Annotated in this window: 52 protein-coding genes and 1 pseudogene (2 of these 53 running past the window's edge); 22 read left to right on the plus strand and 31 right to left on the minus strand. The window is 67.0% G+C overall.

What is annotated here, in order from left to right; all coding sequences use genetic code 11:
- The 4 genes in view from ACQKLX_RS02130 to ACQKLX_RS02145 are tightly spaced (at most 15 nt apart) and all read right to left on the minus strand, a layout consistent with a single transcriptional unit that may run on beyond the window.
- Nucleotides 1-1,106: the 5' portion of an AtzE family amidohydrolase gene (locus tag ACQKLX_RS02130; RefSeq protein WP_427359041.1), read on the minus strand. It extends 289 nt beyond the left edge of the window; the window shows 1,106 of its 1,395 coding nt (coding positions 1-1,106); its start codon is at nt 1,104-1,106; the stop codon falls past the left edge of the window.
- Entirely contained in the window at nt 1,103-1,327 is a 225-nt protein-coding gene (locus ACQKLX_RS02135; RefSeq protein ID WP_427359042.1) for a DUF4089 domain-containing protein, read from the minus strand. The genes ACQKLX_RS02130 and ACQKLX_RS02135 overlap by 4 nt, the downstream gene beginning before the upstream one ends.
- Nucleotides 1,324-2,937 (minus strand): regulator, encoded by a 1,614-nt coding sequence (locus ACQKLX_RS02140; protein ID WP_427359044.1) that lies wholly within the window; start codon nt 2,935-2,937, stop codon nt 1,324-1,326. The genes ACQKLX_RS02135 and ACQKLX_RS02140 overlap by 4 nt, the downstream gene beginning before the upstream one ends.
- 15 nt (nt 2,938-2,952) lie before the next feature.
- Nucleotides 2,953-3,639 (minus strand): cysteine hydrolase family protein, encoded by a 687-nt coding sequence (locus ACQKLX_RS02145; protein WP_427359045.1) that lies wholly within the window; start codon nt 3,637-3,639, stop codon nt 2,953-2,955.
- 281 nt (nt 3,640-3,920) lie between these two features.
- Between ACQKLX_RS02145 and atzF the strand changes: the two genes are divergently transcribed.
- Nucleotides 3,921-5,720, plus strand: a complete 1,800-nt coding sequence (gene atzF / locus ACQKLX_RS02150) for an allophanate hydrolase (protein WP_427359047.1) — start codon at nt 3,921-3,923, stop codon at nt 5,718-5,720.
- Here the strand turns inward: atzF and ACQKLX_RS02155 are convergent.
- The 7 genes from ACQKLX_RS02155 to ACQKLX_RS02185 form a co-directional block, all read right to left on the minus strand.
- Nucleotides 5,717-6,409 carry a GntR family transcriptional regulator gene (locus tag ACQKLX_RS02155; RefSeq protein ID WP_427359048.1) on the minus strand — a complete coding sequence of 231 codons (693 nt, stop codon included), beginning with the start codon at nt 6,407-6,409 and terminating at the stop codon, nt 5,717-5,719. The two genes, atzF and ACQKLX_RS02155, sit on opposite strands and share 4 nt — an antisense overlap.
- An 88-nt stretch (nt 6,410-6,497) precedes the next feature.
- Nucleotides 6,498-6,878 (minus strand): oxalurate catabolism protein HpxZ, encoded by a 381-nt coding sequence (gene hpxZ / locus ACQKLX_RS02160; protein ID WP_427359050.1) that lies wholly within the window; start codon nt 6,876-6,878, stop codon nt 6,498-6,500.
- Between the two features lie 50 nt (nt 6,879-6,928).
- The gene (locus tag ACQKLX_RS02165; protein ID WP_427359052.1) at nt 6,929-8,632 is read right to left on the minus strand and encodes a dipeptide ABC transporter ATP-binding protein; all 1,704 of its coding nucleotides are present in this window, start codon (nt 8,630-8,632) and stop codon (nt 6,929-6,931) included.
- Nucleotides 8,633-8,635: 3 nt separating this feature from the next.
- The gene (locus ACQKLX_RS02170; protein WP_427359284.1) at nt 8,636-9,526 is read right to left on the minus strand and encodes an ABC transporter permease; all 891 of its coding nucleotides are present in this window, start codon (nt 9,524-9,526) and stop codon (nt 8,636-8,638) included.
- A gap of 13 nt (nt 9,527-9,539) precedes the next feature.
- The gene (locus ACQKLX_RS02175) at nt 9,540-10,553 is read right to left on the minus strand and encodes an ABC transporter permease (protein WP_427359053.1); all 1,014 of its coding nucleotides are present in this window, start codon (nt 10,551-10,553) and stop codon (nt 9,540-9,542) included.
- A 79-nt stretch (nt 10,554-10,632) separates the two neighbouring features.
- Nucleotides 10,633-12,222 (minus strand): ABC transporter substrate-binding protein, encoded by a 1,590-nt coding sequence (locus ACQKLX_RS02180; protein ID WP_427359055.1) that lies wholly within the window; start codon nt 12,220-12,222, stop codon nt 10,633-10,635.
- 517 nt (nt 12,223-12,739) lie between these two features.
- On the minus strand, nt 12,740-16,465 hold the full coding sequence (locus ACQKLX_RS02185; protein WP_427359057.1) for a vitamin B12-dependent ribonucleotide reductase: 3,726 nt from the start codon (nt 16,463-16,465) through the stop codon (nt 12,740-12,742).
- A 705-nt stretch (nt 16,466-17,170) separates the two neighbouring features.
- Between ACQKLX_RS02185 and ACQKLX_RS02190 the strand changes: the two genes are divergently transcribed.
- The 4 genes from ACQKLX_RS02190 (at nt 17,171) to ACQKLX_RS02205 (ending at nt 20,820) form a co-directional block, all read left to right on the plus strand.
- Entirely contained in the window at nt 17,171-17,866 is a 696-nt protein-coding gene (locus ACQKLX_RS02190; RefSeq protein ID WP_427359058.1) for an NIPSNAP family protein, read from the plus strand.
- A gap of 72 nt (nt 17,867-17,938) precedes the next feature.
- Complete coding sequence (locus tag ACQKLX_RS02195; RefSeq protein ID WP_427359059.1) at nt 17,939-18,946, plus strand: serine hydrolase domain-containing protein; 1,008 nt, start codon at nt 17,939-17,941, stop codon at nt 18,944-18,946.
- A 96-nt stretch (nt 18,947-19,042) separates the two neighbouring features.
- Nucleotides 19,043-19,453, plus strand: coding sequence for an NADH:ubiquinone oxidoreductase subunit NDUFA12 (locus ACQKLX_RS02200; protein ID WP_427359061.1), 411 nt, complete (start codon nt 19,043-19,045; stop codon nt 19,451-19,453).
- Between the two features lie 131 nt (nt 19,454-19,584).
- Nucleotides 19,585-20,820 (plus strand): MFS transporter, encoded by a 1,236-nt coding sequence (locus ACQKLX_RS02205; RefSeq protein WP_427359063.1) that lies wholly within the window; start codon nt 19,585-19,587, stop codon nt 20,818-20,820.
- Here the strand turns inward: ACQKLX_RS02205 and ACQKLX_RS02210 are convergent.
- Nucleotides 20,795-21,688, minus strand: a complete 894-nt coding sequence (locus ACQKLX_RS02210; protein WP_427359065.1) for an alpha/beta fold hydrolase — start codon at nt 21,686-21,688, stop codon at nt 20,795-20,797. The genes ACQKLX_RS02205 and ACQKLX_RS02210 overlap by 26 nt on opposite strands.
- A gap of 164 nt (nt 21,689-21,852) precedes the next feature.
- On the opposite strand from ACQKLX_RS02210, the gene ACQKLX_RS02215 reads away from it, so the two are divergent.
- On the plus strand, nt 21,853-22,443 hold the full coding sequence (locus ACQKLX_RS02215) for a CGNR zinc finger domain-containing protein (protein ID WP_427359067.1): 591 nt from the start codon (nt 21,853-21,855) through the stop codon (nt 22,441-22,443).
- A 16-nt stretch (nt 22,444-22,459) separates the two neighbouring features.
- Here the strand turns inward: ACQKLX_RS02215 and ACQKLX_RS02220 are convergent, their stop codons facing one another.
- A complete protein-coding gene (locus ACQKLX_RS02220) occupies nt 22,460-23,806 on the minus strand; it encodes an Nramp family divalent metal transporter (protein ID WP_427359069.1) in 1,347 nt (448 codons plus the stop codon).
- A 258-nt stretch (nt 23,807-24,064) separates the two neighbouring features.
- On the opposite strand from ACQKLX_RS02220, the gene ACQKLX_RS02225 reads away from it, so the two are divergent.
- On the plus strand, nt 24,065-24,670 hold the full coding sequence (locus ACQKLX_RS02225; protein ID WP_427359071.1) for a DUF2155 domain-containing protein: 606 nt from the start codon (nt 24,065-24,067) through the stop codon (nt 24,668-24,670).
- 2 nt (nt 24,671-24,672) lie between these two features.
- Nucleotides 24,673-25,053 (plus strand): VOC family protein, encoded by a 381-nt coding sequence (locus ACQKLX_RS02230; protein ID WP_427359073.1) that lies wholly within the window; start codon nt 24,673-24,675, stop codon nt 25,051-25,053.
- A gap of 6 nt (nt 25,054-25,059) precedes the next feature.
- Here the strand turns inward: ACQKLX_RS02230 and aat are convergent, their stop codons facing one another.
- From aat to ACQKLX_RS02255, 5 genes are all read right to left on the minus strand, one after another.
- On the minus strand, nt 25,060-25,737 hold the full coding sequence (gene aat / locus ACQKLX_RS02235) for a leucyl/phenylalanyl-tRNA--protein transferase (protein ID WP_427359075.1): 678 nt from the start codon (nt 25,735-25,737) through the stop codon (nt 25,060-25,062).
- Nucleotides 25,738-25,901: 164 nt separating this feature from the next.
- Complete coding sequence (gene accC, locus ACQKLX_RS02240; RefSeq protein ID WP_427359077.1) at nt 25,902-27,266, minus strand: acetyl-CoA carboxylase biotin carboxylase subunit; 1,365 nt, start codon at nt 27,264-27,266, stop codon at nt 25,902-25,904.
- Nucleotides 27,267-27,296: 30 nt separating this feature from the next.
- Entirely contained in the window at nt 27,297-27,764 is a 468-nt protein-coding gene (accB, locus tag ACQKLX_RS02245) for an acetyl-CoA carboxylase biotin carboxyl carrier protein (protein WP_427359079.1), read from the minus strand.
- A gap of 279 nt (nt 27,765-28,043) precedes the next feature.
- Nucleotides 28,044-28,823: a DsbA family protein gene (locus tag ACQKLX_RS02250; protein WP_427359080.1), complete on the minus strand. Its 780-nt coding sequence runs from the start codon at nt 28,821-28,823 to the stop codon at nt 28,044-28,046.
- A gap of 35 nt (nt 28,824-28,858) precedes the next feature.
- Nucleotides 28,859-30,199 (minus strand): M48 family metalloprotease, encoded by a 1,341-nt coding sequence (locus ACQKLX_RS02255; protein WP_427359082.1) that lies wholly within the window; start codon nt 30,197-30,199, stop codon nt 28,859-28,861.
- Nucleotides 30,200-30,440: 241 nt separating this feature from the next.
- Between ACQKLX_RS02255 and ACQKLX_RS02260 the strand changes: the two genes are divergently transcribed.
- The gene (locus ACQKLX_RS02260; RefSeq protein ID WP_427359084.1) at nt 30,441-30,722 is read left to right on the plus strand and encodes a YARHG domain-containing protein; all 282 of its coding nucleotides are present in this window, start codon (nt 30,441-30,443) and stop codon (nt 30,720-30,722) included.
- Here the strand turns inward: ACQKLX_RS02260 and ACQKLX_RS02265 are convergent.
- The 3 genes and pseudogenes from ACQKLX_RS02265 to ACQKLX_RS02275 form a co-directional block, all read right to left on the minus strand.
- Nucleotides 30,719-31,268: pseudogene (locus ACQKLX_RS02265) on the minus strand (AAA family ATPase). The gene ACQKLX_RS02260 and the pseudogene ACQKLX_RS02265 sit on opposite strands and share 4 nt — an antisense overlap.
- Nucleotides 31,269-31,330: 62 nt before the next feature.
- The gene (locus ACQKLX_RS02270) at nt 31,331-32,044 is read right to left on the minus strand and encodes a DNA helicase (protein ID WP_427359085.1); all 714 of its coding nucleotides are present in this window, start codon (nt 32,042-32,044) and stop codon (nt 31,331-31,333) included.
- 141 nt (nt 32,045-32,185) lie between these two features.
- Nucleotides 32,186-33,121 (minus strand): LysR family transcriptional regulator, encoded by a 936-nt coding sequence (locus tag ACQKLX_RS02275; protein ID WP_427359087.1) that lies wholly within the window; start codon nt 33,119-33,121, stop codon nt 32,186-32,188.
- A 119-nt stretch (nt 33,122-33,240) separates the two neighbouring features.
- Between ACQKLX_RS02275 and ACQKLX_RS02280 the strand changes: the two genes are divergently transcribed.
- The 4 genes from ACQKLX_RS02280 (at nt 33,241) to ACQKLX_RS02295 (ending at nt 36,450) form a co-directional block, all read left to right on the plus strand.
- Complete coding sequence (locus tag ACQKLX_RS02280; RefSeq protein WP_427359089.1) at nt 33,241-33,966, plus strand: SDR family oxidoreductase; 726 nt, start codon at nt 33,241-33,243, stop codon at nt 33,964-33,966.
- Nucleotides 33,967-33,976: 10 nt separating this feature from the next.
- A complete protein-coding gene (locus ACQKLX_RS02285; RefSeq protein WP_427359091.1) occupies nt 33,977-34,438 on the plus strand; it encodes a carboxymuconolactone decarboxylase family protein in 462 nt (153 codons plus the stop codon).
- A gap of 12 nt (nt 34,439-34,450) precedes the next feature.
- Nucleotides 34,451-34,816 carry an Atu4866 domain-containing protein gene (locus ACQKLX_RS02290; RefSeq protein WP_427359093.1) on the plus strand — a complete coding sequence of 122 codons (366 nt, stop codon included), beginning with the start codon at nt 34,451-34,453 and terminating at the stop codon, nt 34,814-34,816.
- Between the two features lie 128 nt (nt 34,817-34,944).
- The gene (locus ACQKLX_RS02295) at nt 34,945-36,450 is read left to right on the plus strand and encodes a helicase HerA domain-containing protein (protein ID WP_427359095.1); all 1,506 of its coding nucleotides are present in this window, start codon (nt 34,945-34,947) and stop codon (nt 36,448-36,450) included.
- Here the strand turns inward: ACQKLX_RS02295 and ACQKLX_RS02300 are convergent.
- Nucleotides 36,447-36,629 (minus strand): hypothetical protein, encoded by a 183-nt coding sequence (locus ACQKLX_RS02300; protein WP_427359097.1) that lies wholly within the window; start codon nt 36,627-36,629, stop codon nt 36,447-36,449. The two genes, ACQKLX_RS02295 and ACQKLX_RS02300, sit on opposite strands and share 4 nt — an antisense overlap.
- Before the next feature lie 39 nt (nt 36,630-36,668).
- Here ACQKLX_RS02300 and ACQKLX_RS02305 point away from each other — a divergent pair, with 39 nt between their 5' ends.
- The gene (locus tag ACQKLX_RS02305; RefSeq protein WP_427359099.1) at nt 36,669-37,061 is read left to right on the plus strand and encodes an HAD-IA family hydrolase; all 393 of its coding nucleotides are present in this window, start codon (nt 36,669-36,671) and stop codon (nt 37,059-37,061) included.
- Nucleotides 37,062-37,064: 3 nt separating this feature from the next.
- Here the strand turns inward: ACQKLX_RS02305 and ACQKLX_RS02310 are convergent, their stop codons facing one another.
- Nucleotides 37,065-37,637: a TIGR00645 family protein gene (locus ACQKLX_RS02310; protein ID WP_427359101.1), complete on the minus strand. Its 573-nt coding sequence runs from the start codon at nt 37,635-37,637 to the stop codon at nt 37,065-37,067.
- 210 nt (nt 37,638-37,847) lie between these two features.
- On the opposite strand from ACQKLX_RS02310, the gene ACQKLX_RS02315 reads away from it, so the two are divergent.
- From ACQKLX_RS02315 to ACQKLX_RS02330, 4 genes are all read left to right on the plus strand, one after another.
- The gene (locus ACQKLX_RS02315; protein WP_427359103.1) at nt 37,848-38,300 is read left to right on the plus strand and encodes a BA14K family protein; all 453 of its coding nucleotides are present in this window, start codon (nt 37,848-37,850) and stop codon (nt 38,298-38,300) included.
- A 135-nt stretch (nt 38,301-38,435) separates the two neighbouring features.
- Complete coding sequence (xth, locus tag ACQKLX_RS02320; RefSeq protein ID WP_427359105.1) at nt 38,436-39,215, plus strand: exodeoxyribonuclease III; 780 nt, start codon at nt 38,436-38,438, stop codon at nt 39,213-39,215.
- A 2-nt stretch (nt 39,216-39,217) separates the two neighbouring features.
- A complete protein-coding gene (locus ACQKLX_RS02325) occupies nt 39,218-39,478 on the plus strand; it encodes a putative quinol monooxygenase (RefSeq protein ID WP_427359107.1) in 261 nt (86 codons plus the stop codon).
- Nucleotides 39,479-39,481: 3 nt separating this feature from the next.
- Entirely contained in the window at nt 39,482-40,060 is a 579-nt protein-coding gene (locus ACQKLX_RS02330; protein ID WP_427359109.1) for a GNAT family N-acetyltransferase, read from the plus strand.
- 70 nt (nt 40,061-40,130) lie between these two features.
- On the opposite strand, the gene ACQKLX_RS02335 is transcribed toward ACQKLX_RS02330, so the two are convergent.
- From ACQKLX_RS02335 to ilvD, 3 genes are all read right to left on the minus strand, one after another.
- Nucleotides 40,131-40,499 carry a hypothetical protein gene (locus tag ACQKLX_RS02335; protein ID WP_427359111.1) on the minus strand — a complete coding sequence of 123 codons (369 nt, stop codon included), beginning with the start codon at nt 40,497-40,499 and terminating at the stop codon, nt 40,131-40,133.
- Nucleotides 40,500-40,563: 64 nt separating this feature from the next.
- Nucleotides 40,564-41,517 carry a tetratricopeptide repeat protein gene (locus tag ACQKLX_RS02340; RefSeq protein WP_427359113.1) on the minus strand — a complete coding sequence of 318 codons (954 nt, stop codon included), beginning with the start codon at nt 41,515-41,517 and terminating at the stop codon, nt 40,564-40,566.
- Nucleotides 41,504-43,234: a dihydroxy-acid dehydratase gene (gene ilvD, locus ACQKLX_RS02345; protein WP_427359115.1), complete on the minus strand. Its 1,731-nt coding sequence runs from the start codon at nt 43,232-43,234 to the stop codon at nt 41,504-41,506. The genes ACQKLX_RS02340 and ilvD overlap by 14 nt, the downstream gene beginning before the upstream one ends.
- 669 nt (nt 43,235-43,903) lie before the next feature.
- On the opposite strand from ilvD, the gene ACQKLX_RS02350 reads away from it, so the two are divergent.
- The 3 genes from ACQKLX_RS02350 (at nt 43,904) to ACQKLX_RS02360 (ending at nt 48,536) form a co-directional block, all read left to right on the plus strand.
- Nucleotides 43,904-44,917 (plus strand): extracellular solute-binding protein, encoded by a 1,014-nt coding sequence (locus tag ACQKLX_RS02350; RefSeq protein WP_427359117.1) that lies wholly within the window; start codon nt 43,904-43,906, stop codon nt 44,915-44,917.
- Nucleotides 44,914-46,608, plus strand: coding sequence for an ABC transporter permease (locus tag ACQKLX_RS02355; RefSeq protein ID WP_427359119.1), 1,695 nt, complete (start codon nt 44,914-44,916; stop codon nt 46,606-46,608). Before ACQKLX_RS02350 ends, ACQKLX_RS02355 begins: the two co-directional genes overlap by 4 nt.
- A 179-nt stretch (nt 46,609-46,787) precedes the next feature.
- On the plus strand, nt 46,788-48,536 hold the full coding sequence (locus ACQKLX_RS02360; RefSeq protein WP_427359121.1) for an AsmA family protein: 1,749 nt from the start codon (nt 46,788-46,790) through the stop codon (nt 48,534-48,536).
- 174 nt (nt 48,537-48,710) lie between these two features.
- On the opposite strand, the gene gyrA is transcribed toward ACQKLX_RS02360, so the two are convergent.
- Nucleotides 48,711-51,512: a DNA gyrase subunit A gene (gyrA, locus tag ACQKLX_RS02365; protein ID WP_427359123.1), complete on the minus strand. Its 2,802-nt coding sequence runs from the start codon at nt 51,510-51,512 to the stop codon at nt 48,711-48,713.
- Nucleotides 51,513-51,822: 310 nt separating this feature from the next.
- Between gyrA and ACQKLX_RS02370 the strand changes: the two genes are divergently transcribed.
- On the plus strand, nt 51,823-52,455 hold the full coding sequence (locus ACQKLX_RS02370) for a MarC family protein (protein ID WP_427359125.1): 633 nt from the start codon (nt 51,823-51,825) through the stop codon (nt 52,453-52,455).
- 23 nt (nt 52,456-52,478) lie between these two features.
- On the opposite strand, the gene ACQKLX_RS02375 is transcribed toward ACQKLX_RS02370, so the two are convergent.
- The 4 genes from ACQKLX_RS02375 to ACQKLX_RS02390 form a co-directional block, all read right to left on the minus strand.
- The gene (locus tag ACQKLX_RS02375; RefSeq protein WP_427359127.1) at nt 52,479-53,864 is read right to left on the minus strand and encodes a PepSY-associated TM helix domain-containing protein; all 1,386 of its coding nucleotides are present in this window, start codon (nt 53,862-53,864) and stop codon (nt 52,479-52,481) included.
- A gap of 103 nt (nt 53,865-53,967) precedes the next feature.
- On the minus strand, nt 53,968-54,357 hold the full coding sequence (locus tag ACQKLX_RS02380) for a hypothetical protein (protein WP_427359129.1): 390 nt from the start codon (nt 54,355-54,357) through the stop codon (nt 53,968-53,970).
- Nucleotides 54,358-54,429: 72 nt separating this feature from the next.
- Nucleotides 54,430-54,777 (minus strand): gamma-glutamylcyclotransferase family protein, encoded by a 348-nt coding sequence (locus tag ACQKLX_RS02385; protein ID WP_427359131.1) that lies wholly within the window; start codon nt 54,775-54,777, stop codon nt 54,430-54,432.
- Nucleotides 54,778-54,800: 23 nt separating this feature from the next.
- Nucleotides 54,801-55,155, minus strand: partial view of a DJ-1/PfpI family protein gene (locus ACQKLX_RS02390; protein WP_427359133.1) — the 3' portion only. Its footprint extends 311 nt past the window's final position; the window shows 355 of its 666 coding nt (coding positions 312-666); its start codon lies beyond the right edge, outside the window — the gene reads right to left on this strand; its stop codon occupies nt 54,801-54,803.

Consider the following 55,155-nt stretch of genomic DNA (forward strand, 5'->3'; position numbering starts at 1 on the left):
TCCTCGAAGACCCGCATCATCTCGGCGTGGAACCAGCGGCGCGCCCGTTGCGCCTGGATATACCAGGCAGCTGGAAGCATGGCGCCGGCCAGGAAGCGGTCGCGCGTGTCGGGATCGAAGTCGTCCGCCCGTTCCCGCAAGCGCCCAAGATGGAGGGCCGAACTCTCCGCATTCGTGATCAGGAACGCGGCCGCTCGCGCGATTGGCGCGGTGTCCAGCGCGATGGTACGTGTCGCGGCAAGTGATTGAGCCACGGCACTTACGGCCGCCGCCGCCTCCGGCATGCCGTCGGTCGCGAAATGCCCGCCCGCTACGGCGATCCGCAGACCCGAGACGCCCTTCGTCAGCTGCGCCGAGACCGGTTCGACCGGCCGCTGCGCGCAGGCCGGGTCATGCGGGTCCGGGCCTTGCAGCAGGTCGTAGGCCAAGGCGAGATCGGCGACGTCGCGCGCAAACGGGCCGAGATGATCGAGCGAGTCGCAGAACGGAAAGCTGCGCGTGCGCGGCAAGCGGCCATAGGTCGGCTTCAGGCCGAACACGCCGCACAGCGAGGACGGCACGCGGATCGAACCGTTGGTGTCGGAGCCCAGCGAGATCGGCGCCATCCCGGCCGCCGTCGCAGCACCGGAGCCCGAGGACGAGCCGCCTGCCATGCGCGAGAGGTCATGGGGATTGCGGCACGGGCCGTCATGCGCGTTCTCGCCGGTGAAATCATAGGCGTATTCGCCCATGTTGAGCCCGCCGATCAGCACGGCGTCGGCCGCCGTCAGGCGCTCAATCAGCACGGCGTCGCTCCGGGCGGGGGGCCGCTCGCGGTTGATCTTCGAGCCCGCCCGTGTCGGCAGGCCTTCGATGTCGAACAGGTTCTTGGCGGCGAAGGGTACGCCAGCGAGCGGGCCGAGCGGCTCGCCGGCAGCACGGGCCCTGTCGATTGCGGCGGCTTGCGCAAGCGCGCGCCCAGCCGTCACATCGGTGAAGGCGTTGACCTTTCGGTCGATCCTGTCGATCCGCTCGATGAAGGTGCGAGCGACGGCCTCGGCATCGATCTCGCCGGAGCGGACCTGCGCGGCGATCCGATGCGCCGGTGCGAAGACGTCGACGCTCACGCCTCTTCCTCCACCTCCGCCCGCCCCGGCCGGAAGACCGGGGCGAGTTCGAGCGTATCCTCGCCGACCGGTGCTGCCTGCACGATCCGAGCCATCGCTTCCGCAGTAGCCAGGAAACGAATCACGCCCTGGCGCTGCTCCGCCGTGATGGCGAGTCCCAGCGCCGCCGCCATCGCATCGAGATGGGTGGCCGGATCGCACTCCCGCGTCGCCTCGCTCATTCCGCCGGCTCCAGACGCGCATGCGGCTCGCTGGTCATCGCCTTCGTTGCCCTTTCGCCCGCAAGCTGGCGTGCGCAAAGCCAGAGGAAGCCGGCCACCATCGCATAGCCCAGGCTGATCGAGGGCGTCACGCCGAGCCCCTTGCCGATCCCGATGGCCTCGCCATGCATCAGGCCGAAATAGGTCAGCACCGCGCCAGCGGCGGCGAAGGCGGCCGCATTCAGGAATTGCTTCTCGATGACGAAGACGGCGATCGCGCCGAGGACGAGGCCGGACAGAATGGCGCCGCCGCCCATCAGCTCGAGCCCGTGATAGAGCACGCCCATATTGGCCATCTTGTCGATGCCGACGGCAGCTGCATTGGTACCGGCCGCGCCGAGTGCGCCGTCGATCAGGACTTTGGCCCAGGCCGCGAGATGCGGCGTCAGGGCGAGCACGATGGCGGGCGCATGGCTCGCCGGCGTGGTCTGGAATGCCTGCGCCCCGATCAGCATGCCGATATAGAGCAGGATCGGCGAGATCGCGACGATCGGCACCAGCGCCAGCAGCAGCGCGACGACGCCGAACCAGCACAAAGCGGCGACGATCAAGCCGGTCGCGGCCGAATAGCCGATGCGTCCGCCCATAGCCTTCCAGCCGGGATGGCCGATATACACCGCGTTGATGAAGGGGTTGCCCATCAGGCAGCCGATCAGAGAAACGACGCCATCGGCGGTCAGCACCCGCGTCGTCGGATAGTGGTCGCCCGCCGCTTCGGCGCTCTCGACATTGTCCATCGCCTCGACGAGGTCGTAGATGCCGAAGGGGATGGCAGTGACCAGGATGATGCCGAGATAGGTGAAGCCGGAGAAGACGTGGTCGACCGCCGGCAGCGGCAGCGAGAAGCCGAAATTGGCGAAGGCGGCGCCAAGCCTGGCGAGGCTCATGCCGCCGACGTCGAGCCCGAACAGTGCGGCGCCCCACGCTAGCCCCATGCCAAAGGCGATGGCGACGAGCCCGGCCGGGATGCCGCGCGGATAGCGCACGCCGCCGAACCAGCTCACCAGGATGATGGCGAGGCAGGTCAGGCCGATCGCCGGCGTCAGGAAGATCTCCAGAGCCGGCCGCATCGAGATGAAGGCGATCGAGACGCCGGCGAGCGTTCCCAGCAGGGCGGCGCGCGGCGTGATCTTGCGGACGAACGGGGCGATGAAGCCGCCGATCATCAGGATGAAGCTCTGGAAGAAGACCCAGACCAGCCCGGCCTCCCAGCCCTTGACCGGATCGCCGGTCATGCTCGCGATCGGCAGCATGATCACGAAGGTGACGACGAACATGTGCGGCACGCTGATGCCCGAAGGCAGCGCGCAGACATCCTCCCGGCCGGTCTCCTTCGCCAGCTTCCAGGCGAGCCAGGCGTAGTAGCCCGTAGAAAGCAACATCATCAGCCCGAGCGCCGGCAAGATGCGGCCGAAGACGATCTGGCTCGGCATCTTCAGCACGAATTGCAGCAACCCGGTCAGCACCAGGAGATTGACCAGGATGTTGGTGCCGAAGCCGAACAGGGCGTTCCAGTCGCCCGGCGTCCAGAGCTTCGGCGAGGTTTCAGTCGTAGCCGTCTTGGTCGCCATCTCTCCCTCCTCGCGTCAGGCCGCCTGGTCCTGCGCAGCAAACGCCGCCAGCACGGTATCCGTCGTCGAAACCCAGCCGAAGATTCCGCCCTGGGCCGCGATCATGCGTAGCCCGACCTCGTGGAACTCGGGGAAATAGGAGGCGCAGGCGTCTGCCAGCACGAGGCAGCGATAGCCGCGGTCATTGGCCTCGCGCACGGTCGTATGAACGCAGACCTCGGTGGTGACCCCGCAGACCAGCAGCGTCTCAATGCCGCGGTTGCGCAGCATCAGGTCGAGATCGGTCTGGTAGAAGGCGCCCTTGCCGGGCTTGTCGATCACCGGCTCTTCGGCAAGCGGCGCCAGCGCCGGAATGATGTCGTGGCCGGCCTCGCCACGGACGAGGATGCGGCCCATCGGTCCCGGTGCGCCGATGCGCTTCTCGGGCGCGCCGCGTTCGACCTTGGCACGCGGCGCATCGGACAGGTCGGGCCGGTGCCCCTCGCGGGTATGGATGACGAGCATGCCGGCGGCGCGCGCGCCGGCGAGCATGCGCCGGCAGGGCTCGACCGCCGCCATCAGCAGCGAGACGTCGTTGCCGAGCGCCGCGCCGAAGCCCCCGGGTTCGAGGAAGTCGCGCTGCATGTCGATGATGACGAGCGCGGCGCGCGGCAGGTCGATGCTGAGCGGGGACGGCTTCGCGGCGATCTCGGAGCGGCTCATGGCGGCCTCCGTCGGGGCTGACGGAACGGGCTTTGCAAGGGCTGTGCCTGCCAGCGTCACGGTCTGGTAGAAGGCAGAAAAGTCCGGACGGGGCGGCAATGGCTCAGAGATCACCGACAAAACAGGCCGCTTTTGCTGCTGTGTCTCTGTCTGGAGGGCCGCGGCAGACAATGCGACGAGCGCGCTTGCGAGCTTCCACCCGGCAAGGTGCATAATCTTTGCATGCAATGGCTTGAAGACTGCCTAGTTCATAGGCTCAACCAGAAAGTGGACATGACCTCGTGCCGACACTGACCAGCATTCTCGCAAGCCATCACGATGGCAGCCGCAGGCTCGCCGAGACGATCGCGACAAGCTATGCCCGCCTGCGCGCTCATGGCGACGAGGCGCTGTTCATCAGCCTGAAGCCCGAGGCGGACGCACTGGCGGAGGCTGAGCGCCTGCAGGCAGAGGGCCCGCAGGGGCGGGCGCTCTGGGGCATTCCGGTCGCCGTGAAGGACAATATCGACGTTGCCGGCCTGCCGACGACCGCCGCTTGCCCGGCTTTTGCCTATACACCTGGCCATGACGCCAGCGCTGTCGCACGTTTGAAGGCGGCCGGCGCGATCATCATCGGCAAGACCAATCTCGACCAGTTCGCGACCGGCCTCAACGGCACGCGCTCGCCCTATGGGACGCCTCGCAACGCCTTGCGTACCGATCTCGTTCCCGGCGGCTCGAGCTCGGGGTCGGCGAGCGCAGTCGCCGCCGGCATCGTCCCGGTCGCGCTCGGCACCGACACCGCCGGCTCGGGCCGCGTCCCGGCCGGCTTGCAGAATCTCGTCGGCCTCAAGCCCAGCCCCGGTCTCGTTCCGACCGCCGGCGTCGTACCGGCCTGCCGCACGCTCGATTGCGTTTCCGTATTCGCACTGACGGTCGCGGACGCCTGGCTCGTCCTGCAGGCCATGGCCGGCCCGGATGCGGACGACCCGTTCTCCCGGCCCGTTCCGATGGGGCGGCTCGGCGCCTGCCCGCCGCGTCTGCGGCTCGGAGTACCGAGCGAGCAGGAAATCGACTTCGCCGGGGATGAAGGGGCACGCGCAAGTTTCAAGCAGGCTCGCGCCCGGGCGCAAGGCCTCGGCGCCGAGATCGTGCCGATCGACATGGCGCCGTTCTACCAGACGGCGCAGCTTCTCTACGATGGCCCTTGGGTCGCCGAACGCTGGCTCGCGATCCGCGATCTGCATGAGCGCCAGCCCGATGCGATCCTGCCGGTGATCCGCGCGGTCATCGCGGGCAAGCCCTTGCCCGACGCCGCCGCCACCTTCGCTGCCCGCTATCGCCTCGCCGAGCTTTCGGTCGCCGCTCGCTCAGCGCTGAAGGGCCTCGACGCGCTGATGGTGCCGACGGCGCCGCGGCCGGTGACACTCGCCGAGATGGCGGCCGATCCGATCGGCGCCAATTCCATGCTCGGCCGCTACACCAATTTCGTGAACCTGCTCGATCTCTGCGCTCTCGCCGCCCCGGCCAGCCTCGCTGCCGACGGAACGGCGCGCGGCGTCACCTTCATCGCGCCCAGAGGCCACGACGGGGCGCTGGCCTCGATCGGTGCCTCGTTTCACGCCGCAGCCGCATTGCCGCTCGGCGCGACCGGCGTGCCGCATCCGGCCCTGACGGAGCTGCCCGCGAGCCCCGGGCCTGACATGGTCGAGATCGCTGTCGTCGGTGCCCATCTCTCTGGCATGCCGCTCAACGGCGAATTGACGGCGCTGGGCGGCAGTTTTCTGCGTGCGACAACGACGACCTCGGACTATCGCCTCTTCGCTCTGCCCGGCGGGCCTCCGGCCCGGCCCGGGCTACTCCGCGTGTCCCCGGGCGAAGGCTCCGCGATCGCGCTCGAGGTCTGGTCGCTGCCCATCGTGGGCTTTGGCGGCTTCATCGCCGGCATCCCGGCGCCGCTCGGCATCGGCACGCTCGCGCTCGCCGACGGCACGCGCGTCAAGGGCTTCCTCTGCGAGGCGATCGCAACGGACGGCGCCCGCGACGTCAGCGATTTCGGCGGCTGGCGCGCCTTCGTCACGGCTCAGGCGAGCACGGCCTAGCTATTGGCCGCCTCCGCATAGCTCCGGAACGCGTCGCGCACGATGCCGATATGGGCGCGCATCGCTGCCGCCGCCCCGCCCTGATCGCCACGCAGAATCGCCTGCACGATCAGGTCGTGCTCGCAATAGGAGCCGCCGAGCCTGCCGGCAGCGCGGAACTGGGCGCGGCGGAAGGGCGCGACGCGGGCCCGAGTCATCAGGGTCAGCTCGGCGAGATAGCTGTTGTGCGAGCCGGCATAGATCGCGGCGTGGAATGTCTCGTTCTTTTCGTGATAACGGGCGGGATCGCCCTTGTGCACCAGCACCCGCAGATCCTCGTGCAGCGTCTCGAGAGCCCGCCGTTCCACCGCGGTCATGCTGCGCGCGGCGAGACCGGCGCAGAGCGCCTCGAGTTCGGCCATCACCTCGAACATGTCGTTGAGCTCGCGTGGCGTCGGCAGGGCGACAAGGGCGCCGCGATGCGGGCGGACGCGGACCAGCCCGGAGGCTGAAAGCTGACGGATCGCTTCGCGAACCGGCGTGCGCGAGACGCCGAAACGGGCGGCGAGTTCCTGCTCGTCGAGCGGCGTGCCCGGCTCCAGCGCGCCCGAGACGATTTCGTCGGCGAGCCTGGCCCGCAGCGTCTCCGTCCTGGTCCGCGGCTGTGCCGTCGGCTTCGACTTGTCGGAAAGAGTGGCTTGGCGCGGCATCGGTTCCGTCCGGAGCGGCGGATTCGCCTCGCCGTTCTTAGCAGGCGGAAGCCGCAGCGTCATGACGCGGGGCGGCGGCAGGCCGGGCTCATTCAGCGATCACGCTGACATGGGCGGCGACCACCCGCCAACCTTCCGGAAACTTAACCCAGGTCTGGCTCTGGCGGCCAACCTTTCCGACCATCGAAGCTCGGCGGAACAGCGTGTTGGCCGTGGCCATCGCCTCGCCATAGCTGGTGATGACGGTGCGTTCCAATGCGCGTTCCAGGCCGACCGGGGAGCGCGCCGAGCGGAAGGCGGCGATCTCGGCATGTCCATAGAGATTTTCGGCGACGCCGTAGCGCAGCGTGGCCGGGCTGTCCTTGAACAGTCGATCGAGCGTCGCGACGTCATTGGTCGTCAGCGCGCGCTCATATTCGGCGAAGGCCGCCTCGACTTCGGCCAGCACGGCCGGGTCGTTGATCTTCATCGGGGTTTCCTCATCCAGTCATCGTCTTCTTGCGTCGGCCATGCTCTCGCTCACAGCGGCGGATGCGGGATCGCGGTCAGCAATTCCTTGGTATAGTCCGCCTGCGGCGCGCCCAACACCGCCTCTGCAGTGCCCTCCTCGACGATCTGGCCGCTGCGCATCACGATCACGCGGTCGCAGAGCAGGCGCACGACGTTGAGGTCGTGCGAGACGAAGATGTAGCTCATGCGAAGGCGCTGCTTCAGCTCCTCGAGCAGGTTCAGCACCACTGCCTGCACGGAGACGTCGAGCGCCGCCGTCGGCTCGTCGAGGATGACCAGATCGGGATCGAGCGCGATGGCGCGTGCGATGCCGACGCGCGCCTTCTGCCCGCCCGAAAGCTGATGCGGGAAGCGGTCGATCAGCTCGGTCGGCAGCCCGACCAGCGTGGCGAGCTCCTCGCAGCGGGCGCGCAAGGCGTCGCGGCCACGGAACGTGCCCATGCGCAGAACGGGATCGAGGATGGCGCGCTCGGCGGTGAAGCGCGGATTCAGGCTGTCGGTCGGGTCCTGGAACACCATCTGGATACGCCGGCGCAGCGGCGTCAGCGCGAACTGCCTGGCCGGGATCGACCCGATATCCTGCCCGTCGAAGACGATGCGGCCCGACGTCGGGTCGAGCAGCCGGTTGACCATCATCGAGGTCGTCGACTTGCCGCAGCCGGATTCACCAACAAGGCCGAGCGTCTCGCCACGCCGGACCGAAAAGCCGATACCGTCGACGGCCCGGAAAGCGGGCTTTTCCGGCTCGGCCTTGCCGGTCAGCTTCGCAAGGAGCGAACCAGCCGCCGGGCGCGGATACTCCTTGACCAAGTTCTCGACGATCAGCAGCGGAGCGCCGCCCTGATCCAGGTTTGGAATGCTGGTCCGGGAGGCAGTCATTGCTTCGGCCGGAGCTTCCGGCAAGAGGTCACGCAGCTGCATCCCGACGCGTGGCGTCGCCTTCATCAGTCGGCGCGTATAGGGGTGCTGCGGATTGCGGAAAATCTCGGCCGCGGCCGCGGTCTCAACGACGCGGCCCTTTTCCATCACCACGACCTTGTCGCAATAGGCGGCAGCAAGGCCGAGATCGTGGGTGATCAGGATCGTCGACATGCCGCGCTCGCGGGTCAGCTCGACGATGAGGTCCATCACCGCCTTCTGCGTGGTGACGTCGAGGCCGGTCGTCGGCTCGTCGGCGATCAGCAACTGCGGCTGGCAGGCGAGCGCCAGCGCGATCACGATGCGCTGGCACATGCCGCCCGAGAGCTCGAACGGATAGGCGTCATAGCGCTCCTGCGGACGCGCGATCCGCACCTTCTCCAGCGCCGCGATGGCCTTCTCGCGCGCCGTCGCCCGCGTCGCCTGGACGTGCTGGAGCAGCACGTCCTCGATCTGCTTGCCGACCTTGCGGATCGGATTCAGCGCGGCGCGCGGGTTCTGGAAGATCATCGAGATCTCGCGGCCGCGCAGGTCGCGCATCTGCGCTTCGCTCGCGCCGACGAGATCGATGCCCGAGAAGCCGATCGAGCCTTCGGCGACGCGGCCGGCGCGGTCGAGGATGCGCACCACCGCATAGGAGGTGACGGACTTGCCCGAGCCGGATTCGCCGACGATCGCGACCGTCTCGCCCTTGCCGACGCTGATGTCGATCGACTTCACCGCCTGGACCTTGCCGCGGCGGGTCGCGAACTCGACGGTGAGGTTCCTGACTTCGAGGAGTGGACTGGCTGCCATCGCTCAGTTCCTCCGCTGCGGGTCGACGAGGTCGCGAACGCCGTCGCCGAGCAGGTTGAAACAGAACACCGCCGTCATCAGCGCCAGGCCCGGAAAGAACGCGATCCACCATTCGCCCGAGACGATGAAGCTCGCTCCTTCCGCGACCATGATCCCCCATTCCGGCGTCGGCGGGCGGACACCGAGGCCGATGAAGGACAGGCCGGCGGCATTGAGGATGGCGTAGCCCATGGTCAGCGACATCTGCACCGCCATGATCGGCATGATGTTCGGCACGATCTGGGTCAGCAGCAGCCGCCATTCCGAATTGCCCGAGAGCCGCGCCGCCTGGACGAAGCCGGCCTCGCGCCGGACATTCGCCTCGGCACGCGCCACCCGGGCATAGAGCGGGAAATTGATAATCGCGGTGGCGATCACGATGTTTGTCACCGAATTGCCGAGCGCCGCGACGATGCCCATGGCGAGCACGAACAGCGGGAAGGCCATGATCGTGTCGGCGATGCGCCCGATGATCGTGTCGACCCAGCCGCCGAAGAAGCCGGCGGCGACGCCGGCGAGCCCGCCGAGCAGGAAGACGAGAGCCACCGAGGCGACGGCGATGGTGAAGTCGAGCCGCGTCGCGGCGATTACCCGGCTGAAGATATCGCGGCCGAGCTGGTCGGTGCCGAACCAGTGGGCCGCGCTCGGCGGCTTGAGCGCGGAGCTGGTGTTGGAGGCGAGCGGATCATAAGGCACGACCAGCGGCCCGAAGATCGCGGCGAACAGGATCAGCGCGAACAGGCCGAAGGCGAGGCCTGTCACCGGGTTCTCGGAGACGATGTGCCGGGCATGAGCCAGCAGCGAAGTCGAGGGCGGTGCCTCGAAGCGCAGCGGCGGCGGCTCGACCTGGCTCATGTCGTTCATCGGCTCAGGCCTCCAGCCGGACGCGGGGGTCGATCACGCCGTAGAGGATGTCGATCGCGAGGTTGAGGGCGACGTAGAGGATCGCCATGGTGAGGACGAAGCCCTGGATCGGCGCGTAGTCCGAGGCGATCAGAGCCTCGACGGCATAAGAGCCGACGCCCGGCCAGGCGAAGACCTTCTCGACGAGAACATTGGCGCCGAGCAGGAAGGAGAAGACCATGCCGAGCGTGGTCACGACCGGCAGCATGGCGTTCCGGAAGGCGTAGGTGCCGATCACCGCCCGCGAGGACAGGCCGCTGGCGCGCGCGGTGCGGACGAAATCGGCGCCGAGCACGGCGAGCATCGAGGCGCGGGTCATGCGCGTGATCGGCGCCAGCGAGAAGATCGCCAGGGTCAGCGCCGGCAGCGTGATCTGGGAGAGTGCGGCGCGGAAGGTTTCAGGATCGCGCGCGACCACGCTGTCGATCAGCAGGAAGCCGGTGACGCGGGGCGGCTCGGAGGCAAAGGCGTCGAGCCGGCCCAGTGGCGCCGGCGCCCAGCCGAGGATGAAGTAGAAGACGTAGACCAGCAGCAAGCCGGTGAAGAAGACCGGCAGCGAGACGCCAGCCGTCGCGACGATGCGGCAGAGATGGTCGATCCAGGAACCTTGCCTGACTGCCGCGAGCACGCCGAGCGGCAACGCGATCCCCATCGAGATCAAAAGGCCGAACAGCGTCAGTTCGGCGGAGGCAGGCAGGCGCTGGGCGAGATCGGCCGTCACTGGCTGCCCCGTCGTCAACGACTGGCCGAGGTCACCCTTCACCAGTGCCGTCACATAGGAAACGAACTGGACCGGCAAGGGCTGGTCGAGCCCGAGCTTGCCGCGGATCTCGGCGATGGCCTGCGGCGTCGCTGCCGGCCCGGCGAAATAGGCTGCCGTGTCGCCGGGCAGCACCCGTGTCAGCAGGAAGGTGACGATGATGACGCCGAGGATCGACGGAATCGTCGTCTTCAGCCGGGCGATGATCAGGCCAAGCATGATGGAGCCTCCGCTGCTGCCGTCAGTCCGAAGCGCGCTGCAGGCACGAGCCCGGGCTGACGGCCTGTTTCGTGCGTCCTCACGCTTTGGTCAGGTAGCGGAAGTCCGGCTCGCGGCAGGGCTGGAACTGGTAACCGCCGATCGACTTCTGCAGCGCGACGTCATGCGTCGGTTGGTTGATCGGCACCATCGGCACCTCGGCGTTCACCAGCTTGATGAAGTCGACGACATTGGCGTCGTAGGCGGCCTTGTCGGAAGCGAAGCGGGCAGCATCGACCAGCTTGTCCAGCGCCGGATTCTGGTAGGCTGCGATATTGAAGATCGAATTGTTGCCGTGCATCGTCCAGAACAGGTAGTAGTCGGGATAGTCGAGCCACCCGGCGAAGCGGTTCAGCACCATCGGGTTGGTCTTCTTGGCGATCTCGGTACGGAAGTTCGCACCCGGGACCTTGTTGATCTCGACGGTGATCCCGATCGCAGCCAGCGCTTCCTTGATCAGCACAGCCATTGGCTCGGCAACGGTGGCGTTGCCGGCGTCGAAATACAGCGTGGTCGCGAACGGGCCGCCCGCGGCGTCGACCAGCGCTTTGGCCTTGGCAACGTCGGTCTTGTAGGGGAAGGGCTGCGGCCAGGCGACCTTGGGCGTTGTGCCGCCCGACATGTCGACACCACGCCCGAACAGCGAAGCCTGCAGAATCTTCTCGTATGGCATCACCCAGGCAACCGCCTGCCGCAGCCGCACATCCTTGAACGGGCCGACCTGCGTGTTGAGATAGCAGCCCCAGACACCATTGGGGATCGGCACGCCGACGACATTGACCTTGCCGGCGTCGAGCAGGTCCTTGAAATCCTTGGGCGGCAGCCCGTACGACACGTCGGCGTCGCCGCGCTCCATAAGGGCCCGTCGCGTCGCGGGCGAGGCGATATCGCGCGCGATGATGCGCCGCAGCTGCGGCAGCTTCCCGCAAGCCCAGGCGTCATTGCGGACATAGATCGTCTCGACACCCGGCTTCCAGCTCTCGACCTTGTAGGCGCCCGAGCCGGCGATGTTGTTCTTGAGATACTCCTTGGCGTGCGGGTCACCGCCGCCGTTCTTTATGGCGAGCTCGGAGTCGAAGACGAAGGGGATCGTCACGGCGAGGTTGGGCAGCGTCATCTTGTCCTTGCGGACGAAATCGACGCGGAAGGTCTTGTCGTCGACGACGACGAACTGCTCGGGCTTCTCCAGCGAGCCGGCATTCATCTGGGTGGTCGCGAAGCCGCCGATCGTGCAGGCCCGGTCGAGCGACCACTTCACATCCTTCGCGGTCACCGGGCGGCCGGAATGGAATTTCGCGTCGCGCAGCTTGAAGGTACAGCTCATGCCATCGGACGCGAGCTGCCAGCTCTGGGCCAACTCGCCTTCGAGCTCGCCCATCGAGACCTGGTTGCCGCCGCCGCCCGGGATCGGCACCGGCTTGAAGCGCAGCAGGCGGTCATAACAGTTCAGCGCGACGCCATTGACGGGCTGCGAAGAGCCGATGCCCTGCATGTCCAGGCTGTTGGGCCCATATTCCTGCACGAGCAGCAATGTCTCGCTGCGGCTCGGGGCTTGCGCCCGCGCGCCCTGGCTCATGACGAAGGGAGCTGCCAAACCTCCAGCGATAGCCGCGCGACGCGTGATAGCCATTGTGCTCTCCCGGATTGCCAGAACCCTTCGAGGGCTCCGAACGCCTGATCTCAAGGGAGACAATGCAGTTACCGTGCCGGGTCAAAGCACGCGATGACGAGCGCCAACTCTCGCCCAAGCAGCTCGCCGCATCGGCAATTGCATACAATTGAACAGTTTATGCCCAATTTGTATGCAATTTCATTCATCGCCTTTGCAGACGGCAGCTGGCCTCGAAACGCATGCCAAGCTTGCAAATCGGCTCGCCCTGTCTGGCGGCGCCTCGACATCTTGTCGGTGAACGGAAGTCGCCGGCATCGAGACAAGCGATGTATACGGTCCCTCGGTTGACCTGCCGCAAAGCCGACATTCCGAGCGTCGGCTGAGGGCCAAGGCCGGCCTCGCGCGTCGTGACATGAAGGTCGGGCAATAAAAGAAAGCGCCCGGTTTGACCCGGGCGCCTCTCGATTTGCGGAACTTTTCCTGCAATCGCGGCAACGCTATGCCTCGATTTTCAATTCAGGAACGGATGGAATAATCAGCTGCACCCGGTCGTCGAGCCGCAGGTGTTGCACTTCAGGCAGGTGCCATTCCGCACTAGCGTGAAGTTGCCGCACTCGCCGCACGAGTCCCCGACATAGCCCTTCATGATCGCCTCGGCCCGGCGCTCGGAGGCGGTCGGCTGGGCGGCCGGCGCGGCGAAGCCGAGCTTGCTCATCTCCTCCTCGCCATAAGCCTCCGGCTCCTCCTTCAGCGCGGTCGCGCCGGCGGTGGCAAGGCCGGTGACGTTGCTCGCCGAGCGGGCGACCGCGTCATTGGCCGCCGCCCCGCCCTGGATGGCGAGCAGGTTGATCGGCTTGCCGCGGCGGAAGCCCGAGGAGGCCAGCGGGGTCGAGGTGATCGGCCCGGCCGCATCCGGCGCCTTGCCCTGCTCGACGCCGCTGCCCATCACGTCATGGCCGATCTCGCTGGGATCGACATGGGCGAGGTCGTGCCGGCCGAGATAGGAGATCGCGAGTTCCCGGAAGACGTAGTCGAGGATCGAGGTCGCGTTCTTGATCGACTGGTTGCCCTGCACGAAGCCCGAGGGCTCGAAGCGGGTGAAGGTAAAGGCCTCGACATACTCCTCCAGCGGCACGCCATATTGCAGGCCGAGCGAGACCGCGATGGCGAAGTTGTTCATCATCGCCCGGAAGGCCGCGCCTTCCTTGTGCATGTCGATGAAGATCTCGCCGAGGCGGCCATCGGCATATTCGCCGGTGTGGACATAGACCTTGTGGCCGCCGACCACCGCCTTCTGGATATAGCCGGTGCGACGCGCCGGCATCTTCTCACGCTCGCGGACGCGCTCGACCCGCTCCACCACGCGCTCGACGATCTTCTCGGCGATCTGGGTGGCGCGCGCCGCCAGCGGCTGCTGGTGCAGCGCCTCGATCGCGTCCTCGGCGTCGTCGTCCTCGTCGGCGATCAGGGCCGAGTTCAGCGGCTGCGACAGCTTCGAGCCGTCGCGGTAGAGGGCGTTCGCCTTCAGCGCCAGCTTCCAGGAGAGCAGATAGGCGCTCTTGCAGTCCTCGACGGTGGCGTCGTTCGGCATGTTGATGGTCTTGGAGATCGCGCCCGAGATGAAGGGCTGCGCCGCCGCCATCATGCGGATATGGCTCTCGACCGAGAGATAGCGCTTGCCGATGCGCCCGCAGGGATTGGCGCAGTCGAAGACGTTGTAGTGCTCCTTCTTCAGGTGCGGCGCGCCTTCCAGCGTCATCGCTCCGCAAACATGGACATTGGCGGCCTCGATCTCGGCCTTGCTGAAGCCGAGGAAGGGCAAGAGCTCGAACGACATGTCGTTCAGCTTCTCGGCCGGGACGCCCAGCGTGCCGGTGAGGAAGTCCTCGCCCAGCGTCCACTTGTTGAAGACGAACTTGATGTCGAAGGCGCTCTTCAGCCCCTTCTCGACCGCCTCGATCTTCTCATCGCTGAAGCCCTTGGCCCGCAGCGAGCCGGGGTTGATGCCTGGCGCCTGCTTCATCGAGCCATGTCCGACCGCATAGGCCTCGATCTCGGCGATATCGGCCTCGCGATAGCCGAGCGCGCGCAGGGCATCCGGAACCGCACCGTTGATGATCTTGAAGTAGCCGCCGCCGGCGAGCTTCTTGAATTTCACCAGCGCGAAGTCGGGCTCGATGCCGGTGGTGTCGCAGTCCATGACCAGGCCGATCGTGCCGGTCGGCGCGATCACGGTCGACTGGGCGTTGCGGTAGCCGTGCTTCTCGCCGAGCGCCAGCGCCTCGTCCCAGCTCGCCTTGGCCCGCTCCGACACCGTCGCCGAGGAGCCGCCGAGGCGCTCCAGTGTGGCATGGTCGAGCGGCACCGGCGTGACCTGCAGGCCTTCATAGCCCGAGGCCTGGCCATGCGCCGCGACGCGGTGGTTGCGAATGACGCGCAGCATGTGCGGCGCGTTCTTCTTGTAGCCCGGGAACGGGCCGAGCTCGCCCGCCATCTCGGCCGAGGTCGCATAGGCGACGCCGGTCATGATCGCGGTCAGTCCGCCGGCGAGCGCCCTGCCCTCGTCCGAGTCGTAGCCGAGGCCCATGGTCATCAGCAGGCCGCCGATATTGGCGTAGCCGAGGCCGAGCGTGCGGTACTCATAGGAGAGCTCGGCGATCTCGCGGCTCGGGAACTGCGCCATCGTCACCGAGATCTCAAGCACGATGGTCCAGAGCCGGCAGAGATGCTCGTAACCGGCGACGTCGAAGGCCTTGGTCTGGCGATCGTAGAACTGCAGCAGGTTGGCTGAAGCCAGGTTGCAGGCGGTGTCGTCGAGGAACATGTACTCCGAGCACGGGTTCGAGGCGCGGATGCGTCCCGAGGCCGGGCTGGTGTGCCAGTCGTTCATCGTGGTGTTGAAGTGCAGGCCGGGATCGGCCGAGGCCCAGGCGGCGTAGCCGATCTTCTCCCAGAGGTCGCGCGCCTTCAGGGTCTTGGTGACCTTGCCGGTGGTACGGCCGATCAGGTTCCAGTCGCCGTCATTCTCGACCGCACGCAGGAAATCGTCGGTCAACGAGACCGAGTTGTTCGAGTTCTGGCCGGAGACGGTGAGATAGGCCTCCGAATCCCAGTCGGTGTCGTAGGTGTCGAACTGGATTTCGGTGTAGCCCTGCTTGGCAAACTGGATGACGCGCTTGATGTAGTTGTCAGGCACCATCGCCTTGCGGGCGAGCTTGATCTCGCGCTTCAGCGCCGGGTTCTTCTCGGGGTCGAAGCAGGCATCGTCGGCGGCCTCGCAGTTCACGCAGGCCTTCATCACCGCCTTCATCGCCTTCTGGACGGTCTTGGAGCCGGCGACCAGGGCCGCGACCTTCTGCTCCTCCTTCACCTTCCAGTCGATATAGGCCTCGATATCGGGATGGTCGGCGTCGACCACCACCATCTTGGCCGCGCGGCGGGTGGTGCCGCCCGACTTGATCGCGCCGGCAGCGCGGTCACCGATCTTGAGGAAGGACATCAGGCCCGAGGAGCGGCCGCCGCCGGCGAGCTTCTCGCCCTCGCCGCGCAGCATCGAGAAGTTCGAGCCGGTGCCGGAGCCATATTTGAACAGGCGCGCCTCGCGCACCCAGAGGTCCATGATGCCGCCCTCGTTGACGAGGTCGTCCTGCACGCCCTGGATGAAGCAGGCATGCGGCTGCGGGTGCTCATAGCTCGACTTCGACTTCACCAGCTTGCCGGTCTTGAAGTCGACGTAGAAATGGCCCTGGCTCGGCCCGTCGATGCCATAGGCCCAGTGCAGGCCGGTGTTGAACCATTGCGGCGAGTTCGGCGCGACCATCTGCGAGGCCAGCATGAAGCGCAGCTCGTCATGGAAGGCGTGGGCATCCTCCTCCGAGGAGAAATAGCCGCCCTTCCAGCCCCAATAGGTCCAGCAGCCGGCGAGCCGGTCGAAAACCTGCTTGGACGAAATCTCGGAGCCGTAGCGCTCGGCTTCCGGCAGCTTGGCGAGGGCAGCCTCGTCAGGGACCGAACGCCAGAGGAAGGACGGGACGTCGTTCTCCTCGACCTTCTTGAGCACGGCCGGGACGCCGGCCTTGCGGAAATACTTCTGCGCGAGCACGTCACTCGCGACCTGCGACCAGGCCTCGGGCACCTCGATGCCCTCGAGGCGGAAGACGATCGAACCATCGGGATTGCGGATCTCGCTCACCGCCGAGCGGAACGGGATCGCCGAATAGGGCGACTGGCCGGCGGTGGTATGGCGGCGCTCGATGCGCATAAGCTTCGTCCCCAATGCTTGCCGCGGGCGTAGCAGACGCCCCGCGCGGCCGGTTGATCACCGGCTCCTGATGTCAGTCCAACTCGGTTTGATGCCCCTGGATCCCGCGACGGTGTGCCCCGTCATCGGTTTCCTGATGCGGCCAGCCGGAGCACGCACGTCGCCGTTCGCCGTCGCCATCTCTGGCGCGCCGCGGTGATCGCCTTGACCCGTCTGGGAACTCGTTTCGCGGGTCGAAAAAGGCGTCTCCGCCAGCCGTCACGCGACCGTCAAAATTTAGTCCCGATTGGGTCGCGCCGTCAAGGATTAGTGCGCATCGATAGGTGTGGATACGACATCTTGTAGGAAGATGTGGATCGCGGGGATAAGTTTCAAGGCACCCGCTAAGCCCAAGGAATCACATGCGGAATCGTCGCGCCGTTGCGAGCTTGCAACGATCCTTGCCGGTGCGAAACCACTAAAATCCGCCGCACCATGGTTAACGAAACGTCAATCGGACCCAGCAAAGCCTACCAGCGGAAGCGCTCTCTGCGGCAGCAGCCACAAGTGCTTGAATCCGCGCGATGCTTGGCCGGCTGGAGCGATCTGGAGAGCGGATTCGGACCGGCTCGAATCATGACCGAATCGTGGCGAGGGCTGCGATGTCGCTGCTGACGCGATTGGTCCGCCTTCTCGCCTAGCTGCAAGGGCAGCTGGAGAGCCGCCATGACCGACACCGTCTTCGAACTGCGCCGCTACACCTTGAAGCCCGGCGCGCGCGAGGCCCTGATCGCGGTCTTTGACACTCATCTGGTCGAGACGCAGGAAGCGGTTGGGATGAGCGTGCTCTGCCAGTTCCGCGATCCCGCGGCGCCCGACCAGTTCGTCTGGTTCCGCGGCTTTGCCGATCAGGTGGCGCGAACCCGCGCCCTCCCCGCCTTCTATGGCGGCCCGGTCTGGGCTGAACATGGCCCCGCCGCCAACGAGACCATGCTGGAATGGCACGACGTGCTGATGCTGAAACCGGCAGCGCCCGGCTTCGGCTTCAAGACGAACGGGCTTGAGCGGCTGCCGCCGGGAACCGCCGATCTCGATGACGGCCACCCCTATCTCGTCGCCATCCACCATCTCAGGCCTGATGCGGCCGAGGACGCAGTCGCGATCGCCGCCGAGGCGATCGCCGATGCGGTGCGCTCCACTGGCGGCGAGGTCCTGGCCAGCCTGATCAGCGACCGCAGCGAGAATGGCTTCGCGCGCCTGCCCGTGCGCGAGGGCGAATGCGTCGCGGTCACGCTGATCAGGCCTGCGGTCCCGCAGGCGATACCGGCTCTCGAAGCGGCCTTGCGCGGGATCGTGCCCGGGACCGGCCGCGCGCCCGACATCGCTTGCCTCATTCCAACCGCGCGCTCGCTGCTGCGCTAGAACTTTGGCCTCGCACCGCAGAGTCGCCGGGATTGCCCGGCCTGATGCGCCTGCAAGCCGGAGGCCTGACCGATGAATCGCCTGCTCGCCATCATCGCGCTCTGCCTCTGGGCCCTGCCGCTACGGGCCGAGCCCGGCCGGCATTGGCGGAGCATCGATCCGGCCTCGACCGGCTGGTCCGCGACCGCGCTTCAGCCACTGCAAGATTATGCGGAGTTGCGCAGGCCCACGGCCCTGCTGCTGGTGCAGAACGGCGCCATTCTCGCCTCCTTCGGCGATCCCGCGCGCAAGGTCGGCGTCGCCTCGGTGCGCAAGAGCCTGCTGAGCGCGCTCTACGGCAGCGCCGTCGCCGACGGACGGATCAGGCTCGACGCCACGCTCGCCGAGCTCGACATCGACGAAAAGCCGCCAGGGCTGACCGGGCAGGAAAAGGGCGCCACCGTCCGCGACCTGCTGACGGCGCGCTCCGGCATCTATCTGCCGGCGGCGCATGAGACGCCAGACATCAAGGAGAAGCGGCCGGCTCGCGGCAGCCACCCGCCGGGCAGCTTCTGGTTCTACAACAACTGGGATTTCAACACCCTCGGCACGATCTACCGCCAGCGCACCGGCGACGACATCTTCGAGAGCTTCGCCCGCCGCATCGCTGCGCCCATCGGCATGGAGGACTTCTCTGCCCGGGATGGCCGATATGCACTGTCGCCGGTCTCGATACACCCGGCCTATCCGTTCCGGCTGAGCGCACGCGATCTCGCCCGGTTCGGCGTGCTCTACACCAATGGTGGCAGCTGGAACGGCCGACAGCTCGTTCCCGCAGCGTGGGTGCGCGAATCGACTGCTCCTCACGCAGCGACCGACCGGCCGACACGTGGCTACGCCTATATGTGGTGGACCCTGCCGGAAGGCGGCTTCGGCAGGGGAGCGGCGCTCGCCTCCGGCTATGGCGGGCAATTGCTCGCGATCGTTCCGGACAAGCGCCTCGTCATGGTCCAGACCGCAGAGACCCGGCGCAGCGGCATCGGCACGCGCACCCGCGACTTCATCGCGATGCTGCGCAAGATCGTGGCCACGGCGCCGTAGCGACCGATGCCCGCAGCGCCCGGCCGCACTGGACATCACGCGCCAGCCTCTTCATAAGTCGCGCGACGGCCTGCAGGCCTGCGCGGACGCGAAGCGATGACCAAGACCCTGCTCCAGATCTTCACCTGGTGGAACGGCCAGACCATCGGCACAAGGTTCCACACCTGGCGCTTCGGCGAGAAGGTCGGCGAGGACGAGTTCGGCAACGTCTACTACCGCACCAAGGGCGGCAAGAAGGACAAGGCGCTCGGCGTCCAGCGCCGCTGGGTCGTCTATAACGGCCCGATCGAAGCCTCGACGATCCCGGCCGGATGGAATGGCTGGCTGCATCACACCGTCGACGTCGCCCCCTCCGAGGAGAAATACGTCGCTCGCGAGTGGCAGAAGCCGCATCAGCCGAACTATACCGGCACGGCGCTGGCCTATCGCCCGCCCGGCTCGACGCTGGGCGAGAACAAGACCCCGGCCGCGACCGGCGACTACCAGGCCTGGACACCGGGCCGCTGAGACCAATCAGCATGTCAGGTTTCATCGCCCGGTAGCGCCCTGCGCTACCGGGTTTTTCGCAATGCGGACTTACGGAACCCTGCGCAGCCTCGCCGGTTGTCTCGCGCAGCCTGCTCGCCCGGGAGACCGATATGGATCAAGATCGCCCGGCTTCGGCCCGCGTGCCGCTCGACACGCTGAACTTCTTCCTCGCAGATGTCCGCGACGGCCTCGGCCCCTATCTCGCGATCTATCTGCTCACGGTGCAGCACTGGGACGAAGCTTCAATCGGCTTCACGCTCTCGGCGGCCGGCGTCGCTGGGATCGTCGCGCAGACGCCTGCGGGAGCGCTGATCGATGCGGTGCGCGCCAAGCGCGCCATGCTGATAGCTGCGGCGATTGCGATCACGGTGGCCTCGCTGGCCATACCGATCTTTCCCAGCCTGATGCCGGTCGCGATCCTGCAGGCTGTCTCGGGCGTCGCCGGCGCGGTATTTCCTCCGGCGATAGCCGCCATCACGCTTGGCATCGTCGGGCCGAAAGCCTTCGCCAGACGGATCGGACGCAATGAAGCCTTCAATCATGCGGGCAACGCCACCGCAGCCCTTCTTGCCGGCGCCCTCGCCTATTGGCTTGGACCAGTCGCCGTCTTCTGGCTGATGGCGGCGATGGCGCTCGCCAGCATCGCCGCCACGCTGAGCGTTCCCGCAGAGCTGATCGACCACGATATCGCGCGTGGCCTCCACGACGTCCCGGATAACGGCCTCGCTGCCCGCCCCTCGGGATTCCGCGTGCTGCTCGCCAATCCGCCGCTTCTGATCTTCGCCTGCTCCACCACGCTGTTCCATTTCGCCAATGCGGCAATGCTGCCGCTGGTCGGGCAGAAGCTGGCGCTGGCCAATCCCGATCTCGGCACGACGCTGATGTCGGCCTGTATCGTTGCAGCGCAACTGGTGATGGTTCCGGTCGCGCTGATCGTGGGCGCGACCGCCGATCGCTGGGGCCGCAAGCCGATCTTTGCCATCGCACTGGCGGTCCTATGTCTGCGTGGCCTGCTCTATCCGTTATCCGACAATCCGTACTGGCTGGTCGGCGTCCAGTTGCTGGACGGCGTCGGCGCCGGCATTTTCGGGACGCTGTTCCCCTTGATTATCTCCGACCTCACAGCGGGCACCGGCCATTTCAATGTCGCCCAGGGCGCCATCGCGACTGCGCAAGGCATCGGCGGCGCCCTGAGCACCTCTGTCGCCGGCGCAATCGTCGTCGGCTACGGCTACGGCGCGGCCTTCATCACGCTCGGCATCGCCGCTGGCATCGCATTGGCGCTGCTGCTTCTGCTCATGCCGGAGCCCAGTACCCGGACTACCGCGCAGGCAATCGCGCCATGAACGCCCGGATGCGTTCGGCGATCTCGCCGGCATGCGTCTCCAGCGCGAAATGGCCGGCGTCGAACAGGTGCACCTCGGCGCCCGGAACCTGCTGCTTCAGATAGTCGACGCCCTTGAGCGTGAAGAACGGATCGCTCTTCCCCCACACGATCAGCATCGGCGGCTGGCGCTCGGCGAGATAGCGCTGCCAGGCCGGATAAGCGGCGAAGTTGCTCTGATAGTCGTGCAGCAGCCGCAGCTGAATCTCGCGATTGCCCGGCCGGTCCAGCCCGGCCTGATCCATCGTCCAGGCATCGGGCGAGAGCCGTTCGGCCCGCGTTGCGCCATGGGTGTATTGGAAGCGCGTCGTCTCCGGCTTCAGCAAATCGGCGAAGGGCTTCTCGGTCTCGGCGTTGCGCTCGCGCCAGAACGGCCCCATCGATGCCGTGATCTCCGGGTTCCAGCCCTCGGCATTGGCGACGGCGTTCTGCACGATCAGCCCGCGCACGCGCTCGGGCCGGCGCAGTGCCAGGCGAAAGCCGACCGGTCCGCCATAGTCCTGCAGATAAAGCACATAGCTCTTCAGCCCGAGCCGATCGACCAGCTCCTCCACCACATCGGCAAGACGGTCGAAGCGATAGTCGAACTCGGCCGGCGACGGCGCGCCGCTATGGCCGAAGCCGGGATAATCCGGCGCGATCACCCGGTACTGCCCGGAGAGGCGCGGAATCAGGTCGCGGAACATGTGCGAGGAGGACGGGAAGCCGTGCAGCAGCAGCAGCGCCGGCGCGTCCGGCGCTCCGGCCTCGCGATAGAAGACCTCGGTGCCGGCGATCTTGGCGGTACGGAAATGGGTCGGAACGGACTCGGCAGCGGCAACCGGTGTCATGGCGAGAACTCCTGTGGCGAGTGTGAGGGCGGCAAGACGGCGGAGGGTGCGGATCATTGCAAAGATCGTAACCTTTGTTTCTGTGTTTTGACGGTGTCACTTGATTTGAAACCTGTCAACCGATAAATGAAGGGTTACGAATTGGCGTGTTCGCGAGGTACGAAATGACAGCTGCGACCGAGACCTCCGGGGAGTTCCGCGACGGCTTTCCCTTCGTCGGCGGCGCGACCTGGCTCGACCTGCTGAACACCACGCCAGCAGGCGAAACCGGTCCTCAGGAGCTGATCGATGGTCCCGAGCGCGCGCTTGCCTGGCTGAGAGCGGCCGGGCTCGGTGATTCCGCCGACAGTGGACATGAAGCGACGACCGAGCTGCGCGCCTTCCGCGCAGAGCTGCGAGCCGTCTTCGACCTGCTAGAGGGCGGGCAGCCGCTGCCAGACACGGTTCTGGCATCCGTGAACCACCGGCTGGCCAGCCTCAACGGGCATCATGTCCTGCAATGCGGGAACTACGGACCAACGCTTGGGCTGGCGCTCGATCGCGCCGCCGCCGGTCCGGCCGCTCTTGTCGCGCTCGATTTCGCCCGTTTCGTCTGCGAGGCCGAGCCGGCGCGGCTGAAGCGCTGCGCCGCCGATCACTGCACGCTCGTCTTCTACGATCGCGGCCGCAACAATACGCGCCGCTGGTGCACGATGAGCCTGTGCGGCAACCGCGACAAGGTCGCCCGCTTTCGCGCCAAACGCGCCACGCGGTAGGATCGTGAGGGCTTCCTCAGCCCGCTCCGCCGAAGAAGTCGACCAGCAGCTTGATGTTCAGGGCCGCGATCGTGATCGCGATCAGGTAGGCGAAAGCGGACAGCCAGCGCGGCGCGACGAGTTCCCCCATCTTGGCCTTGTCGGCGGTGAACATCACCAGCGGGAAGACGGCGAAGGAGAGCTGCAGCGACAGCACGACCTGGGTCAGGATCAGGAGCCGCGCCGTACCGGCATCGCCAAACCAGATCGTCACGGCCGCGGCCGGCACGATCGCGATCGCCCGGGTGATCAATCGGCGCAGCCAGGGCGGCAGCCTGATCTTCAGGAATCCTTCCATCACGATCTGGCCGGCGAGCGTCGCCGTCACCGTCGAATTGATGCCACAGCAGAGCAGCGCGATGCCGAACAGGGTCGGTGCGATCGCCACGCCCAGCAGCGGGCCCAGCAGCTTGTGCGCGTCGCCGAGCTCGGCCACCTCGGTCTGGCCGGTCTTGTAGAAGGTCGCAGCCGCCAGGATCAGGATCGAGGCGTTGATCAGCAGCGCGAACATCAGCGCGACCGTCGAATCGATCGTGGCGTATTTCAGGGCCTGGCGCTTCTCGGGCAGGGTTTCGCCATAGGCGCGCGTCTGCACGATGCCAGAATGCAGATAGAGATTATGCGGCATCACCGTCGCGCCGAGGATACCCAGTGCCAGATAGAGCATCTCGGGATTGCTGACGATCTCCGTGGTCGGCGCGAAGCCCCGGATCACCTGCCCCCAGTTCGGGTCGGCCAGCGCGATCTGGATCGAAAAGCAGATCGCGATCACGCCGAGCAGCGTGATGATCAGCGCCTCGACCCAGCGGAAACCGAGCCGCTGCAGATAGAGGATCAGGAAGACGTCGAGCGCCGTGATGACGACGCCGATCTCGAGCGGGATGCCGAAGATCAGGTTGAGGCCGATCGCGGTGCCGATCACCTCGGCGATGTCGGTGGCGATGATCGCGGTCTCGGCGAGGAACCAGAGCACATAGGCGACGGGCTTCGGGAAGGCGTCGCGGCAGGCCTGGGCGAGATCGCGCCCCGAAGCGATGGCGAGCCGCGCACAGAGCGACTGCAGCACGATCGCCATGATGTTCGAGACCAGGGCGACGACGAGCAGCGTGTAGCCGAACTTGGAGCCGCCGGCGATCGAGGTCGCCCAGTTGCCAGGATCCATATAGCCGACGGCGACGAGATAGCCCGGTCCGACAAAGGCCGCCGCGCGCCGCCAGCCCGGTCCGGAGCCACGCACCGCGATCGAGCGATGGACGTCGGCGAGCGAAGCGTCCCCGCGCTCGCTGCGCCAGCCCGCGGGCAACTTCTCGACCCGAGCGTCCATGCACGATTCCTATTCTGCTCCTGCGATCCATTCGCAGAATATTGAGTTGCAAACGGTTTGCAAGTGCGAAAGCATGCTCGGGATATGCGCCTCGGGGCCGGAAGCGTCCCTGGAAACGCATGGCCGATGACGGAGCTCCGCCACAGCTTTCGGTGCGCGCTCCAGCCCTGAACGCTTCCCCGCCCTTTTTCCGCTGCGATTGCCGTGCTACTGCGCCCCGTCGCGCGCGGCCGCGCTGAAAGAGAATCGCAAGCCAGCATGCCTTCGCTCCGCAGGATCCTCGCCCTCGCCGCCGTCTCCGGTGCAGCACTCGCGCTGGCCGCCCCCGCCCAGGCCGACCGTATCCGCAACCCGACCGCGGTCTTCGCCGGGCTCGACAAGATCACCGGCCGGATCATCTCCTTCGAGGTGGCGATCGACGAGACCGTGCAGTTCGGCGCGCTGCAGATCACGCCGCGCGTCTGCTGGACGCGCCCGCCGACCGAAGCGCCTCAGACGACCTCCTTCACCGAGGTCGACGAGGTCACCTTCAACAACGAGTACCGGCGCATCTTCACCGGCTGGATGTATGCATCGAGCCCCGGCCTGCACGGCGTCGAGCACGCGATCTACGATGTCTGGCTGACCGACTGCAAAGGCGGCACCGAACTGGTGGTCGACCCGAAGGAGCCGGAGGCCGCGCCGCCGCCGCTCACGCCCGAGCAGCGGCGCCCTGCCCGGCCGGCCCAGCAGACGCCGGCGCCGAACCAGCGCATCGACGTCGCCCCGCCGCAGGGCGTGCCGGTGCAGCCGCGCCAGACGCCGAGCCAGCGCTTCTTCCCGACCAATCCGGCTCCGGGCCGCGATCCGGCCGGCAGCAACTGACCGTGGCGCGGGTCACCGGCATCGGCGGCCTGTTCTTCCGCGGCCGCGATCCGCAAGCCCTGTCGGCCTGGTACGAGCGACATCTCGGCATCGCCGACATGAACAAGGCTGTCTGGAGCCAGGATGCCGGGCCGACCATCTTCGGCCCCTTCGCCGCGACCACCGAGTATTTCGGCCGGCCGGAGCAGCAATGGATGGTCAATTTCCGCGTCGACGATCTCGGCGCGATGATGGCTTCGCTGCGCGCTGCCGGCATTGCCGTCGAGACCCGGCCGGACTGGGATTCGGAAGTCGGCCGCTTCTGCCGCATCCACGACCCCGAAGGCAATCCGATCGAGCTCTGGGAGCCGTCGTCGACGGCGACCGGCGGACCGGCAGCCTGAGCGACCTCAGCCCGGCAACTCGGCCAGCGCCTCGCGGCCGCTGACAGCCTGCCCCTTCGGCCAGCCCCACCAATCGCCATGAGCTGCGATCGCCGCATCGAGCAGGACGCGATAGGCCTCGCGTGGAATCTCGCGGGTGCCGAACTGCGAGAGGTGCGCGGTCTGGAACTGGGTATCGAGCAAGCGATAGCCGCCTCGGCGCAACCGGGCGACGAGATGCACCAGAGCCACCTTCGAAGCGTCGGTCTCGCGGTGGAACATGCTCTCGCCGAAGAACGCTCCACCCAGCGATAGGCCGTAGAGCCCGCCGGCCAGACGGCCCTCGTGCCAGCATTCGACGGTATGGACATAGCCGAGATGGAAGAGCTCGCCATAGAGCCCGCGGATGCGCCCGTTGATCCAGGTCTCCGCCCGATCCGGCCGGCTCTCGGCGCAGGCGGCGATCACCGCGGCGAAGTCGTGGTCGACCCGAATCTCGAACCGGTCGGAGCGGACGGTGCGAGCCAGCCGGCTGGGCAGGTGGAAGGCGTCGAGCGGGATGATGCCGCGGATGTCCGGCTCGACCCAGAACAGGCCGGGATCGTCGGCGCTCTCCGCCATCGGGAAGACGCCGGCCGCATAGGCGCGCAGCAGGATCTCCGGCGTGATCGCCGGCGCGCGCGCAGGTGTGGAACGGGCCTTCATGCAGCGATGGGAGCGCGGGCGGGCGGTTGAGTCAAACGTTGGCCGTCATTCTCGGGCGAAGCGAAGCGCAGGCCCGAGAATCTCGTGACGAGATGGCGTTATTTGAGCGTCTTCCGGCCTGAGATGCTCGGGCCAAGCCCGAGCATGACGATGTGCACCGGGCCTCACTCCTCGCCTGGCTGGTCCATGCCGCCATTGGCGAGGAATTTCTCCAGCCAGTGGATGTTGTAGTCGCCGTTCAGCATGTCCTGGTTGCGCACCAGCGTGCGGAATAGCGGCAGCGTCGTGTCGACGCCGTCGACGACGAACTCGTCGAGCGAGCGGCGCAGGCGCATCAGGCATTCTGCCCGGTTGCGGCCATGCACGATCAGCTTGCCGACCAGCGAGTCGTAATGCGGCGGGATGACATAGCCCTGATACGCCGCCGAATCGACGCGCACGCCGAGACCGCCCGGCGTGTGGAACGAGGCGATCTTGCCGGGCGACGGCCGGAAGGTGGCGGGATGCTCGGCATTGACACGGCATTCGATGGCATGGCCCTCGATGACGATGTCCTTCTGGCTGATCGAGAGCGGCGCGCCGGCGGCGATCCGGATCTGCTCGTTGACCAGGTCGATCCCGGTGATCATCTCGGTGACCGGATGTTCGACCTGGATGCGGGTGTTCATCTCGATGAAGTAGAACTCGCCGTCCTCGTAGAGGAACTCGATCGTGCCGGCGCCGAGATAGCCCATATCGGCCATCGCCTTGGCGCAGATCTCGCCGATCCGCTCGCGCTCGCCGGCGTTGAGCGCAGGCGAGGGCCCCTCCTCCCAGACCTTCTGGTGGCGGCGCTGCAGCGAGCAGTCGCGCTCGCCGAGGTGGATCGCCCGGCCCTTGCCGTCGCCGAGCACCTGGATCTCGATATGGCGCGGCTTTTCGAGATATTTCTCGATATAGACGGCGTCGTCGCCGAAATTGGCCTTGGCTTCGCTGCGGGCCGTGGCGAGCATGACGGACACCTCGTCCTCGCTGCGCACCACCTTCATGCCTTTGCCGCCGCCGCCCGACGCCGCCTTGATGATGACGGGCAGGCCGATCTCGCGAATGATGCGCAGCGCCTCCTCGTCATCGGCGACGCCGCCCTCCGAGCCCGGCACGCAGGGGATGCCGAGGCGCTTGGCGGTGCGCTTGGCCTCGATCTTGTCGCCCATGCTGCGGATGTGCTCGGCCTTGGGACCGATGAAGGCGATGTTGTGCCGCTCCAGGATCTCGGCGAAGCGGGCATTCTCGGAGAGGAAGCCGTAGCCGGGATGGACCGCATCGGCGCCGGTGATCTCGCAGGCGGCGATCAGGGCCGGAATGTTGAGATAGCTCTCGCGGGCCGGCGGCGGGCCGATGCAGACGCTCTCGTCGGCGAGGCGCACATGCATGGCGTTGGCGTCGGCGGTGGAATGCACCGCGACCGTCGCGATACCGAGTTCCTTGGCGGCCCGCAGCACCCGCAGCGCGATCTCGCCGCGATTGGCGATCAGGATCTTGTCGAACATCTCAGCGCGCCCTCACCGGTTCGGGCCGGCTCACTCGATCACCAGCAGCGGCTCGCCGTACTCGACCGGCTGCCCGTCCTCGACCAGGATGGCGACGACCTTGCCAGCGCGCGGTGCGACGATGTCGTTGAAGGTCTTCATGGCTTCGACGAGCAGCACGCGCTCACCCGCCTTCACCTCCTGGCCGACCTCGATGAAGGGCTTGGCTTCCGGCGAAGGTCGACGATAGGCGGTACCGACCATCGGCGAGTTGACCGTGCCGGGATGGGCGGCGGCGGCCTTGGCGTCTGCCGGGGCCGCGGCAGGCGCCGCAACCGCCGCAGGAGCAGCAAAGGCAGGCGCGGTGGCGACCGGCGCCATTACCGTTGCGGAGATGGTGCGGGCCACGCGGATACGCAGGTCGCCCTTCTGCACCTCGATCTCGGTGAGATCGGTCTCGTTGATCAGCTGCGCCATCTCGCGCACGAGTTCGGGATCGATGGGGCTCTTGGTCGCCATGGCGGATTTCACCGTCTTCGTGAGCTCGATGGACGGGACGGCAGGTCCCGAAGGAGGTGCGCATAAGCGAAGGGATGACGCCGGATCAAGCCGGCAGCTTCGCGAGTGTCGCGCGTCTTTACCCGGAACAGTGGGTCAGGAAAAGGGCGAAGGCGCCCGTTGGGCGCCTTGCCTATGCAAATCACCGCCGCTTTGGCCGCCGGTCCACAGAAACGACGCGGCAAAGCCGCTTCAAACGGCTACTGGGCCGACCATCCGGGCGGCCCCGTTCCGATCAGCTCAGCCGCTGCAGGTCGCCTTGCCGCATTTGCGGACGGCTTCGATCTTCTGCTTCAGCGCCGCCTGACCGACCGCGCCGAACACCACTTCGTCGCCGATGATGAAGGCGGGCGTGCCGGTGAGGCCGAGCCGGTCGCCGAGCGCGACGGTCTGCTCGATCACCGCGCGCGTCGCCGGCGCCTCCATCTCCTTCTTGACGCGCTCGATGTCGGCGCCGGCTTCCTTGGCGATCTCCAGCGCCTTGGCGCCGTTGATCCGGCCCTTGGTGGCCATCAGCTTGAGATGGAAATCCCAGTACTTCTGAGCCTGGAGCTGGTTCTTCACGGCGATCGCGACGCGGCTAGCCTCAACCGAATCGGGGCCGAGGATCGGGAAGTCCTTGATCACGACCTTGAGCTTGGGGTCGTCCTTGGCCAGCGCCCGGACGTCTTCCATCGCCCTTTTGCAGAAGCCGCAATTGTAATCCATGAACTCGACCAGGGTGACGTCGCCCTGCGGGTTGCCGGCGATCACCGAGGTCGCGGGGTCGGTGAGGCTGGCCTTCTCGGCGGCGAGTGCGTTGCGCTGCGCCTCGACCTGCGCGACCTGGTTGCGTTTCTCGAGCTCGACCAGCGCCTCCTGGATCAGCTCAGGGTTCTTCAGCAGCGTCTCCTTGATCAGCTCGACCACGGCCGCACGCTGCTCGGCCGAGAGCGACTGCGCCTGCGCCGGCACGGCGGCGGCGAGCGCACAGGCGGCGATGCCGGCGAGCGCCAATCGGCGCAGCGAAGAGAAGATCATGGTGACGGTCCTTTCCAGGGCGCGACTCAGGTGCGCTATCTTTGTTTGTCGGGGGGAACATACTCGACGATGTCGCGGGCGCGCAGTGCCGCAGGCGACCCCTGCGGCAATTTGGCCAGCGCCCGGCTCGCCTGGGTGTGGGCGACGGTCCAGTTGCCGGTAGTGAAGGCGTATTGCGCGGCCGAGAGCTCGGCCATCGCGACATTGCCCTTGGCGGCATAGGCGTTCGAGAGATGCTGGTGCGCTTCGGCCGAATCGGGCTCGCGCGTCGCGGCGTTCGAGAGCTCGCGGATCGCTTCGTCGAGCAGCGCCTTGTCACCTGTCTGCTGCAAGGCATGGCCGAGCATCTGCCGGATCAGCCCGGCCTGCGGCGCGAGCGAGACCGCCTGGCGCAGCACCGGCACGGCTTCGCGCGCCCTGCCCGCCTCGAGCAGGGCCTGGCCCTTGAGCTCGAAGAAATAGGCGTTCCTGGGCTGCTCGCCGATCAGCCGGTCGATCGCGGCGAGAGCCTGCGCCATCCGGCCGGAGCGGTAGTCGGCGATGGCGCGGGCATAGCGGGCCGCCATCGACTGGTCGGCCATGCCATAGCGGCGGGCGACGCCGCCTTCGCGCTCGACGAAGCCCATCAGCTTGGCGCGCATCAGGTCGTGGCGCGCCTGCAGCGCCGGCGGATCGGGCTTGTCGAAATTCGGGCTCTGCTTCGCCAGCGTCTCGAGCTGGGCGATGCGCTCGGTCGGCATCGGATGGCTGACCGTATAGGGATCGATCGCCTTCGACAGAAAGGCGCTGTTCTCGGCGAAGCGCCTGAAGACGGTGAGCATGCCCTTGGCCGATTGGCCGGCAACGGCGAGGAAGCGCACCGCCGCGCGGTCGGCCGCCTGCTCCTCCGAGCGCTGATAGGCGAGCAAAGAGCGCCGCACCAGCTCCTGCGGACCGGTGATCGCGCCCATCGCGCCGACCCCGGGATTGCCCATCGAGGCACCGCCGCTGCGCGCGCCGGCCACCACGCCGCCGACGCCGACGAGCAGGCCGGCGATCGAGAGGATCTGCGCGTTCTGCATCTCCTGCCGCAGGCGGGCCAGGTGCCCGCCGGCGAGATGGCCGCTCTCATGGGCGAGCACGCCGATCACCTCGTTTGGCGTCGCCGCATCCATCAGCACGCCGATATTGACGAAGATCGACTTGCCGTCGGCGACGAAGGCGTTGAAGGCGCGGTCATTGATCAGGATGATCCGGGTCCCGCGGGCATTGATCCCGGCGGCCTTGAAGATCGGCGCCGCATAATCGCGCAGCAACTGCTCGATCTCGGCATCGCGGATCAGCGAGACCGAGCTCTTCGGCGCTTGCCCCAGAGCCGGCACCGCAGCCGCGACCAAGGCCAGCCCGGCGACGAGGGAACGCCGCAGGCACGCGCTAGTTCGAGAGCGGTGACCAAAGGACTGCATGAGCTCGCGGTTCTTGTCCTCCGCAGGCGCGGCAGCGTCAATTCACAGCTTTGCCAGCGGAGCGCTCGGGGTTCCTGCAACATGATCGTGATCCTGCCATGGCAGGAAGCGAAAACGCTTGTCGCGCCCGCAAGGCAAGGCGACAGATAGCGCCTAACCGCACGAGGTCGTCATGTCGAAGCTGCTCCTCCCTGCCCTCGCCCTCGGCCTCGCTTTGCCGCTCTTCGCGACCGCCACGCCCGCGGCGGCCCAGAGCTGCGAGGACCTCTGGTACCAGCGCAACGAGATCTACAAGGCGCAGGGTTACTGCTTCCGCACCCAGCGCGGCATCAGCGCCTTCGGCAATGCCGGCTGCCAATACGACAATGTCGAGGACGTGCCGCTCTCGGCGACCCAGCGCCGCATCATCGCCGACATCCAGCGCGCCGAGCGCACAAACCGTTGCCCGCGCTAGGCACGCCCCTCCACCAGCCGGAACCGCTCGCTTGCGACGGCGTCGACCACAGCCGCCACAACCCCGTCGACCGTGAGACCGGCCGTCGGCAGGCCATGGCGCCCGAGCCTACCGAGATCAGCGAGCTGGCCGTGCAAGGCTGTGATCACCTGCGCGTCCGTCAGCGTATCGCCGCCCCGCGCCCGGCAGCGCCGGATCGCTTCCTCCAGCGGTCGCTGCAGCACGACATAGTGTACCGCGATCCCGTCCTGCCGGAACGGGGCCAGGAACCACGGGCCGATGATGCCGTCGACGACGACGAAATAACCGCCTTGGGCATATGACAAGGCGGCAGCGGCCAGCGCCTCCATCACGACTGCGTTCTGGGTATGCGCCTCGGGCAGGAAGGGCGCGAGGCTGCCATGCCCGATCGCATGCCAGAAATCGTCGGCGTGGAGATGCGCCTTGCGCGCGCCCTGGGGATCGGGCCAGGGCGCGCGCCACCGTCGTCTTTCCGGAGCCGGGCGAGCCGGTGAGGATGAGGATCTGGCCGGCGCGATCGAGCATGCCGCCTTTCTAGGGCCGCTGGGCGCGGCCAGCCAGATCACCCGGCGCTTGCCTGGCCAGCGTTATCCCGCCGCCTGGAACCGGACTTCGCCTCCGTTCAGGAAGCAGCTCTTGTCGAACAGCGACAGGTCGAGCGGGTTCGGCAGGCGGACATCGTCGAGATCGGGACAGGACTTGGCCGCCGGATCATAGGAACGGTCGATCTGCGAGATGAAGACGAGGATCACGCCCTTCTCCTGCGCGAATGCCTTGAGCATGCGGATCTGGGCACCAAGCTCGGGATTGCCGCGCTTCTGGTCGAGCAGCTGCAGGTAGTCGACGATCGCGAGCGTACCGCGCGGCGCCTCCGCCAGCGCCCGCATGATGTGGTCGGCGCTGATCGCCTCCGAATCGTCGAAGCAGAACAGCGCGTCGAATTGCGCGGGATCGACGCCGAGCGCCCGGAAGCGGCCGAGCGTGTCCTTGGCGGTATATTCCAGCGTGAAGAACGCGGCGCGGCGCCCCGCCTTCATCGCCGCCACGGCGAGTTGGAGGCTGAGCAGCGTCTTGCCATGCCCGGGCCGCGCGCCGATCAGCAGCAGGTCGCCCGGTGCCAGGCGCGCCAGCAGCCCTTCGGCGGACAGGTCCTCGGCGGATTTGGCCGCAAGCAGGCTCCAGGCGCCGAAACCTTCGCCTATTGCAACGCGATCGAGCGCGAGATGGAGCGGGATATTTTCCTTGCGCGACAGCTCCCTGGCCTGGCGCTTCAGGCGATGGACGGGTGCGGAAAGCTTCATCGATGGACCTCCTGATCCGAGCGACGTCCGCAATCCCTCCTTATGCGCAGCGCTCGAACAGTTGGTTCGACGAAGATGGAATGACCCTGCACGGCAGCGTGCTTCCCGGTTGGAGGGAGGAGGCGCGGGCCGCGCCTGGAATCAGAGCATAGCCGATCCCGCTCGGGCCGTCGCCATGCCCTTCTCCCATTCGAACCGCCGGAGATAATCGACGAGCGCGCGCAGCTTCGGCGCCATGGCGCGGCGGCTGGGGTAATAGAGATAGAAGCCTGCGAAATACGGGCAGAACTCCTCCAGCAGCGGCTCCAGCTCGCCGCGCGCGATCGCAGGGCGAAAGCTCTCCTCCATGCCGAAGGTGATGCCGGCGCCGGCGGCCGCGAGCTTGATCATCAGCGCCATGTCGCTGGTGGTGATCTCCGGCGAGACGGCGACGCTGAACTCCTTGCCATTCTCGGCGAACTCCCAGCGATAGGGCGGTAGCTTCGGCCCCGGCCGCCAGCCGATGCAGCGATGCGCCGCCAGCTCGCGCGGATGGGCTGGCACCCCGAAACGCTCGCGATAGCCGGGTGAGCAGACGGCGAGCTGGCGCTCCTCGCCGCCGATCGAGACCGCGATCATATCCTGCTCGATCACCTCGCCGAGCCTGACGCCGGCATCGTAGCCGGCGGCGACGATATCGAACTCCTCGTCGGTGACGGTGATGTCGAGCTCGACCTCGGGATTGGTCGCGGCGAAGCCGGCGAGGAATGGCCCCGACAGGAAGCGCTCGGCGATCGACGAGACTGCGAGACGCAGGCGTCCGCGCGGCCCGGAGCGCAGATCGCGCGTCGCCTCGACGGCAGCGCGCAGATCGGACAGCGCTGGTGCGAGATCGGCGAGCAGGCGCTCGCCCGCCTCGGTCAGGCTGACGCTGCGTGTCGTGCGCTGCACCAGCGCGATTCCCAGTCGCTCCTCGAGTTTGCGGATGGACTGGCTGACCGCCGAGCGCGTCACGCCGACACGGTCGGCCGCGCCGCGAAAGCTCCGCTCCTCGGCGACGAGCGCGAACACGGCAAGCGCGTTGAGGTCCAGCTCCATTGGTTAGACAGACTCTCCAGACTGGAAAGAAATCGGCGGCTTATCGCGACAATGGCCTGCTCCTAGCTTCCGGGCAACCGCGACAGAGCGGTTCCACGAAACAACCAGACGGAGCGGACATGGCCCTCGATAAGGTCGTCCTCATCACCGGCGCCTCCAGCGGGATCGGCGCCGGCATCGCCCGGGAGCTCGCAGCCGCCGGAGTGAAGCTGATGCTCGGCGCGCGTCGCACCGACCGCCTCGACGCGCTGGCAGAAGAACTCACCGCGCAAGGCGGTGAGATTCGCACCCGCCGGCTCGACGTCACCGATCGCGCCGATGTCGCGGCCTTCGCCGAGGCGGCGCGCGAGGCTTTCGGCCGCGTCGACGTCATCGTCAACAATGCCGGCGTCATGCCGCTCTCGCTGATGGCCTCGCTCAAGGTCGACGAGTGGGACCGGATGATCGACGTCAACATCAAGGGCGTGCTCTACGGCATCGCCGCGGTGTTGCCGCAGATGCTGGCGCGCGGCTCCGGCCAGATCGTCAACATCGCCTCGATCGGCGCCCTCGCCGTCTCGCCGACGGCGGCCGTCTACTGCGCGACGAAATACGCCGTGCGCGCCATCTCGGACGGCTTGCGCCAGGAGCACTCCGACCTGCGCGTCACCTGCATCCATCCTGGCGTGGTCGAGAGCGAGCTCGCCGGCACCATCACCGATCCGGCCGCGGCCGAGCTGATGCGCAGCTATCGCGCCATTGCGCTCCAGCCCGACGCGATCGGCCGCGCCGTGCGCTTCGCGATCGAGCAACCCGACGATGTCGACCTCAACGAGATCGTTGTCCGCCCCACCGCCACCCGCTGAGGAGGAAGCCATGACCCAATCCATCTCATCCCCCTTGCGCGCCGCCGCAGCCGCCTTCGCCATCGCGGCGATGCCCGCGCCCGCCATCGCGGAAACCAGCGAGGAGCGGCGCAAGCGCGGCGATGCCGTCATCCGCAGCCTGAACAATGGTGCGCCCCAGCAGGCGCTGGAGCGCATGCGGCAGGAATTCCCCTTCCTGGCCGAGGCGACCGAGGCTTATGCGCTCGGCGATGTCTGGTCGCGGACCGGCCTCGACAGCCGCACGCGCCAGCTCGCGGCGGTGGCGGCCTTCGCGGCGACCGGCCAGACCGCCTTCATGAAGGTCCATGCCGGCTACGCCCTCAACATCGGCGTGCCCGAGGCAGAGCTGAAGGAGATCGTCTACCTGATCACCGTGCCGGCCGGGATCTCGCGAGCGATCGCAGCGTCACAGGCACTGTCGGAGCTCTTCGCCGAACGCCGCAAACAGTGAAAAGGCATGATCATGAACAGCTTGCTCGTGAACGCCTCGCTGCTGCTGGCCGCCGGCATCGGTCTTGCCACCACCATCCAGAATGGACCTGAAGGATCCACCCGCATGATGACCACCCAGGCAGCCGCCACCGAGACCCCACAGAGCCATCCCTATGTCGGCATGTGGGTCACCGCCGACAATCATGTCCGCCACGAGCTGCTGCCGAATGGCCGCTATGACGAGGCACGCGGCAATCGCGAGAGCGCCTATCGCGGCCGCTACAAGGTCTCCGGCAGCTATATCGAATACTGGGACGACACCGGCTTCACCGCCGACGGCACCTTCGTCGATGCGGACACGCTGCATCATGGCGGCATGGTCCTGCGGCGGCGCTGACCAGAGGCCTGCCCTGCGTCGCGCAAAGCTGTGGAATGCAGGCCAGGCCTTGCCTTGACTGCCGGCGGGCGTGCTAGAAGCGCCGCCTTGCGTTTTCCGCCACGGCAAGGAGCGGCCTGGATTCCGGCATGAAGACTGGCATCGACATGGGGTCGACGCGGGGCGGCGAGCCCGCCGAGCTCGACCTCGCCGAACTGCTGGCGACGCGGCTCCTGGTCCAGGGCAATTCCGGCTCGGGCAAGTCGCATCTGCTGCGTCGGCTGCTCGAACAGAGCGCGCCGCTGGTGCAGCAGGCTATTGTCGATCCCGAGGGCGACTTCGTCTCGCTGGCCGACCAGTTCGGCCATGTCGTGGTCGATGGCACCGCTAGCCCGGTCGAATTGCAGAAGATCGCCCTGCGCGTGCGCCAGCACCGGGTATCGGTCGTGCTCAACCTCGAAGAGCTCGACGCCGACGAGCAGCTGCGCGCCACCGCCGCCTTCCTCGGTGGGCTCTTCGACATCGACCGCGCCCATTGGTATCCGATGCTGGTCGTGGTCGACGAAGCGCAGCTCTTCGCGCCGGTGATGGCGGGCGAGGCTTCCGACGAGGCGCGCCGGCTCTCGCTCGGCGCCATGACCAACCTGATGTGCCGTGGCCGCAAGCGCGGCCTTGCCGGCGTGATCGCGACGCAGCGCCTCGCCAAGCTCGCCAAGAACGTCGCGGCGGAAGCCTCCAACTTCCTGATGGGCCGCACCTTCCTCGACATCGACATGCAGCGCGCCGCCGATTTGCTGGGCATGGACCGGCGCCAGGCCGAGATGTTCCGCGACCTCGAGCGCGGCCAGTTCGTCGCACTCGGGCCAGCTCTGTCGAAGAAGCCGCTGCCGGTCAGGATCGGGCCCGTCGCCTCGGTCGATCGCGGCGGCGCGCCCAGCCTGATGCCGCTGCCCGAGCAGGCGCCCGAAGATGCCAGCAAGCTGATCTTCACGGCTGGCGAGGGCGAGGTCGCACCCGCGCCCTGGCCAAAGCAGCCGCGCCCGCGCCCAGTGGTGGCGCCCGAGATCATCCGCCGCATCGAGACGCATCAGCCGGTGCAGCCGCCCGAGCCCGAGATCGAGATGGACCCGGCCGAGCGCGCCGCAGCGCTGGTCGAGATCCTCAACGAACTGCTCGACGATCCCGAGGCGCGCGACCGGCCGGTCGCCGTGCTCTACCAGGATTTCACCGTTCGCTGCCGGATGCGCCGCGTCAGCGGGCCGGAGACGAGCCTGGACGCTTTCCGCAAGCGCCTCGCCGTCGCCCGCGCCGGAGCGAGCGAGGAGGTGCTGTCCTCCGATGCCTGGGAAAAGGCGCTGACGGCGGCTGAGACCCTGCCAGAGGACCTGCACGGGCTCTTCCTGTTCATCGCGCGCAGCGCCATCGAAGGCGCGCCCTGCCCCTCCGATGCCGAGCTGGCCGAGGCCTATGGCAGCCATTCGCCGAGCCGGGCGCGCCGCCTGATCGGCTATATCGAGGAACGCGGTCTCCTCGTCTGCCATGTCGATTTCCGCGGCCAGCGCACGCTGGCCCTGCCCTCGCTCGGCGTCGAGACGGCGCCGGGCCTCGCCTCGCCACTGGTCAAGGGCCTGCCGCCGCGACGGGCACGAGGCTAGATGTGATCCGCGCCGTCCTCCTCGATGTCGACGGCGTGCTGGTCACCGGGTGACCGCAGGATGGTCTGCACTGGAGCCATGATCTCGAACGCGATCTCGGCATCGCGCCCGAGCTGCTTCAGCGGCGCTTCTTTGCCCGGCTTTGGACCGATGTCGTCACGGGTCGTGCCGGTCTGCACGAGACACTAACGCCGGTCCTGGCCGAGATCGCGCCCGCGGTGCGCAGCGAGGCTCTTCTGGAGTACTGGTTCGCCCACGACGCGAGGCTGGAGGAGGCCTTGCTGGAGGATATCGCGAAGCTGCGCCGCAACGGCCTGACCGTCGCCTTGGCGAGCAATCAGGAGCATCTGCGCGCCCGCTACCTTTCGGAACGGCTGGGCCTCGCAGGCCATGTCGACCACTTCTACTACTCGGCAGCGATCGGCGCCCGAAAGCCGGATTCCGCCTTCTACCAGCATGTCGAGCAGGCACTGGGCGAGCCGCCCGAGACGCTCCTGCTGATCGACGATACTCTCGAGAATATCAGAGCTGCCCGGCAGGCCGGCTGGCGGGCCGTCCATTGGACGGCCCCTCGGCGCCTCGGCGACATTGTTGCCGAGGCTGGCGAGTGATGCTCAATGCCCCTTGCTGGTGCCGTTGAGCGTCATCCGGTCGACCCAGGCGATGCCCAGCGCCGAGACGATGAAGATGGTATGGATCAGCGTCTGCAGCAGCACGCCCGTGGTGGTGTAGTTCGTCGCCGTCGGCCCACCGATATTGCCGGCCTCGATGAAGGTCCGCAGCAGATGGATCGAGGAGATGCCGATGATCGCCATGGCGAGCTTGATCTTGAGGATCGAGGCGTTGACGTGGCTGAGCCATTCCGGCTGGTCGGGATGGTTGTGCAGCCGAAGGCGCGAAACGAAGGTCTCGTAGCCGCCGACGATCACCATGATCAGCAGGTTGGAGATCATCACCACGTCGATCAGCCCCAGCACGACCAGCATGATCTGCTGTTCGCTGAAGTCGAAGGCGTGGTTGACCAGGTGCCAGAGTTCCTTGAGGAACAGGAAGACGTAGACGCACTGCGCCACGATCAGGCCGAGATAGAGCGGCACCTGCAGCCAGCGCGAGGCGAAGATCACCATAGGCAATGGCTTGAGCGGCCCGTTGGCGGGAAGGTCGGCGGGTTCGGCGGAGTGCGACATGGGGCTCCCGGATCGGTGCTGCAGTGCGGAAATGTCCGCCAGATGGGGCCTGACGCGGCGACACGCAAGCCGAAAAACGCCGAATGTCGTTGGAAGTCGTTGAAATTTCGCCGCGTTTTGCGTTTACTCCGGTCGGTAAGGTGACTGTGCCTGGGCAGCTGATGCGGTTCCAGGCGAATCCTCCCAGTAGGGAGGGACAAGGAGTTCGAGATGATCAGGACGACGTTGATCGCCGCCGCCCTCGCCGGTGGTTTTGCCCTCGCCACGCCGGTTGTCGCTGCTCCGCTCGCACCGGCCACGGCGGTCGCTGCGACGGCCGGCTCGCCGAATCTGGTCGAGCAGGTGCAATACCGCCGCTATTACGGCGGCCCGCGCTACGGCTATCGCGGCGGCTATTACGGCCGGGGCTATCGCTATAATCGCGGCGCAGCTGTCGGCGCCGGCATCGCCGCGGGTGCGCTCGGGGCTCTCGCAGCCGGCGCGCTGCTCGCGCCCGCACCGGTCTATGCCGCCCCGCCGCCGCCTGTCTATGTCGCGCCCGCGCCGGTCTATGCCGAGCCGGATGCCGATGCGATCGCCTATTGCTCGCGCCGCTTCCGCAGCTACGACCCGTCGACCGGCACCTATATAGCGTCCGGCGGCGTGGTTCGCGCCTGCCCGTAATGCTGGGGCGCCGTCGCAAGGCTAAGTTCTTCGAACCTCCCGGCCCTGGCCGGGAGGTTTTTTGTGGCCGCTGCTGACTTGCATTGACGGCCTCACCGTCTCTTAGTCTCCGCTCGTCTGAATCGGAGTCGGCCCGTGCGTATCGCCACCTGGAACGTCAATTCGATCCGCCAGCGCCTGACCCATGTCCTCGCCTTCCTGAAGGAAGCCGAGCCCGACGCGCTCTGCCTGCAGGAATTGAAATGCGTCGACGCGGATTTTCCGCGCGCCGAGATCGAGGAAGCCGGCTGGCAGGTCACGACTCATGGCCAGAAGGGCTTCAACGGCGTCGCCATCATCTCGCGCAGCAAGCTCGAGGATGTCAGGCGCGGCCTGCCCGGCGACGACAGTGACGAACAGGCGCGCTATCTCGAAGGCGTGCTGCCGCATGGCGATGGCGTCGTCCGCCTCGCTTCGATCTACCTGCCCAACGGCAATCCGCCCAACACCGAGAAATACCCCTACAAGCTCGCCTGGATGGAGCGCCTTGCCGTGCACGCCAAGGGCCTGCTCGCCCATGAGGAGCCGCTCGTCCTCGCAGGCGACTACAACGTCATCCCAGAGCCTCGCGACGCCCGCGATCCCGCAGCCTGGACCGGCGATGCTCTCTTCCTGCCGCCGACCCGTACCGCCTTCCGCAAGCTGCAGAGCCTCGGCTTCACCGAGGCGCTGCGCGCCACGACCGATGCGCCCGGCCTCTACACCTTCTGGGACTACCAGGCCGGCGCCTGGCAGCGGAACAACGGCATCCGCATCGACCATCTCCTGCTCTCGCCGCAGGCGGCCGACAGGCTCGGCGCCGTCTCGATCGCCAAGCATGTCCGCGGCTGGGAAAAGGCCTCGGACCATGTCCCGGTGCTGATCGAGCTCAACTGAGCATGCTGAAGGTCATCGCCCAGGACTTCATCAAGCCCGAGAGCATCGAGCTGGTGGCGCCGCTCTACCGGGAGCTGGTCGAGAAGACGCGGGCTGAGCCGCTCTGCCTCGCCTATGACCTCTTCGTCGACCGGAAGGACCCCGGCCACTTCGTCTTCGACGAGCACTGCCGCTCCGAGCATTTCAGGCGGCTGGTACCATTGATCAACCGGCATCAGCGGCAAGATTGCATCGTCACGCTGATGGACGCGTTCGAAGGCTAGGCCGTGGAGATCCGACTCGAAACGCCGCGCCTGACGCTTCGGCCTTGGGGCGAGGAGGATATCGAGCAACTCACGCTCGGCTTGAACGATCTCGCTGTCGCAAAATGGCTGGCTTTCGTCCCTCACCCCTATTCGACCTCGCACGCCCGAAACTGGATCGAGAGATGCCGGGGGATTTTGAACGCAGGCGGTCGGCCAGTCGCATACGAATTCGCCGTCGAACTGAGGCCTGAATGTCGGCTGATCGGAGGAGTCAGCCTCAACAAGATCGACTGGCAGGCCGGGACGGCTGGTGGAGGCATCTGGATAGCTCGCCATTCTCAGGGTCGCGGCTATGGACGCGAAGCGTTTGACGCAAAGATCCGATTTGCGTTTTGCGAGCTGGGCCTGACGAAGCTGGTCAACGGGTACTTCGACGGCAACGGCAATTCCTGGGCGATGCAGCGCAAACTGGGATATCGGCGCGTAGCTGAGCTCCCCAGCCGTTGCATGGCTGATGGGAGGCAGACGATCGAGCATGTGACGACGCTGCTGCGTGGTGACTGGACAGGCCGCGAGGATCAGGCGTCCAACCGGACGTAACGCGACGCCGGCCTTGCGATGCCGGGATCCTCGACCACCCGCCGCTGCGAACGCCACAGGGGGCACGCGCCTATTGCGGCGAGCCGCGCTTGACGTTGTCCTTGATGAAGACGCGAAACGGCGTCGTGCCGCTGGCGCTGCCATCCGCCGAGCGCCATTGGCCCTTGCTGCAGAGCACGCCGCCTTGCGTCTCGCTCGCCTCGAATTCGATCAGGTTGTGATAGGTCGTGCCATCAGGCTCGATGGCACGAAACCGCGTGGTGCACTTGCCGCTGGCGACGACCGGATCGTAGTCGTGGATCATGATGCCGCCGCCGCCCGTGCTCGGGAAGGGATCAGTCAGCGGAGCCCAGTCGTCGAACCGCTCCTGAGCACGGGCACCATGGATGGCGAGTGCAGTGCAGACGGCGATAAGGCTGACAATAACGGTATCGCGCATGACGAGGGCTCCGAGGCCTGACACCTCGGTTACGCCATTGCGAGAACTCTGGATGCAGTCGCGCTCAGCGCCGCTCGGCGCGGCCATGCTGGCGCTCGACCAGGGCCAGAGCAGCCGTCCGGTCGCTCGCGCTCGCATTGGCGAAGGCGGCGTCATAGCGCTCGACGATCCAGCCCTCGCGAGCGGTATCGGCGCCCTCGCGAGCTAGCGCCAGCCACATCAGTCCGATGATCGGATGACGCGGCACGCCATCGCCACCACGCAGCAACATGTCGCCGAAGACAGCGCGCGCCGGGGCATGGCCCTTCTCGGCGGCGAGCTTCATCCAGCGCGCCGCCTGGCGCGCATCGCGCGAGACGCCGGTGCCGTTGAGATAAAGCCGGGCGAGATTGTACTGGCCGTCCGGGTCGCCGAAATAGGAGGCGGCGTAGTGGAACATGTCGAAGGCGCGGTCGGGATTGGGCTTCACATAGCTGCCCTTGATCCCGTCGAGAAAATAGCCGCCGAGCGCGACGAAGGCGGCTGCGACGATGCGCCCGTCCGAGGTGCCGGGAATCTCGTCGGCATTCTCGTCCGCGATCTTCGAGAAATACTCGAACGCCTTGAGATCATTGGTCGGAACGCCGTCGCCGCTGGCATAGACCCGGCCGAGCTTGAACTGCGCGGCGAGATGCCCCTGCGCGGCGGCGTATTCGAGCGCCTTGACCGCACCAGCCTGATCGCCGGCAGTCGAATCGCGCATCCAGGCCTTCAGCGCGTCACGGGCGCTGCTGAACGGGGCGATCGGCAAGGCGGTGTGGGCGGCAGGACCGCTCGGGGCCGGCGCGATCACGCCACGGCCGGGGCTGAGCGGCACGGGCGCGGCGCGATTGTCTACTTCCGGTTCCGGCAGGGCGATTCCGGGAATCGGACGCGGCGGCATCGGGAACCGCTCGGACGAACCGTCCTGCGCCCAGGCTGCCTGCTGGCAGCCCAGAGCCAGCAACGCTCCGGCAATGATGGCCTCAGATATCCGCATAGCACTGTGTCTCGGCTGCGCCTCCCGGATGGGTGACGGCGCCGCCCTTGGCGGATCCGACCGTCTGCGCGTATTTCCAAAGCGCGCCCGACCGGTAGTCCGTCTGGCGCGGCGTCCAGGCCTTACGACGCTCCTGAAGTTCGGCATCAGAAAGGCGGACTGCGAGCTTTCCTGTGATGGCGTCGAGCTCGATGATGTCGCCGTCGCGGATCAGGCCGATCGGCCCGCCGACAGCCGCCTCAGGGCCGACATGGCCGACGCAGAAACCGCGCGTCGCGCCCGAGAATCGGCCATCGGTGATCAGCGCGACCTTGTCGCCCATGCCCTGGCCGTAGAGCGCCGCGGTGGTCGACAGCATCTCGCGCATGCCGGGGCCGCCCTTGGGCCCTTCATAGCGGATCACCAGCACGTCGCCGACCTGATAGTCGCGGTTGGAGACGGCCTTGAAGGCGTCCTCCTCGCAGTCGAAGCAGCGCGCCGGGCCGGTGAAGACGAGGCTCTCGGTCGGCATGCCGGCGATCTTCACGATCGCACCTTCGGGAGCGAGATTGCCTTCGAGGCCGACGACGCCGCCGGTCTGTGTGATCGGCTTGTTCGCCGGGTACACGACGTCCTGCTGATCGTTCCATTTCACGCTGGCGAGGTTCTCGGCGATGGTGCGGCCGGTCACGGTCATGCAGTCGCCGTGCAGATAGCCGTTGTCGAGCAGCGTCTTCATCAGCAGCGGGATGCCGCCGACCTCGAACATGTCCTTGGCGACGTATTTGCCGCCCGGCTTCAGGTCGGCGACGTAAGGGGTCTTCTTGAAGATCTCGGCGACGGCGAAGAGATCGAAGTCGATGCCGCATTCATGCGCGATCGCCGGCAGGTGCAGCGCCGCATTGGTCGAGCCGCCGGAGGCCGCGACGACCATCGCCGCATTCTCCAGCGCCTTGCGGGTGACGATGTCGCGCGGGCGGATGTTCCGGGCGATGAGATCCATCACCATCTCGCCGGCGGTATAGCAGAAGGTGTCGCGGACATCGTAGGGCGCCGGCGCGCCGCAGCTATAGGGCAGCGCCAGGCCGATCGCCTCGGCGACCGTCGCCATGGTGTTGGCGGTGAACTGGGCGCCGCATGAGCCGGAGGATGGGCAGGCCACCTCCTCGAGCTCCTTCAGGTCCTCGTCCGACATCGCGCCGACCGAGTGCTTGCCGACGGCCTCGAACACATCCTGGACGGTGACCGGCCGGCCCTTGAAATTGCCGGGCAGGATCGAGCCGCCATAGATGAAGATCGAGGGCACGTTGAGGCGCACCATCGCCATCATCATGCCTGGCAGCGACTTGTCGCAGCCGGCGAGGCCGACCAGCGCGTCATAGCAATGGCCGCGCATGGTGAGCTCGACGGAGTCGGCGATGACCTCGCGCGAGGCCAGTGACGACTTCATGCCCTGGTGGCCCATGGCGATGCCGTCGGTGACGGTGATCGTGCAGAACTCGCGCGGCGTGCCATTGGCCGAGGCGACGCCCTTCTTGACGGCCTGGGCCTGGCGCATCAGGGCGATGTTGCAGGGGGCGGCCTCGTTCCAGCAGGAAGCGACGCCGACAAAGGGCTGCGCGATCTGCTTCGCGGTCATCCCCATCGCGTAATAATAGGAGCGATGCGGCGCGCGGGCCGGCCCGACGCTGACGTGCCGGCTGGGCAGCTTTGACTTATCGAAAACGCGCGCGTCCATTCAACTCTGTCCCGCCACCCCACCTGGCGGGCGCAAGCTGTGCCACGCCGCCGCCCGCCGGTGCAATCCATTCGCCCCGAGCAAGCTGCGAAGCATTTTTCTGCTCCGCACCCTGCCAGATGGGGCTTAATTCTTCCGTATCTCAGATAGTTACTGAAGTTTGCAGCTGGGGCCGCTTTGTGGCGGCTTCGCGGCAATTGCGGCAGCGTGCCGACGCAGCACTGCAATAGCTGCCGATGTTGTACAAATGTCACGAATTTTAGCAGTCCGAATGAAACACCCGGCAAGGTTCCTCACAACCACGACGCGTATCGACCGGGCACCATCGGTTCACGATCCCGATATCACCCGCTCACGCCGGGCAGATCATTCTGGATCGGCTCGACGAACGCCTCGCTCCCCGCCATTGCGGCAGCTGGCGCTGGACAAAGATGCTATCGCGCAAAGCGTTGAAGTCTTACGACTTTTGAAGCACCTGGCTGAACGCATCTCGCACGCGCCTGAGCGCGACCGGCGCAGATAGTTTAGAATTAATATAATGATGAGCTAGTTTAGAATTGATATAACACATTGAAACAAAAGGGATATTTCTTGACCGACCCGGTTTCGGCCTCTACCGCTCCGTTCCTGTATGGCCAATTTTTACAGCCCCGCCCGAAGGAGCGAGACATGACCATCAAGACCGCGCTTGCCGCGACAGCCCTGGCCTCCTGCCTGCTGGCCGCCCCTGCCCTTGCGCAGAGCGTCAACCTCTACACGACGCGCGAGCCGGCTCTGCTCAACCCGGTCATCGAGGCCTTCACCAAGGACACCGGCATCAAGGTCAACGCCGTCTTCCTGAAGGACGGCCTGCAGCAGCGCGTCCAGGCCGAGGGCGCCAACAGCCCGGCCGACGTGATGCTAGTCGTCGATGTCGGCGAGATCCAGGCCGCGGCCGATGCCGGCATCACCCAGCCGGTCAAGTCGGCGCTGGTCGACAAGACCGTTCCCGCCGCCCTCCGCGGCGCCGGCGACAACTGGATCACGCTGACGCAGCGCGCCCGCATCGTCGTCGTCTCCAAGGACCGGGTGAAGCAGGACGCGATCACCTATGAAGACCTCGCCGATCCCAAGTGGAAGGGCAAGTTCTGCATCCGCGCCGGCCAGCACCCCTATAACAACGCCTTCTTCGCCGCCTATCTCGCCCGCAACGGCGCCGAGAAGACCGAGGCCTTCCTGAAGGCGATCAAGGCCAACACCGCCCGCAAGCCCGGCGGCGGCGACCGTGACGTCGCCCGCGACATCCTCTCGGGCCAGTGCGACATCGCCATCATCAACACCTACTATATCGGGCTGATGAGCAAGGCGACGAACGAGCAGAAGGGCTGGTACGACGCGATCAAGCCGCTGAAGACCACCTTCGCCGGCGGCGGCACCCATGTGAACGTCTCCGCCGCGGCCATTGCCAAGAACGCGCCGAACAAGGAGAACGCCGTCAAGCTGATCGAGTACATGCTCGGCGAGAAGGCGCAGCACCTCTACGCCGACGGCAATTTCGAGTACCCGGTCAATGCCGACGTCAAGGAAGCCGCCGCAGTCAAGCTGCTCGGCGCGCTGACGCCCGACACGACCCCGCTCGGCGACGTCGCCAAGAACCGCAAGGCCGCCTCCGAGCTCGTCGATAAGGTCGGCTTCGACAATTGAGCCTGAACGCCTCAACGACACATGTAGAACGGCCGCCAGTTCGCTGGCGGCCGTCGACGCGTCTGGTCTACGTCACCGCAGCTGCCGCCGCATTGGTCGCGCTGCCGGTGCTGGCACTCGCCTTCACCGCGCTGTCGCGCGAGGCGCTGGCGATCTGGCCGCATCTGACTGCCAATGTCCTGCCGGTCGCGCTCTGGAACACCGCCCTGCTGCTCGCCGGCATCGCCCTGTTCTGCGGGGCGGTCGGCACCGGCGCCGCCTGGCTGGTGACGCAGTACGAATTCCCCGGCCGCCGTAGCCTGGAATGGCTGCTCGTGCTGCCCCTGGCGCTGCCGACCTACATCACGGCTTACGTCTACGTCGAGATCCTCGGTTTCCAGGGGCCGTTCCAGAGCGCGCTCAGGGCGCTCACCGGCTGGCGCTCGCTGCGCGACTACTGGTTTCCCGATCCGCGCAATCTGCCGGGCGCTATCCTGATCCTGGGGATCGTGCTCTACCCTTACGTCTATCTCAGCGTGCGCGCGCTCTTTGCGATGCAGAGCGCCGCGCTGATCGAATCCGCCCGCACGCTCGGCACGCGGCGCTGGCCGCTGTTCTGGCGTATCGGCCTGCCGATGGCGCGCCCCGCCCTCGCCGCCGGCCTCACCCTTGCTCTCCTGGAGACGCTGAACGACATCGGCGCCAGCGAATATCTCGGCGTCCGCTCGCTGACCATTTCGGTCTACACCACCTGGATCAATCGCGGCTCGCTGGCTGGCGCCACTCAGATCGCCTGCGTCATGCTTCTCGTCGTCGTCGGACTGATGGTCGCCGAAGCGCGCACGCGCGGAGCGCGGCGCTTCGCCCTGCCGGTGAAGCGGCCCCGGCCGGTCGGCCGCATCCAGCTTTCGGGGGCCCGCGCCTGGACAGCCGCAGTGGCCTGCTTCCTGCCGGCGCTGTTCGGCGCGGTGCTGCCGCTTTTCTACCTGACCGGCGAACTGTGGCGCCGCGACCTCTTCGCCCAGGCCGATGCGACGCTCTGGCGGGCGCTCGCCAACACCGTTGCGATCTCGGCGCTCTCGGCCGCGCTGATCGTCGCCATCGGCCTCGGCATCGCCGCGGCGCTGCGGCTCGGGCGCGAACGCGCCCTGCCGATGCTCGCCCGCATCGCCTCGCTCGGCTATGCGCTGCCCGGCACGGTGCTGGCGCTCGGGCTGCTGGTGCCGCTCGCCGCCTTCGACAACCTCGTCGCCGATGCGAGCCGAGCACTCTTCGGTGCCAGCCCTGGCCTGCTGCTGCTGGGGTCGGGCGCCGCGCTGCTCATCGCTTATCTCGTGCGCTTCCTGACCATCGCCGTGAACGGAGTCGAAAGCGGCTATGCCCGCATCTCGCCGCGCATCGACGACGCCGCCCGCTCGCTCGGCGCCAACAGGCACGAACTCCTGCACCGCCTGCACTGGCCGCTGATGCGCCCGGCCATCGCCGCCGCCGCCCTGCTCGTTTTCGTCGACTGCATGAAGGAACTGCCGGCGACCCTGCTGCTGCGGCCGCTCAACTTCGACACGCTGGCGACGCTGGTCTACGGCCACGCCGCCCGCGGCGTCTTCGAGGACGGCGCCCTGGCGGCACTGCTGATCGTCGCGATCGGCATCTATCCGGCGCTGAGGCTCGCCCGGGCCGACGAGCAGCGACCGGTTTCGCGCGAAAATTGAAATGTTTCCCCGGCTTTGCGAGTTTCGGCCCCCGTGCGGAACTCGACATTCGTGAGCCGGAGGAATAAACCCTTGGCGCGCGACGACATTTCGGCCGCCCCGGTCGAATCGCTCGCAATATCGGATTGCCTGACGACGGGGTCTCCGCCGTCACGCGGATGAAGGCCATACACCCGGCCATGTCACGACGCGTACTGATCCTCGGCCTCGCCGCGACCGCGCTGCTGCTCACGCTTGGGCTGCGGTCGTGGAATCTGGCCTTGTCGCAAGTCGAGCGCTCCATCGTCGCCGGCATCGAGACGCGCACCGGGCTCAAGGTGACGGGCCTGCGCCGCGCCGAGATCGCGATCCTGCCCTTGCCCCGGATCAGCCTGTCCGACGTGACCTTCGCCGACCCGCAGGGCGTGCTCACCGGCAAGGCCACGCGCCTGCGCGCCCGCGCCCGCCTGTTCCCGCTGATCGGCGGGCAGCTCGACTTCGATCGTATCGACCTGGTCGCTCCCGAGATCGATGTCGCCGCCGACGAGTCCGGCCGCGGTTACGCCGGCTGGCTCGATCGCATCCTTGGTTATCTCGCGCGGCTCGACAGCCAGACGCGGCTCGTCCTGAGTTCCGGCAGCGTCATGATGCGCTCAGACCGCACGGTCCTGACGACATTGCGTGACGTCAACCTGCTGATCGAGGAGCGTGCGGCCCGGGCGCCGGTCGCACTCGCCGGCTCCTTCACTTGGCGCGGCGAGGCCACCAAGGTCGACATTCTCTGGCCGGTTGCCGGCGAGCGGGCGCGCACGGCCTTCTCGCTCGGCTCGCGCCTGTTGAATCTGCGCCTCAACGGCACGCGCTCGGCCGCCCAGGGCACCACCAACGGCCAGATCGAGTTCAGCGCGAAATCGCTGTCCGACGCCCTCGCCTGGATCGGCCCTCGACCGCGTATCGCCTCCCTGGTTCGACAGATCGAGCTGACCGCGCAGGCCCAGATCAGCCAAGGCGGTATCGCACTCGATTCGGTCGTCGCCATGGTCGACGGCGACCAGCTCGAAGGCGCCCTCAAGCTCGACGGCGCCATGCCGAACTGGGCGCTGTCCGGCACGCTAGCCGGCGCCGAGTTCGATCTCGGGCGCCTGCTGCGGCAGGCCGAACCACAGCCTGCTGGGGCCGGCACTGAAACGAGCGGAACCCCACTCGAATTCGACGGCTGGACCACCAACGACGTCGACCTGCGTCTCTCGCTCGATGCCGCCCGGATCGGCGCCACGCGCTTCGGCGACCTGGCGGCCCAGTTGCTGATCCGCAAGGGCCGCTTCGAAGCATCGCTGCTGCGCGCATCAGCCTATGGCGGTTCGGCCCGCGCCCGCATCCTCGCCACGCCGGTCGCGGCCGGTGCGGACGTCAAATTGCAGCTCGGCCTCGAAAAGGTGAATCTCGCGCTGGCGGCGGAAGACCTGCCGGAACTCGCCCGCCTCAGCGGCACCGCAACCGGGCAGCTCGCCTTCGAAGGCGCCGGCGGCAGCCTGGAACAGGTCGTCGGCTCGCTGACCGGACGAGCCGGCCTGACCATCCGGCAAGGCGAGTTCCGCGGCATCGCCTTCCCCGACCTGCTGCGCAAGGCCGAAAAGCCGCCGACCTCGGCGCGCGACTGGCGTCAGGGCAAAAGTGCCTTCGAGACCCTGCAGCTCTCAGCTCTCGCCAATCTCGGCGTGCTCTACGTCACCGACACGCAGATCGCCGGCTCTGGCTACAATGTCGTCCTCAACGGCACGGCCGATCTCAGCCGGCGCTGGCTCGACCTCAATGGCGCGCTCAGCTCGACCACGACCTCGACCCGCGTGCCCTTCGAGCTCCGCGGCCCGTTCTTCGGTGCCGCCTTCACGCCCGAGATCGACGCATCCCTGCGGACGCCGGGCCCGGCGATCCCGCTGCTGCGCTGACTCGGCTCGGCGTCATTCTCGGGCGAAGCGAAGCGCAGACCCGAGAATCTGCAGACCCGAGAATCTCATGACGAGAAGGCGCTGTCGGAGCCTCCTCTCGCCTGAGATGCTCGGGTCAAGCCCGAGCATGACGCCGCCTGCCCCGGCCGGCCCCTTATCGGGCAAGCGGAAGGCTCACGCCTCCCCGGCCGGCACCTCGCCGCTGCCGTTCTCGCCCTCGCCGGCCTCGCCTTCTTCCTCAGCTTCTTCGCCGATCCGCTCGACCGAGACGACCTTCTCGCCGTCAGCCGTGTTGAACACGGTGACGCCCTGGGTCGAGCGGCCGGCGATGCGGATGCGGTTGTTCGGCCCGGCATCGACCGGCACGCGGATCACCTGCCCGCCATCGGTGACGAGCATGATCTGCTCCTTCTCCTCAGCCGGGAACGAAGCGACGAGCTTGCCATTGCGCTCGTTGACGACCATGGCGACGATGCCCTTGCCGCCGCGTCCGGTGACCCGGTACTCGAAGGACGATGAGCGCTTGCCGTAGCCATTCTCCGACAGGGTCAGGATGAACTGCTCGGCAGCACCCATCTCGGCGTATTTCTCCTGGCCGAGCTCGATGTCGCTTCCGGCCTCCTCGGCATCACCGCTCGTCACGGGCTCGGCAGCCTCGTCGCCTTCGCCGGTCAGCGCCCTGCGGGCGGCGGCGGCGCGCTTGAGATAGGCGGCTCGCTCGTCCGGCGTCGCGTCGAGATGGTGCAGGATCGCGAGCGAGATCACCTCGTCGCCGTCGGCGAGATTGATGCCGCGCACGCCGGTCGAGTCGCGGCCCTTGAAGACGCGGACCTCCGGCACGGCGAAGCGGATGCACTGGCCGCCGGCCGTGGTCAGCAGCACGTCGTCATGCTCGGAGCAGATCTGCACGTCGACGATCGAATCGCCCTCGTCGAGCTTCATCGCGATCTTGCCGTTGCGATTGACCTGGACGAAGTCGGAGAGCTTGTTGCGCCGGACATTGCCGGTCCGGGTCGCGAACATCACGTCGAGCCGCTCCCAGCTCTCCTCATCCTCCGGTAGCGGCATCACCGTGGTGATGCGCTCGCCCGTTTGCAGCGGCAGCATGTTGTTGAGGAATTTTCCGCGCGCGTTCGGCGCCGAAAGCGGCAGCCGCCAGACCTTCTCCTTGTAGGCTTGCCCACGTGAGGAGAAAAAGATGATCGGCGTGTGCGTATCGGCGACGAAGAGCCGCGTGACGAAGTCCTCGTCACGGGTCGACATGCCCGAGCGCCCCTTGCCGCCGCGCTTCTGCGACCGATAGGTCGAGAGCGGCACGCGCTTGATGTAGCCGGCATGGGAGACGGTGACGACCATGTCCTCGCGGGCGATCAGGTCCTCGTCGTCGAGATCCGAGCCCCAATCCATGATCTCCGTGCGGCGCGGGGTCGCGAAAGCCGTCTTGACCTCTGTGAGCTCGGTCTTGACGATTTCCTGGATGCGGGCACGCGAACGCAGGATGTCGAGATAGTCGGCGATCTCCTTGGCGAGCTTCTCCAGCTCGTCGCCGATCTCGTCGCGGCCGAGGGCGGTGAGGCGCGACAGGCGCAGCTCCAGGATCGCCTTCGCCTGTGCGTCAGACAGGCGGTAGGTGCCGTCGGCATTCATCGGATGGCGCGGATCGTCGACCAGCGCGATCAGCGGCGCGATGTCGTCGGCCGGCCAATCGCGCGCCATCAATGCTTCATGCGCCGCAGCCGGTGTCGGCGCCGTGCGGATCAGCCGGATGACCTCGTCGATATTGGCGACGGCGGTAGCGAGGCCGCAGAGCACATGGGCCCGCTCGCGCGCCTTGTTGAGCAGATAGCGCGTGCGCCGCGAGACGACTTCCTCGCGGAACTCGACGAAAGCCGAGATGAAGTCCCTGAGGTTCAGGATCTCCGGCCGGCCGCCATTGAGCGCCACCATGTTGGCGCCGAAGGAGGTCTGCAGCGGGGTGAAGCGGTAGAGCTGGTTCAGCACGACATCGGCGACGGCGTCGCGCTTGATCTCGATGACGACGCGGACGCCCTCGCGGTTCGACTCATCGCGCAGGTCCGAGATGCCCTCGATCCGCTTCTCGCGGACGAGATCGGCGATCTTCTCGACCATGGTCGCCTTGTTCACCTGATAGGGAACCTCGGTGACGATGATCGCCTCGCGCTCCTTGCGCAGCTCCTCGATATGGGTCTTCGAGCGCATCACGATCGAGCCGCGACCGGTGTGGTAGGCCGAATGGATGCCGCTGCGGCCCATGATCTGGGCGCCGGTCGGGAAGTCCGGACCGGGCACGATCTCGATCAGCTCGTCGATCGTGATCTCGGGGTTCTCGATCAGCGCGACGCAGGCGTCGATGACCTCGCCGAGATTATGCGGCGGGATGTTGGTCGCCATGCCGACCGCGATGCCGCCGGCTCCGTTGACCAGCAGGTTCGGATAGCGTGCCGGCAGGACCGTCGGCTCGTGCTCCTTGCCGTCATAGTTCGGCTGGAAGTTGACGGTGTCGAGGTCGAGATCCTCGAGCAGCGGCATCGCCGCCTTGTCGAGGCGCGCCTCGGTGTAGCGATCGGCCGCCGGGCTGTCGCCGTCCATCGAGCCGAAATTGCCCTGGCCGTCGATCAGGGGCAGGCGCAGCGAGAAATCCTGCGCCATGCGCACCAGCGCGTCATAGACCGCGAGATTGCCGTGCGGATGGTACTTACCCATCGTGTCGCCGACGATGCGGGCGCATTTGGTATAGGGCCGGTCGGGCAGGTTCTTGTTCTCGTGCATCGAGAACAAGATGCGCCGGTGCACGGGCTTCAGGCCGTCGCGGACGTCCGGGAGAGCGCGGCTCACGATCACGCTCATCGCGTAATCGAGATAGCTCTTCTTCATCTCGTCGGTGATCGCGATCGGCTTGATGTCGCCGCCCGGCTGCGGGCCGTCGTCGCGCTTGTCGTCGTTGTCTTCGCTCAAGGGAAAAAGTCCCGGTTACCGCTGGTTTTTCAACGTTCTGGCTAGCCGATTCCGGCTGTAGAAGCCAGCGAAACGCGATTCTATTCAGAGAAAATAAAACCGTTTTATTGCAGCGGGTTACACGGCGTTTTTGATTCGCTTTCACGCCCCTTCCGCATTCTCGCCATGTTTGGTGCGTGACGGGCGCTTCGGGGCGTGCCTAGACTGCCTCGCCGCGAAGAATCGCGCTGTCATTCCGGACCTACCGCGACGCGGCGCAACCGGGCGACGAGCAGCCGACAAGAGCAGAGCAACAGGCTCGGGGAGAGACATGTTCGCCGAATATCTCTCCTCCGCCCTGGTCACCCTGCTGGTGACGCTTGATCCGCCGGGCCTGGCGCCGATCTTCCTGTCGCTGACGCGCGGCATGTCGGCGAGCGAGCGGCGGCAGGTCGCGGTCCGTGCCTGCATCATCGCCTTCTGCATCATGGCCTTCTTCGGCCTTGCCGGCGACGTCGTGCTGAAGGCACTCGGCGTCTCGCTGCCGGCCTTCCGCATCGCCGGCGGCTTCCTGCTGTTCTGGATCTCGTTCGAGATGGTGTTCGAGCGCCGCAACGATCGCAAGCAGGCGACGGCCGACACCGCCATCACCAAGGATCATATCCGCAACGTCGCCGCCTTCCCGCTGGCGATCCCGCTGATGGCCGGCCCCGGCGCCCTGACCGCCGTGATGCTGCTCGCCGGCCGGGCCAATGGCGACATCGCGATGCTGTCCTCGCTCGCGGTGATCTGCGGACTGGTGATCCTGTCCTGCCTCGTCGTCTTCTTCCTGGCGGTGCCGATCGCGCGGCTGCTCGGCGTCACCGGCAATGTCGTGCTGACCCGCCTGCTCGGTGTCATCCTGGCCGCGCTGGCGGTGCAGTTCGTGATCGACGGCGTGCGGGCCGTGATCCGGAGCGGCTGAGCCGCCCCGGATCGAGCTTGGGCTCAGGCAGCTCGCGCCAGCCGCCAGCGGACGAGGTCGACGAGCAGGAAGGCCGCGAGGCTGACGCCGACCAGCGGTAGCGCCCAGCCCAGTCCCGCCGCGACGACGACCGCCGCCGCCCTGCCCGGCCAGCCGAGCCGCAGCCATGACTGGACAATTGTGCGCGGCAATGACCCCGGCGCCGGCCGCTGTCGCCACCAGATCCGGTAGCCGAGCAGCGTCGTCACAATCAGCGCGATGCCGAGCCCTGCCATCAGCACCTGGTTCAGCCAGCCGAACAGGATGCCCATATGGGTGTCGATGCCCCAGCGGATCAGCTTGGCGATCAGCGGGAAGGTCTCGAAATCGGCCCGGCTGACGACCGAGAGATCGCGCGGGTCGAGCGCCATCGTGTCGACCTGCGTCGGCCAGCTCCGGTCATATTCGCGGACCAGCCAGGCCTGGCCCTCAGCCCGAGGCGGCCGCATCTCGACATGTGGGGAATCGATGCCGGCCGCCTTCGCCGCGGCAAGAACGCCATCAAGCTGATCGACACTCCCCGGAGCCGCCCCTCCCACAGCCGGGCCATGGTCACCGTGATGGGCATGCTCGTCGGCGGCTGGCGCCGCACCGAGCTTGAGTGAGACCGAGGGCGTCACCCAACCGAGATTGGCGCGGAGAGCATCGATCCGGTCGCCGGCATGTTTCGACCAGGTCAGCCCTGTCACCGAGAGGAAGACGAGGCCGAGCGAGAGCGTCAGCCCGATCAGCCCGTGCCAGCGCCGGTCGCGCAGTGCCGGATTGGCGCGCGCTCGCTCGGCGGCCCGCGGATGGCGCCGCCAGAACCACATCAGGACACCGCCAAGCACCACTGCCCAGAGCCAGGAGGCCGCCAGCTCGCTGTAATTGCGGCCGAACTCGCCGAGCAGCAGGTTGCGATGGAGATAATCGAGTTGCGTCCGGAACGGCAGGATGCCGCTGGTGCCGTAGACGATGAGATCGCCCCTGATCGCCAGCGAGACCGGATCGACGAAGATCGCCCGACTCTCGGAATCTCCGTGGCCGGGCTGCGCGAACATCACGCGCGTCGTCTGGCCTGCTGACGGCGCGGGACGGATGGCGAAGAAGCGCGGCCCCTCGCCGATATGTTTGCGCGCGGCTTCGGTCTGGGCGGCGAGCGAGGCAGGCTCGCCCGTCGCCGTCGCAGTCAGTTGCTCGCGGTAGATGAAACTCTCGATCTGCGGCGTCAGTACATAGAGCGTGCCGGTCAGCGCCGCGACCAGGATGAACGGGCCGACGAACAGCCCGGCATAGAAGTGCAGCCTTCCGATGAAGGCCTTGAATTCGGACGATAATGCAAGGGTGCGGCCGGCATCGGCGCGCGTTCGAATATCCGCGTGGGCGGTCATGGCTGGATTTCCCGGAATGGACCTGCCGAAATGCCGCCAGCGCGCTGGCCTGGCGGAGCATTCGGTCATTGCGACGGAAGGCGGCCACAGGGCCGCCGCGGCGTCAGGTCCGGACGGGAGGTCCTCTCGGGCGGGCGGCGAGCCGCTCCTGTCCCGGCAGCGGTCGCCCGGTCAGATCGTCGAAACCGACGATCGTGACATCGGGCTCGACGCTTTCGGGGAGCGCCGGCCGCTCGGGCGGCGCATAGGCCGCGCCGATCCAGGCGCAGCCGAGCAGGCAGCAGGCGGGCAGATGTGGTGCCGGTTCCTCGCCCGGCAGCGGAGCGCTTTGCGCACCCGGCGCACAGAGCGTCAGATGCGCGGCGCGGTCGAGCAGCGCTGGCGCCAGGCTCTGTCCGGACACGACTGCGCCGAACAATCCCTGCAGCACGAGCACATAGGCCGCGATGATCGCGACCCAGGATCTTGCTCTGATGGACTTGGCTGCGCTCAAGGACAGGTTCCCCGGCACCGTCGATAGCGACGCGCCTGGTCCCTGTCCATCAGCCGAACCGCCGCAGCGGCTTCACGCCTTGACGTAGACCCACGCCTCCTTCCCGGAAGCGAGCTTGACGCTGATGCGCTTGTAGTCGGCGACCTCGTAGTGGTCGGCGGCTGCAAGCTCCTCGGCGGAGATGGCGAAGACCCTGCCCGGCACGCTGTCGGCCGGGTCGTCGCTCGGCGCCACTACCGGATGGAAGCGCTTGCCGCTGGTTCGGATCACCTCGGGATCGGTGATCTCCAGCATGGTCTGGGAAAAGCCCGGCATGGCGTCGTCATGGCCTTCGAGCAGACGTCCGAACGAGGCGAGCTGGACATTCTCCTGCTGCAGCGTGCCATAGGAGAAGAGGAGAATGCTGCGCTCTTCGGCCATGCCCGCGGTCCCCGCCCTTGCGGCTAAAGCGCCGCCAGCAGCTTTTCGCGCGCTGCGCGCGAGCCGGCAAGGCGCTGCCTTGCCGCAGCAAGGATCGCCTCCGGCGCCTCCTGCGGCGTGCCGGCCTTGAACGGCGGCTGCGGCGCATATTCCAGCGAGAGCTGGATCAATTGTGCTTCCTCCTCGCCGAGCAATTCGGCGATCACGGTGAGCCCGAAATCGATGCCGGAGGTGACGCCGCCGGCGGTGATCAGATTGCCGTCGCGCACCACGCGCCCTTCCGTCGGGATCGCGCCGAACCGCGCCAGCAGGTCATGCGCGTTCCAGTGACTGGTCGCGCGCTTGCCCTTCAGCAAACCGGCCATGCCGAGAACAAGC

Origin of the sequence: Allobosea sp. NPDC003192 (assembly GCF_050275675.1) — a bacterium.
Taxonomy (GTDB): domain Bacteria; phylum Pseudomonadota; class Alphaproteobacteria; order Rhizobiales; family Beijerinckiaceae; genus Allobosea.

What these genes read in the sequence shown, in the direction of transcription:
- ACQKLX_RS02135 (WP_427359042.1), bottom strand. Translation starts at nt 1,327, where the DNA reads ATGAGCGAGGCGACGCGGGAGTGCGATCCGGCCACCCATCTCGATGCG.
- ACQKLX_RS02140 (WP_427359044.1), bottom strand. Translation starts at nt 2,937, where the DNA reads ATGGCGACCAAGACGGCTACGACTGAAACCTCGCCGAAGCTCTGGACG.
- ACQKLX_RS02145 (WP_427359045.1), bottom strand. Translation starts at nt 3,639, where the DNA reads ATGAGCCGCTCCGAGATCGCCGCGAAGCCGTCCCCGCTCAGCATCGAC.
- ACQKLX_RS02155 (WP_427359048.1), bottom strand. Translation starts at nt 6,409, where the DNA reads ATGCCGCGCCAAGCCACTCTTTCCGACAAGTCGAAGCCGACGGCACAG.
- hpxZ (WP_427359050.1), bottom strand. Translation starts at nt 6,878, where the DNA reads ATGAAGATCAACGACCCGGCCGTGCTGGCCGAAGTCGAGGCGGCCTTC.
- ACQKLX_RS02165 (WP_427359052.1), bottom strand. Translation starts at nt 8,632, where the DNA reads ATGGCAGCCAGTCCACTCCTCGAAGTCAGGAACCTCACCGTCGAGTTC.
- ACQKLX_RS02170 (WP_427359284.1), bottom strand. Translation starts at nt 9,526, where the DNA reads ATGAGCCAGGTCGAGCCGCCGCCGCTGCGCTTCGAGGCACCGCCCTCG.
- ACQKLX_RS02175 (WP_427359053.1), bottom strand. Translation starts at nt 10,553, where the DNA reads ATGCTTGGCCTGATCATCGCCCGGCTGAAGACGACGATTCCGTCGATC.
- ACQKLX_RS02180 (WP_427359055.1), bottom strand. Translation starts at nt 12,222, where the DNA reads ATGGCTATCACGCGTCGCGCGGCTATCGCTGGAGGTTTGGCAGCTCCC.
- ACQKLX_RS02185 (WP_427359057.1), bottom strand. Translation starts at nt 16,465, where the DNA reads ATGCGCATCGAGCGCCGCCATACCACCGCCGGCCAGTCGCCCTATTCG.
- ACQKLX_RS02190 (WP_427359058.1), top strand. Translation starts at nt 17,171, where the DNA reads ATGACCGACACCGTCTTCGAACTGCGCCGCTACACCTTGAAGCCCGGC.
- ACQKLX_RS02195 (WP_427359059.1), top strand. Translation starts at nt 17,939, where the DNA reads ATGAATCGCCTGCTCGCCATCATCGCGCTCTGCCTCTGGGCCCTGCCG.
- ACQKLX_RS02200 (WP_427359061.1), top strand. Translation starts at nt 19,043, where the DNA reads ATGACCAAGACCCTGCTCCAGATCTTCACCTGGTGGAACGGCCAGACC.
- ACQKLX_RS02205 (WP_427359063.1), top strand. Translation starts at nt 19,585, where the DNA reads ATGGATCAAGATCGCCCGGCTTCGGCCCGCGTGCCGCTCGACACGCTG.
- ACQKLX_RS02210 (WP_427359065.1), bottom strand. Translation starts at nt 21,688, where the DNA reads ATGACACCGGTTGCCGCTGCCGAGTCCGTTCCGACCCATTTCCGTACC.
- ACQKLX_RS02215 (WP_427359067.1), top strand. Translation starts at nt 21,853, where the DNA reads ATGACAGCTGCGACCGAGACCTCCGGGGAGTTCCGCGACGGCTTTCCC.
- ACQKLX_RS02220 (WP_427359069.1), bottom strand. Translation starts at nt 23,806, where the DNA reads ATGGACGCTCGGGTCGAGAAGTTGCCCGCGGGCTGGCGCAGCGAGCGC.
- ACQKLX_RS02225 (WP_427359071.1), top strand. Translation starts at nt 24,065, where the DNA reads ATGCCTTCGCTCCGCAGGATCCTCGCCCTCGCCGCCGTCTCCGGTGCA.
- aat (WP_427359075.1), bottom strand. Translation starts at nt 25,737, where the DNA reads ATGAAGGCCCGTTCCACACCTGCGCGCGCGCCGGCGATCACGCCGGAG.
- accC (WP_427359077.1), bottom strand. Translation starts at nt 27,266, where the DNA reads ATGTTCGACAAGATCCTGATCGCCAATCGCGGCGAGATCGCGCTGCGG.
- accB (WP_427359079.1), bottom strand. Translation starts at nt 27,764, where the DNA reads ATGGCGACCAAGAGCCCCATCGATCCCGAACTCGTGCGCGAGATGGCG.
- ACQKLX_RS02250 (WP_427359080.1), bottom strand. Translation starts at nt 28,823, where the DNA reads ATGATCTTCTCTTCGCTGCGCCGATTGGCGCTCGCCGGCATCGCCGCC.
- ACQKLX_RS02260 (WP_427359084.1), top strand. Translation starts at nt 30,441, where the DNA reads ATGTCGAAGCTGCTCCTCCCTGCCCTCGCCCTCGGCCTCGCTTTGCCG.
- ACQKLX_RS02270 (WP_427359085.1), bottom strand. Translation starts at nt 32,044, where the DNA reads ATGAAGCTTTCCGCACCCGTCCATCGCCTGAAGCGCCAGGCCAGGGAG.
- ACQKLX_RS02275 (WP_427359087.1), bottom strand. Translation starts at nt 33,121, where the DNA reads ATGGAGCTGGACCTCAACGCGCTTGCCGTGTTCGCGCTCGTCGCCGAG.
- ACQKLX_RS02280 (WP_427359089.1), top strand. Translation starts at nt 33,241, where the DNA reads ATGGCCCTCGATAAGGTCGTCCTCATCACCGGCGCCTCCAGCGGGATC.
- ACQKLX_RS02285 (WP_427359091.1), top strand. Translation starts at nt 33,977, where the DNA reads ATGACCCAATCCATCTCATCCCCCTTGCGCGCCGCCGCAGCCGCCTTC.
- ACQKLX_RS02290 (WP_427359093.1), top strand. Translation starts at nt 34,451, where the DNA reads ATGAACAGCTTGCTCGTGAACGCCTCGCTGCTGCTGGCCGCCGGCATC.
- ACQKLX_RS02295 (WP_427359095.1), top strand. Translation starts at nt 34,945, where the DNA reads ATGAAGACTGGCATCGACATGGGGTCGACGCGGGGCGGCGAGCCCGCC.
- ACQKLX_RS02310 (WP_427359101.1), bottom strand. Translation starts at nt 37,637, where the DNA reads ATGTCGCACTCCGCCGAACCCGCCGACCTTCCCGCCAACGGGCCGCTC.
- ACQKLX_RS02315 (WP_427359103.1), top strand. Translation starts at nt 37,848, where the DNA reads ATGATCAGGACGACGTTGATCGCCGCCGCCCTCGCCGGTGGTTTTGCC.
- ACQKLX_RS02325 (WP_427359107.1), top strand. Translation starts at nt 39,218, where the DNA reads ATGCTGAAGGTCATCGCCCAGGACTTCATCAAGCCCGAGAGCATCGAG.
- ACQKLX_RS02335 (WP_427359111.1), bottom strand. Translation starts at nt 40,499, where the DNA reads ATGCGCGATACCGTTATTGTCAGCCTTATCGCCGTCTGCACTGCACTC.
- ACQKLX_RS02340 (WP_427359113.1), bottom strand. Translation starts at nt 41,517, where the DNA reads ATGCGGATATCTGAGGCCATCATTGCCGGAGCGTTGCTGGCTCTGGGC.
- ilvD (WP_427359115.1), bottom strand. Translation starts at nt 43,234, where the DNA reads ATGGACGCGCGCGTTTTCGATAAGTCAAAGCTGCCCAGCCGGCACGTC.
- ACQKLX_RS02350 (WP_427359117.1), top strand. Translation starts at nt 43,904, where the DNA reads ATGACCATCAAGACCGCGCTTGCCGCGACAGCCCTGGCCTCCTGCCTG.
- ACQKLX_RS02360 (WP_427359121.1), top strand. Translation starts at nt 46,788, where the DNA reads ATGTCACGACGCGTACTGATCCTCGGCCTCGCCGCGACCGCGCTGCTG.
- ACQKLX_RS02370 (WP_427359125.1), top strand. Translation starts at nt 51,823, where the DNA reads ATGTTCGCCGAATATCTCTCCTCCGCCCTGGTCACCCTGCTGGTGACG.
- ACQKLX_RS02375 (WP_427359127.1), bottom strand. Translation starts at nt 53,864, where the DNA reads ATGACCGCCCACGCGGATATTCGAACGCGCGCCGATGCCGGCCGCACC.
- ACQKLX_RS02385 (WP_427359131.1), bottom strand. Translation starts at nt 54,777, where the DNA reads ATGGCCGAAGAGCGCAGCATTCTCCTCTTCTCCTATGGCACGCTGCAG.